The organism is Planktothrix mougeotii LEGE 06226 (assembly GCF_015207485.1).
Classification (GTDB): domain Bacteria; phylum Cyanobacteriota; class Cyanobacteriia; order Cyanobacteriales; family Microcoleaceae; genus Planktothrix.
The window spans coordinates 1-51,527 of the sequence record NZ_JADEWU010000037.1 but is presented as its reverse complement, the minus strand read 5'-3'; the positions used below and the strand labels follow the sequence as shown (position 1 = coordinate 51,527).

Annotated in this window: 42 protein-coding genes and 4 pseudogenes; 12 read left to right on the top strand and 34 right to left on the bottom strand. The window is 39.4% G+C overall.

Going from position 1 to position 51,527, the window contains the following annotated elements; all coding sequences use genetic code 11:
- Positions 1 to 13: 13 nt before the first annotated feature.
- Positions 14 to 895 (bottom strand): alpha/beta fold hydrolase, encoded by an 882-nt coding sequence (locus IQ236_RS15930; protein WP_193870209.1) that lies wholly within the window; start codon positions 893 to 895, stop codon positions 14 to 16.
- Between the two features lie 147 nt (positions 896 to 1,042).
- Here IQ236_RS15930 and IQ236_RS15925 point away from each other — a divergent pair, with 147 nt between their 5' ends.
- From IQ236_RS15925 to IQ236_RS15915, 3 genes are all read left to right on the top strand, one after another.
- Positions 1,043 to 1,477, top strand: coding sequence for a GNAT family N-acetyltransferase (locus IQ236_RS15925; protein WP_193870208.1), 435 nt, complete (start codon positions 1,043 to 1,045; stop codon positions 1,475 to 1,477).
- A gap of 70 nt (positions 1,478 to 1,547) precedes the next feature.
- Entirely contained in the window at positions 1,548 to 2,381 is an 834-nt protein-coding gene (gene map / locus IQ236_RS15920) for a type I methionyl aminopeptidase (protein ID WP_193870207.1), read from the top strand.
- A 110-nt stretch (positions 2,382 to 2,491) separates the two neighbouring features.
- Entirely contained in the window at positions 2,492 to 2,938 is a 447-nt protein-coding gene (locus IQ236_RS15915; RefSeq protein ID WP_193870206.1) for a GNAT family N-acetyltransferase, read from the top strand.
- Positions 2,939 to 3,036: 98 nt separating this feature from the next.
- Here IQ236_RS15915 and IQ236_RS15910 read toward each other — a convergent pair whose 3' ends face one another.
- Positions 3,037 to 4,431 carry a UDP-N-acetylmuramoyl-tripeptide--D-alanyl-D-alanine ligase gene (locus IQ236_RS15910; RefSeq protein WP_193870205.1) on the bottom strand — a complete coding sequence of 465 codons (1,395 nt, stop codon included), beginning with the start codon at positions 4,429 to 4,431 and terminating at the stop codon, positions 3,037 to 3,039.
- Between the two features lie 804 nt (positions 4,432 to 5,235).
- Between IQ236_RS15910 and IQ236_RS15905 the strand changes: the two genes are divergently transcribed.
- From IQ236_RS15905 to IQ236_RS15895, 3 genes are all read left to right on the top strand, one after another.
- A complete protein-coding gene (locus IQ236_RS15905; protein WP_193870204.1) occupies positions 5,236 to 6,528 on the top strand; it encodes a hypothetical protein in 1,293 nt (430 codons plus the stop codon).
- A gap of 192 nt (positions 6,529 to 6,720) precedes the next feature.
- Positions 6,721 to 7,026, top strand: coding sequence for an RNA recognition motif domain-containing protein (locus tag IQ236_RS15900; RefSeq protein ID WP_193870203.1), 306 nt, complete (start codon positions 6,721 to 6,723; stop codon positions 7,024 to 7,026).
- A gap of 96 nt (positions 7,027 to 7,122) precedes the next feature.
- Complete coding sequence (locus IQ236_RS15895) at positions 7,123 to 8,535, top strand: GTP-binding protein (RefSeq protein ID WP_193870202.1); 1,413 nt, start codon at positions 7,123 to 7,125, stop codon at positions 8,533 to 8,535.
- Positions 8,536 to 8,583: 48 nt separating this feature from the next.
- On the opposite strand, the gene IQ236_RS15890 is transcribed toward IQ236_RS15895, so the two are convergent.
- The 9 genes and pseudogenes from IQ236_RS15890 to IQ236_RS15850 all read right to left on the bottom strand — a co-directional run bounded on the left by IQ236_RS15890 (position 8,584) and on the right by IQ236_RS15850 (position 18,456).
- On the bottom strand, positions 8,584 to 9,171 hold the full coding sequence (locus IQ236_RS15890) for a carbonic anhydrase (RefSeq protein WP_228041668.1): 588 nt from the start codon (positions 9,169 to 9,171) through the stop codon (positions 8,584 to 8,586).
- The gene (locus IQ236_RS15885) at positions 9,168 to 10,820 is read right to left on the bottom strand and encodes a SulP family inorganic anion transporter (protein ID WP_193870201.1); all 1,653 of its coding nucleotides are present in this window, start codon (positions 10,818 to 10,820) and stop codon (positions 9,168 to 9,170) included. The genes IQ236_RS15890 and IQ236_RS15885 overlap by 4 nt, the downstream gene beginning before the upstream one ends.
- Positions 10,821 to 10,850: 30 nt before the next feature.
- A complete protein-coding gene (locus IQ236_RS15880; protein ID WP_190517048.1) occupies positions 10,851 to 11,180 on the bottom strand; it encodes an ArsR/SmtB family transcription factor in 330 nt (109 codons plus the stop codon).
- Between the two features lie 157 nt (positions 11,181 to 11,337).
- Positions 11,338 to 11,616 (bottom strand): annotated as a pseudogene (locus IQ236_RS15875) (RNA-guided endonuclease IscB); the annotation flags it as partial.
- Positions 11,617 to 11,759: 143 nt separating this feature from the next.
- Positions 11,760 to 12,719, bottom strand: coding sequence for a protochlorophyllide reductase (locus IQ236_RS15870; protein ID WP_193870200.1), 960 nt, complete (start codon positions 12,717 to 12,719; stop codon positions 11,760 to 11,762).
- A gap of 191 nt (positions 12,720 to 12,910) precedes the next feature.
- Entirely contained in the window at positions 12,911 to 14,944 is a 2,034-nt protein-coding gene (locus tag IQ236_RS15865; protein WP_193870198.1) for a DICT sensory domain-containing protein, read from the bottom strand.
- Positions 14,945 to 15,129: 185 nt separating this feature from the next.
- Positions 15,130 to 17,190, bottom strand: a complete 2,061-nt coding sequence (locus IQ236_RS15860; RefSeq protein ID WP_322744203.1) for a DUF4912 domain-containing protein — start codon at positions 17,188 to 17,190, stop codon at positions 15,130 to 15,132.
- Positions 17,191 to 17,507: 317 nt separating this feature from the next.
- On the bottom strand, positions 17,508 to 17,819 hold the full coding sequence (locus IQ236_RS15855) for a DUF2973 domain-containing protein (protein WP_190517053.1): 312 nt from the start codon (positions 17,817 to 17,819) through the stop codon (positions 17,508 to 17,510).
- A gap of 304 nt (positions 17,820 to 18,123) precedes the next feature.
- Positions 18,124 to 18,456 (bottom strand): DUF2605 domain-containing protein, encoded by a 333-nt coding sequence (locus IQ236_RS15850; protein WP_193870196.1) that lies wholly within the window; start codon positions 18,454 to 18,456, stop codon positions 18,124 to 18,126.
- Between the two features lie 201 nt (positions 18,457 to 18,657).
- On the opposite strand from IQ236_RS15850, the gene thrS reads away from it, so the two are divergent.
- The 3 genes from thrS to IQ236_RS15835 all read left to right on the top strand — a co-directional run bounded on the left by thrS (position 18,658) and on the right by IQ236_RS15835 (position 21,207).
- On the top strand, positions 18,658 to 20,484 hold the full coding sequence (gene thrS / locus IQ236_RS15845; RefSeq protein ID WP_193870194.1) for a threonine--tRNA ligase: 1,827 nt from the start codon (positions 18,658 to 18,660) through the stop codon (positions 20,482 to 20,484).
- Positions 20,485 to 20,568: 84 nt separating this feature from the next.
- Positions 20,569 to 20,784 carry a hypothetical protein gene (locus IQ236_RS15840; protein ID WP_193870192.1) on the top strand — a complete coding sequence of 72 codons (216 nt, stop codon included), beginning with the start codon at positions 20,569 to 20,571 and terminating at the stop codon, positions 20,782 to 20,784.
- Between the two features lie 120 nt (positions 20,785 to 20,904).
- Positions 20,905 to 21,207, top strand: coding sequence for a type II toxin-antitoxin system RelE/ParE family toxin (locus IQ236_RS15835; protein ID WP_072720031.1), 303 nt, complete (start codon positions 20,905 to 20,907; stop codon positions 21,205 to 21,207).
- Positions 21,208 to 21,249: 42 nt separating this feature from the next.
- Here the strand turns inward: IQ236_RS15835 and IQ236_RS15830 are convergent, their stop codons facing one another.
- The 7 genes and pseudogenes from IQ236_RS15830 to IQ236_RS15800 form a co-directional block, all read right to left on the bottom strand.
- Positions 21,250 to 21,885 carry a Uma2 family endonuclease gene (locus IQ236_RS15830; protein WP_193870190.1) on the bottom strand — a complete coding sequence of 212 codons (636 nt, stop codon included), beginning with the start codon at positions 21,883 to 21,885 and terminating at the stop codon, positions 21,250 to 21,252.
- A gap of 61 nt (positions 21,886 to 21,946) precedes the next feature.
- A complete protein-coding gene (locus tag IQ236_RS15825) occupies positions 21,947 to 22,585 on the bottom strand; it encodes a Uma2 family endonuclease (RefSeq protein ID WP_193870188.1) in 639 nt (212 codons plus the stop codon).
- 64 nt (positions 22,586 to 22,649) lie between these two features.
- Entirely contained in the window at positions 22,650 to 23,591 is a 942-nt protein-coding gene (locus IQ236_RS15820; RefSeq protein ID WP_193870186.1) for an NAD-dependent epimerase/dehydratase family protein, read from the bottom strand.
- Positions 23,592 to 23,748: 157 nt separating this feature from the next.
- The gene (gene hemE / locus IQ236_RS15815) at positions 23,749 to 24,714 is read right to left on the bottom strand and encodes a uroporphyrinogen decarboxylase (protein ID WP_193870210.1); all 966 of its coding nucleotides are present in this window, start codon (positions 24,712 to 24,714) and stop codon (positions 23,749 to 23,751) included.
- Between the two features lie 96 nt (positions 24,715 to 24,810).
- Positions 24,811 to 26,548 (bottom strand): annotated as a pseudogene (ltrA, locus tag IQ236_RS15810) (group II intron reverse transcriptase/maturase).
- A 661-nt stretch (positions 26,549 to 27,209) separates the two neighbouring features.
- A pseudogene (locus IQ236_RS15805) lies at positions 27,210 to 27,320 on the bottom strand (uroporphyrinogen decarboxylase family protein); the annotation flags it as partial.
- 113 nt (positions 27,321 to 27,433) lie between these two features.
- A complete protein-coding gene (locus IQ236_RS15800) occupies positions 27,434 to 28,684 on the bottom strand; it encodes an RNA-guided endonuclease InsQ/TnpB family protein (RefSeq protein ID WP_193870184.1) in 1,251 nt (416 codons plus the stop codon).
- 30 nt (positions 28,685 to 28,714) lie between these two features.
- Between IQ236_RS15800 and IQ236_RS15795 the strand changes: the two are divergent.
- A pseudogene (locus IQ236_RS15795) lies at positions 28,715 to 28,843 on the top strand (transposase); the annotation flags it as partial.
- A gap of 190 nt (positions 28,844 to 29,033) precedes the next feature.
- Here IQ236_RS15795 and IQ236_RS15790 read toward each other — a convergent pair.
- The 4 genes from IQ236_RS15790 to IQ236_RS15775 all read right to left on the bottom strand — a co-directional run bounded on the left by IQ236_RS15790 (position 29,034) and on the right by IQ236_RS15775 (position 32,682).
- A complete protein-coding gene (locus IQ236_RS15790; RefSeq protein WP_193870182.1) occupies positions 29,034 to 31,187 on the bottom strand; it encodes a pentapeptide repeat-containing protein in 2,154 nt (717 codons plus the stop codon).
- A gap of 113 nt (positions 31,188 to 31,300) precedes the next feature.
- Complete coding sequence (locus IQ236_RS15785) at positions 31,301 to 31,975, bottom strand: energy-coupling factor ABC transporter ATP-binding protein (RefSeq protein WP_193870180.1); 675 nt, start codon at positions 31,973 to 31,975, stop codon at positions 31,301 to 31,303.
- Positions 31,976 to 31,992: 17 nt separating this feature from the next.
- Positions 31,993 to 32,262: a hypothetical protein gene (locus IQ236_RS15780; RefSeq protein ID WP_193870178.1), complete on the bottom strand. Its 270-nt coding sequence runs from the start codon at positions 32,260 to 32,262 to the stop codon at positions 31,993 to 31,995.
- 51 nt (positions 32,263 to 32,313) lie between these two features.
- A complete protein-coding gene (locus IQ236_RS15775) occupies positions 32,314 to 32,682 on the bottom strand; it encodes a DUF2237 family protein (RefSeq protein ID WP_193870176.1) in 369 nt (122 codons plus the stop codon).
- A gap of 150 nt (positions 32,683 to 32,832) precedes the next feature.
- On the opposite strand from IQ236_RS15775, the gene IQ236_RS15770 reads away from it, so the two are divergent.
- Positions 32,833 to 33,207 carry a group I truncated hemoglobin gene (locus IQ236_RS15770; protein WP_193870174.1) on the top strand — a complete coding sequence of 125 codons (375 nt, stop codon included), beginning with the start codon at positions 32,833 to 32,835 and terminating at the stop codon, positions 33,205 to 33,207.
- 173 nt (positions 33,208 to 33,380) lie between these two features.
- On the opposite strand, the gene glgB is transcribed toward IQ236_RS15770, so the two are convergent.
- The 5 genes from glgB to IQ236_RS15745 all read right to left on the bottom strand — a co-directional run bounded on the left by glgB (position 33,381) and on the right by IQ236_RS15745 (position 39,753).
- Complete coding sequence (gene glgB, locus IQ236_RS15765) at positions 33,381 to 35,699, bottom strand: 1,4-alpha-glucan branching enzyme (protein ID WP_193870172.1); 2,319 nt, start codon at positions 35,697 to 35,699, stop codon at positions 33,381 to 33,383.
- A 646-nt stretch (positions 35,700 to 36,345) separates the two neighbouring features.
- Positions 36,346 to 37,260 carry a sensor histidine kinase gene (locus tag IQ236_RS15760; RefSeq protein WP_193870170.1) on the bottom strand — a complete coding sequence of 305 codons (915 nt, stop codon included), beginning with the start codon at positions 37,258 to 37,260 and terminating at the stop codon, positions 36,346 to 36,348.
- 145 nt (positions 37,261 to 37,405) lie between these two features.
- Positions 37,406 to 37,993: an L-threonylcarbamoyladenylate synthase gene (locus IQ236_RS15755; protein ID WP_193870168.1), complete on the bottom strand. Its 588-nt coding sequence runs from the start codon at positions 37,991 to 37,993 to the stop codon at positions 37,406 to 37,408.
- A gap of 71 nt (positions 37,994 to 38,064) precedes the next feature.
- Complete coding sequence (gene prmC / locus IQ236_RS15750; RefSeq protein WP_193870166.1) at positions 38,065 to 38,955, bottom strand: peptide chain release factor N(5)-glutamine methyltransferase; 891 nt, start codon at positions 38,953 to 38,955, stop codon at positions 38,065 to 38,067.
- An 18-nt stretch (positions 38,956 to 38,973) separates the two neighbouring features.
- The gene (locus tag IQ236_RS15745) at positions 38,974 to 39,753 is read right to left on the bottom strand and encodes a Tic22 family protein (RefSeq protein ID WP_193870164.1); all 780 of its coding nucleotides are present in this window, start codon (positions 39,751 to 39,753) and stop codon (positions 38,974 to 38,976) included.
- A 500-nt stretch (positions 39,754 to 40,253) separates the two neighbouring features.
- Here IQ236_RS15745 and IQ236_RS15740 point away from each other — a divergent pair, with 500 nt between their 5' ends.
- Positions 40,254 to 42,374 carry a DNA-binding protein gene (locus IQ236_RS15740; protein WP_193870162.1) on the top strand — a complete coding sequence of 707 codons (2,121 nt, stop codon included), beginning with the start codon at positions 40,254 to 40,256 and terminating at the stop codon, positions 42,372 to 42,374.
- A gap of 71 nt (positions 42,375 to 42,445) precedes the next feature.
- Here the strand turns inward: IQ236_RS15740 and IQ236_RS15735 are convergent, their stop codons facing one another.
- From IQ236_RS15735 to IQ236_RS15705, 7 genes are all read right to left on the bottom strand, one after another.
- Positions 42,446 to 43,633: an McrC family protein gene (locus IQ236_RS15735; protein ID WP_193870160.1), complete on the bottom strand. Its 1,188-nt coding sequence runs from the start codon at positions 43,631 to 43,633 to the stop codon at positions 42,446 to 42,448.
- On the bottom strand, positions 43,634 to 45,274 hold the full coding sequence (locus IQ236_RS15730) for an McrB family protein (protein ID WP_193870158.1): 1,641 nt from the start codon (positions 45,272 to 45,274) through the stop codon (positions 43,634 to 43,636). It lies immediately after the preceding gene.
- Positions 45,275 to 45,292: 18 nt separating this feature from the next.
- Positions 45,293 to 45,766: an ASCH domain-containing protein gene (locus IQ236_RS15725; RefSeq protein ID WP_193870156.1), complete on the bottom strand. Its 474-nt coding sequence runs from the start codon at positions 45,764 to 45,766 to the stop codon at positions 45,293 to 45,295.
- Positions 45,766 to 47,934 carry a GNAT family N-acetyltransferase gene (locus IQ236_RS15720; protein ID WP_193870155.1) on the bottom strand — a complete coding sequence of 723 codons (2,169 nt, stop codon included), beginning with the start codon at positions 47,932 to 47,934 and terminating at the stop codon, positions 45,766 to 45,768. Before IQ236_RS15720 ends, IQ236_RS15725 begins: the two co-directional genes overlap by 1 nt.
- 61 nt (positions 47,935 to 47,995) lie before the next feature.
- A complete protein-coding gene (locus tag IQ236_RS15715) occupies positions 47,996 to 48,637 on the bottom strand; it encodes a Uma2 family endonuclease (protein ID WP_193870153.1) in 642 nt (213 codons plus the stop codon).
- 41 nt (positions 48,638 to 48,678) lie between these two features.
- Positions 48,679 to 50,922, bottom strand: coding sequence for a cation:proton antiporter domain-containing protein (locus IQ236_RS15710; protein WP_193870151.1), 2,244 nt, complete (start codon positions 50,920 to 50,922; stop codon positions 48,679 to 48,681).
- A gap of 151 nt (positions 50,923 to 51,073) precedes the next feature.
- A partial coding sequence (locus tag IQ236_RS15705; RefSeq protein ID WP_322744197.1) for a hypothetical protein occupies positions 51,074 to 51,527 on the bottom strand: 454 nt, incomplete at its 5' end.

The following is a 51,527-nucleotide window of genomic DNA, read 5'->3' as shown; positions in this document are numbered from 1 at the left end:
CCCCTCTCCCTCCTCACTCCCCCATCGGTTCTGCATTCAAAAATTCCCAGATATATTGATTAACTAATTCAGGACGTTCTTGTTGTACCCAATGGCTACAATTAGGAATATAACGAATTTGAAAATCTCGGACATATTCTTCTGTTCCATAGGTTAATTCTTGACCCAATGCCAGATCATTTTCCCCCCAAATCATTAAAGTGGGGACATTGAGTAAACCTTGGGTTTGTTGAGTAGCAAATAAACTGGGAAACAGATTTCGATAATAATTCACCATTGCCGTTAAAGCTCCCCGTTTAGCAGCCGCATCTTTATAAGCATTTAAGTCAGCTTCACTAAAAGTATTTTTATTAATTGCCATCTTGGTAAACGCTTCACCAACACTGCGATAATCATCCGCTTGTAAGTATAATTCAGGTAAAAACGGCAGTTGAAAGAAAAAGATATACCAACTTTTTAATAATTGTTGAATTGTTCCTAAACCTTGCTTAAACTTTGTGGGATGAGGAAGATTCAAGACAATTAATTTACTTAACATTTGAGGATAAATATAAGCAAAATTCCAAGCAATAAACCCGCCCCAATCATGCCCAACTAACACACATTCCTCGTATCCTAATCCTTCAATTAATCCCTTTACATCTAAAATTAATTCTTTGATAGAATAAGCCGATAATTCTTTGGGTTTATCACTCTCGTTATACCCTCTTAAATCCACAGCAACCACTTTATACGCTTGAGCAAATTCGGGAATTTGATGACGCCAAGAGTACCAAAATTCAGGAAATCCATGTAACATCAGCATCAACGGCCCTTCCCCTTGGGTGACATAATGGAGTTTCACCTGATTTGTGGTGATAAAGTCGCTCGTCCAATTTTCTGCTAAAATTGACATAAATTTCTCCGAGGGTGAATATATAATGATGATAACCTTAGATTTTAAAAAGCTCTATTCTGCGGAAAATTTGCAACCATTCATTCCTGTAGAAATAGGCAATTGTACAGATAGTCAAGTATTGCATAGGGTTAAATAAAATCATTCATGCTATTAGAAATTCAACCCGTAACAAATTCTGATTTATTAATCTTAAATCAGCTATATACAGAAATTGATGGGGAATCTCCTCTGTCTCTATCGCACGTTGAGCAAATCTTTGAGCAAATTCAACAAATTCCCAACTACAATATTTATATTGCATGGCTCAACAGTGAACCTGTGGGTACATTTAGCTTATTATGGATTCCTATGATTTTACATGATAGCAAATCAGCCTTAATTGATGCTGTTGTTGTCACATCTGCCTATCGAAATCAAGGAATTGGGAAAGCGATGATGCAGGAAGCTCTCAAACTCAGCCGCTCGGCGGGATGCTATAAAGCGATGCTTTCCTCCAATATTAAACGCACAGCAGCCCATCAATTCTATGAATCTTTAGGCTTTAAACAACAGGGTTGGAGTTTTAGCTTGGAACTGTAACCCAAAAGTTGATATTTTAGGGTAACTTATAAAAAGGTCTTTTATCCGAACACACTCAATCCTGAACATAATGAATATTCTGGCTGATTTTCTGTCTAAACCTGCTCAACCCAACCCCCCTCAAGTTAAAAAAAGTCGTCGAGGAATTTATATTAAATCCCCTCAAGAAATTGAAATCATGCGACAAGCTGCAAAAATTGTAGCTACGGTTTTAAAAGAAATTTCAGAGCAGGTAAAACCGGGAATGACAACGGCTGATTTAGATACTTATGCAGAAAAACGGATTCGAGAAATGGGCGCAAAACCCAGTTTTAAAGGTTATCATGGCTTTCCAGGTTCCATTTGTGCTTCAATTAATCATGAAGTGGTTCATGGCATTCCTAACCGTCGTAAAGTCATTCGCGCTGGGGATGTTTTAAAAGTAGATACGGGGGCTTATTATGAAGGATTTCATGGAGATTCTTGTATTACAATTGGGGTCGGTGAAGTGTCTCCAGAGGCTGCCAAATTGATTCGAGTTGCGGAAGAAACGTTATATAAAGGAATAGAGAAAGTTAAAGCGGGAGCTTATTTACTGGATCTCGCTGAAGTGATGCAAGATCATGCAGAAGCCAATGGTTATAAAATTGTAGAAGAATTTACAGGTCATGGTGTCGGACAAAATTTACACGAAGAACCCTCGGTTTTTAACGCTCGTACCTATTCTTTACCTAATGTTAAATTGAAAGCTGGGATGACTTTAGCCATTGAACCCATTCTAAATGCGGGATCTCGATTTACCCGAACTTTATCCGATAAATGGACAGCCGTAACCGTTGATAATTCCTTATCTGCTCAGTTTGAACATACGGTTTTAGTCACTGAAACCGGTTATGAAATTTTAACAGATCGCTCTAAGATTTAGTGATAGCTATAGCTAGGAGTCGGGAAACAGGAAGAAAATACTTGACAATTCAGGATAAAAGCCATTATTAAGGTTATATTCCTACTGTTTTCTGTTCCCTCCTCTCAAAAATGATTAGAATAAAAACGGTTAACTATTTTGACTCTTTTACAGAAATTAGATCAATTCGATATCAAGTCTTTGAACTGGAACAAGGCGTTGATCCTGAATTAGAATTTGATGGACAGGATGAATTTGCCCAACATTTATTAGCTTATTTAGATGATCAACCCATCGGAACTTTGCGGATTCGCTATTTAGATAAAAACAATGCTAAAATTGAACGGTTAGCGGTTTTAGCGACCGCCAGAGGAATGAGAATTGCTCAACAATTAATGGAATGTGCGTTAGAAGCGATCGCTCAAACTTCAATTAAAACCATCATTGTTAATGCTCAAATTTATATTCAAAATCTCTATTTAAAATTAGGTTTTGAACCCATCGGAGAACCCTTTGAAGAAGCCGGAATTCTCCATATTAAAATGATCAAAACCCTTAATTCTTATATTCCATCCTGAAATCGGTACTATGAGATAATCCCCTAAACGCCACACAGAGACGCGCCATGGCACGTCTCTACACCAGCCATTTTAATATTGTTAAATCTATAATTCCTCTACTTTCCCGGCTCTAACAATTCTATAACTCGATTCAGTTGTACCGAATGAGATGCTTTAAATAAAATCCGATCACCGGGTTGGATAAACTCTTTTAACCGTTGTGCCATTTGTGGGTGAGCATCCGACGCCTGCAAATCCACAACTTCTACCAATGGTAAACCTCCGGCTCCGGTTGCTAAAGCATTGGCTTCTTCAAATTCGGCTAAAATAAATAATCCATCTAAATTGAGTTCCCGTACCTTGCGCCCCACCTGTTCATGGAATTCTAGCGATCGCTCTCCTAACTCTTTCATCGTTCCCAATACCGCAATATGGCGTTTTCCCGGTGTATCAGCTAGTAACCGCAATGCAGCCAACATCGATTCCAAGCCTGCATTATAGGTTTCATCTAAAATAATAATATCTTCTCCCCATTCATAGCGTTTTGCCCGTCCATCCGGTAACTGAACCGCGATCCCTTGCAGAAACGGTGCATACAAGGTTTCTGGGGACATATCCCAACCATAAATTCCCCTCAATACGGCCAATGCTGCTAAAAAATTAGAAGCGTTATGAATACCCGGTAAAGGTAAAGGCAAATTCACCCCCTCGACTCGTAGGGTTTGGGAGTCGATTAATTCTCCTCGCAGATCTCCCCCTTCTAACCCATAGGTAATTGTAGTTCCAGACCAAACCGTTGCTGCGGTATTGATCAAACGGGGCTGATCTTGATTTAAAATCGCCACACTGGTTTTAGGCATTTCTGCTAAGAGTTCACATTTCGCCTCAGCAATGGCTTGTTCTGACCCTAACAGTCCAATATGAGCGGTTCCTACGTTCGTAATCAATCCAATGGTCGGTTGTGCAATCTGGGTTAATTCAGCAATTTGTCCTTTTCCTCTCATGGCCATTTCAATCACCGCAAACTCATGATCGGCTGTGAGTTGTAATAAGGTTTTAGGAACGCCAATTTCATTATTGTAGTTGGCTTGAGTTTTTAAGACTTTGCCTTGAGTCCCTAATACCGATGCAATTAACTCTTTGGTTGTGGTTTTCCCCACCGAACCGGTCACCCCAATGATGGGAATTTGGAATTGATCCCGCCACCATCGGCCAATCTCTTGATAAGCTTTTAAGGAATTGGTAACAGCTAAAAGCGGTAAATTCGGGTGACTTTCGGCAAAATCCGGTGTGACAATTGCCGCGATCGCCCCTTGGTTAAGGGCCTGTTCTACAAAATGATGGCCATTAAATTGTTCCCCTTGTAATGCTAAAAATACTTCTCCGGGTTGAAGACGGCGGGTATCTGTTGTGATCCCTATCACGGGGGTGGAATCAGGGAAATCACAGTTCAAGGGTGCATTAATCGCTACAATTTTAGCAAGCTGGCCGATCGTGATGAGATTAGACATTCTCTGACTCTATAAATAAAATTGATCATCCTTGATTACCCAAAAAAAGAGTTTAAAGCCCCGTCCTGACTTGAGCAGGCTCCGGTTAGGGCTTACCCTGGCTAATCTCTCCCCTGAGGTGTACAGGCAGCGATGAAACCCTCTCTCGCCTGAACGGCAAACCTATCATCTGAAGTGGACTCTTAGAATCCACTATCTCCGTACTAATTGTGCAGAGAGTGTCAGCCTGTTATGGTATTATAAAACATCACTGATTTTATAGCCATTTTCACCGAAATGGATTATGATTTCAGCCTTAATTTGGACAGAATACCGGACTAATACAAAAGTCTATTTTTAATCGAAACAACTTGATGTAGGGGTTTCTTTTCTAAGAGACTTTTCAACAAAATGTTAATATTAGTTTTGAATGGGCTATCAGGATTGCCTGTTATCGAAGCCAGATTTTTCCAGGGTGCATAATCTTCAAGTCCTTCTAAAACTGAAAGCCATGAAAAACTGAATTAGTTTGATTGTCAGATCAACTTGCTTCTGTTTCGTGAGCAGGATTGAAGGCGAAAAAGTGGCAAAGTCGAATCTTATTAATGAAGTCACATCGTTTCTGTAGGCTTTTCAGTGGAATTACGGGTTGCAAAGGTTCCCTCGGTGAATTTTATTATACTCAATACTAGAACTTTCTCTGGTACCTGTGCCACAATTCTATTGTGGGTTTTTAACGTTAAAGTTTAGCGAATAAGCCACTCAAGAATATGAAGGGATTTCACCAGACAAGATAACTCAAATTGAGCAGATGGGTAATCAAAAATGAACAACAATTTAGTTAATTCTTTACATCGAGCTACGGCCCTAGAGGAACAGACGATTTATGATCACTTACTCAGTCGGGTGGAAATAGATGAGCCGTATCAACTGATAGAGCGACTGAATTTATTATTTATTGAAGGATCGGGGTATCCTGATGTAGAAATCTCCAGAGCCTTAAATAAATTAGTGATCTCTAAATTAGAAGCTCAAGAGTTTAATCATATTCTGAATCGCTGTTGTTATATCTTAATTAATCGTTGGCATACGTCTCCTCAACGCAAAGCCGCGATTAATAAATTAATTCAACTTTTTGATGACTCGATTCCCAAAATTCGCAAAGTTTACTCCTACTCTAAAACAGTTCGTCAATTGGGGGATTTAGTCTATGAATTTACCAAAAGTGAGCAATATTTAGCTTTAAAACGGTTTGTAGCTGTTATTAATCAGCCAACTGAATTAGATTATAAAGCTCAATCTTCTGAGCCTTTAAGGATTTTAATTCCTCGCTATCCCTATCTTTACAAACATTGTTTATTAAGTGAGGATAGTTCTTATGAACATCAACAGATGATTCAACAAATTCAAGCGCAAAAACAACGCAAATTTGAACTCGATTTATCTCAATATGCCGCCCATCAAATTCGACTCGCAACCATCGCCCGTCGAACTTCTATAGAAGAAGCTAAAAAATTTGCTTCCCCCATTCCTAACCCCACCCTATTAAATAATCGAGAATTGTTTGCAGCCCTTAAACAATTTGTTGGAAAAGTAGAAGGATCACAAAGCTATCGAGATTTAGCTCAAAACTTTATGGCTCAAACTCAACCTAATCAATCTTTTCGCTCTTTTAAAGAGAGTTTATATGAATATATCACGCCCACATCAATTGATTCATCCTACATCCGTAACCAATTTAACGACAAATTGTATAAATTATTACAAAATACCATTCCCCACAGTGATGATGAAAACTTTAGTGAGTTTCTCTTGCTGCGAACTTGTAACCAAATGTTAAATTTTCTAGTGGTTGAGAGTTCTCAGAAACCGAATCATTTTGTCTTTATTGATTTGATTGCTAATGTCGGGCCAACAACGACCGTGGGGTTATTACTCAAAATTGTCTTAATCTGTCGAAAAGTCAAACCTTACCTGGAAAAACGGTTTGCTATTTTATTTAATCATTACGAGTCTTGTTCCCAAGATGGAGTGCTCTGGTTAGTCAAAGTCTTAGAAAACTTGAATGTTGCCTTAAGTGCCAACTTTGGAGGAGTTGATTTATCGTTCATCCAATAAGCTTTAAAAATGCTAATTGTATTGATCGCGACTCAACTCAATTAACAATTCTATGCTACAATAAAGGTCGTTAATCAAATTCGGTTATGTACATTGTTTTAGGTTACAGGAATCTCGGTTTGATGGGCTTCTGTAGGGACGGGTATGTTGCCGAAATTGAATTTTGTCCGAGTTTAAGGTTGGAGTCATTCCATGTCGATTTATGTCGGTAACTTAGCCTATGAGGTTACCTCTAAAGACCTAGAGCAAGTTTTTCAAGAATACGGTAAAGTCAGACGAGCCACTGTTCCTCAAGATAGAGAAACTGGGAAATCTCGTGGTTTTGGCTTTGTAGAAATGGTGAATGAAGCAGACGAAAACACTGCAATTGAGGCTCTCGATGGAGCAGAATGGATGGGGCGTCATCTGCGAGTCAACAAAGCAAGACCTCGTGAAGATCATGAAGGCGGTGGCGGTAAGCGACAGTCACGGGGAGGCTATCGCAATAATTCTTATTAGAACAGAAATTTAATTCCATCAATTACGGGTTTTGCCAATGGTAAGACCCGTTATTAATTTGTCACTATAGAAAGAGTAATTAACAAGAACCAAAAAATGAATCTGGATGATGAACTGAATACAACGCTGTTGAGTTTCACTGACCTACAAGCGGAATTAAATTTACGCCATGCTCAAGATGCCTTACGAGAAATTGTAGACCATCTTGACTTGACCCCCACAGAACGAGAGGGTTTAGAACCCGATATTGGGGGGTTACAGAGGATGATGGATAAATTAGACCGTACCTCTGTACAAATTGCCGTTTTTGGTATGGTGGGACGGGGGAAATCTTCGGTTTTGAACGCTTTATTAGGTCAAGAGGTGTTTATTACTGGCCCCATTCATGGCGTCACCCAAACCACCCATAAGCAGGAATGGCAATTGACTGAAAATTCTTTATCTCCTATTCCGGCGGTTTCCTATCGGATTTCTCAAATTGAACTGATTGATACCCCCGGAATTGATGAAGTTGATGGCGAAACCCGTGAACAAATTGCTCGTCAGGTAGCCCAACAAGCAGATTTATTATTATTTGTAATTGCGGGAGATATTACTCAAGTTGAATATGATGCCCTTTCTCAATTACGGGAAGCGGGAAAACCGATATTATTAGTGTTTAATAAAATTGATCAATATCCAGAAGCTGACCGACAAGCAATTTATGAAAAAATTCGCGATGAACGGGTTAAAGAATTGTTATCTCCTCATGAAATTGTCATGGCTGCGGCTTCTCCTTTGGTGGCGAAAGCGATTCGTCGTCCTGATGGAAGTTTAAGTGCTCAATTAACGAGGGGAGAACCTCAAATTGAAGAATTAAAGCTAAAAATTTTAGAGGTTTTGGATCGGGAAGGGAAATCTTTAGTGGCTTTAAATACAATGTTATATGCGGGAGATGTGAATGAAAAATTAGTGCAGCGAAAAATGGAAATTCGGGAACAAAGTGCTAACCGAGTGATTTGGAATGGAGTGATGACAAAATCCATTGCGATCGCCTTAAATCCCCTGATGATGGTTGATTTATTAAGTGGGGCGATGATTGATGTGGTTCTGATTTTAACCTTATCTAAACTCTATGGAATTTCCATGACTCAACAAGGTGCGGTAGAATTATTACAAAAAATTGCCTTAAGTATGGGAGGAATTACAGCTAGTGAATTAGTGGCGAATTTTGGCTTAAGTTCATTAAAAAGTGTATTAGGATTAACTGCACCTGTAACCGGGGGATTATCCTTAGTTCCCTATTTATCCGTTGCTATTCCCCAAGCTGCGATCGCTGGGGTATCTTGTTATGCTATTGGACAGGTGACAAAAACTTATTTAGCTAATGGTGCATCCTGGGGAGAAGAAGGGCCGAAAGCCGTTGTTCAACATATTTTAGAAACCTTAGATGAAACTTCTATTTTGAATCGAATTAAAGAAGAATTATGGAACAAAATTAATGTTAAAAACACAATGGGTGTGAACTGACCAGGTAACAAGAAAAGCTATAGATGTTATCCTAGATCAGGAGTTAGTCTAACTCAAGTCAGGGAAATCTGTTTTCGGAGTCACGAGTTTAAATTCCGACTCTAGGGTCACAAAATAAAGCTCTACATCCAAATTAGGATAACGATGATGAATCATTCTATAAGCTTGGTTTAAATAATCGGTATGCACTTGATATTCCCGTTTTGGATTTTGATGAAGATTAGGATCAATTAAACTCCCATAAGCTCCACAATCTTCATGATCTAAAATGATCACTTTTTCAATAGAATGGAGTTTATAGGATAAGTCTAATTGATCTAAAAAAACCGTTAATTCCGCTTCATGGGGAAAGCCAGACAGAGCTAAGGAAGCTCCCGCTAGGGCAGTCCAATCATATTGTTGAGGCAAAATATTAGCCAGAAATTGCTGTTCTGCCGTCATAAACCGAAAATCAATACAACTTAAGACTAAAGCTTTAGCGTGATGATTTGCAGCTTGAGCAGGTTGAGTAAATTCTAACAGGGGAATAGAAATAATAGTTGTTAAAAGCGATCGCATAAACCCACGCCGACTTAACAGATGAGAGCAATTCCCCTGACAGGAACATTTTTGAATCCCCTTAAAATCATTTTTCATGTTTGAAATTCCAGCACTTTTTCTTTAACAGGTTGTTCAAGAGAGCGAATAGCGGCATCAGTCGTTTCAAAACAATTATTTTGACCAATTTTCTCCAAAAGACCACTCCGTTCTAAACGCTGCTGAACTTGAGGCTGTAGACCACTTAAAATCAAACGACAACCTCGACGTTTTAAGTCTTGATAGATGTCTTCGAGAGCCACTAACGCGGTTGTATCAATATTAGGAACAAACCGCAGCCGTAAAATTAAATACTTGACTTGAGGTTCTTCTCGTAAGAACGTTGCAAATCGTTCCGCCGCCCCAAAAAATAGAGGGCCATCCACCCGATAAACCGCAATTTCTTGAGTTAATTCCAAAGGAATTCCAGGGGGAAAAGCTTCTGCTTCAGGAACTTTTGCCAAATCCAGTTCACTCATCCGCTTAATAAATAAAATACTAGCCGCAATCAAACCCACTTCCACCGCCAGAATTAAATCAAAGCCAATTGTGATTAACAAAGTCAGGAGCATCACCCCAAAATCAGCGTAATCTGCTCTCAATAGTAAGCCAATGGTTTCCCACTCAATCATCCTGATACTCGTCACCATCAAAATTCCCGCTAAGGCGGCTAGGGGAATTTGAGCCGCTAGAGGCGCGAATACCACCACAATTAGAGCCAGGGTAACGCCATGAATTACACCCGAAAGACGGGTCTTACCCCCAGAGCGCACGTTAACCGCAGTCCGAGCGATGGCTCCCGTCGCTGGAATTCCCCCAAAAAAGGGAACAACAATATTAGCTAATCCTTGACCAATCAGTTCTCGGTTGCTATTGTGTTTTTGGCTAACGGTCATCCCATCAGCGACCACCGCCGACAGTAACGATTCAATACTCCCTAACGCGGCTAATGCTAAGGCGGGATTAATTAATTCTCGGAGTAAGCCCCAATCTTGCCAATGGGGAATACCATGAGGAAGGGGGAGAGATTGGGGAATTTCGCCAATTGTGTGAATATTGAGATGAAAATAAGTTGTTAATCCGGTTGCTAAGACTAATCCTACTAAAGAACCGGGAATCAGACGGGTGATTTTGACCCAAAATAGTTTGGTGACAATCACAACACTGGCAATACTAACGGTTGCCCAATTGATATTTTCTAAATGGCTAAAAGTAGCCAATAGACCCGGAAAAAAGTGTTCACTCCGAGGTAAATCTAGGCCGAAAAAATTATTCAGTTGACTACAAAAAATAATCACCGCAATACCGTTAGTAAAGCCCGTGGTGACCGGATGGGGAATGAATTTAACGACTTGACCTAATTTAGTAACTCCCAAAGCGATTTGAATCACTCCGGCCATTACTCCGGCAATCCAAACCTTCTCAATCCCATATTTGCTGACAATGCCAATCAGGATCACCGCCATTGCCCCTGTAGGCCCTGTAATTTGCACCTGTGACCCCCCACACAGGGCTGCCACAATTCCGGCGATAATGGCGGTATAAAGTCCTGCTTTAGGTTCAACTCCACTGGCGACCGCAAAGGCTAAAGCTAGAGGTAGAGCAACGATGGCGGCGGTAATTCCCCCGGTTAAATCACCTCGCCAAGAGCCAAAAATCCCACCTAACCCAACGGGTTGTTGTTCTGGTTTAATCACTGTTTCTGTCATTTTAATGTTGTGATAGTTATCTGCGATCTTTTAGGTTCGATCTTCAAGATTTTCCAAGGCGTCACGCACTTGTACGAGATGGTTATTGAAGACTTCTAAGGCGGCATCGAGAACCTTAAAAATCGCTGGGTCACGGATGGAGTAGAAAATATAATTCCCTTGGCGTCGAGCTTTAACGAGATTATAGCGACGCAGAATTGCTAACTGCTGAGAGACTGAAGAGGCTTCGACTTCAATCCATTGCGCGATATCGTTGACGCTTTTTTCCCCAAGGCGTAAGGTGTCTAAAATCTGGATGCGGACAGGATTAGACAGCACTTTGAAGAAATCGGCTTTGAAGTAGCTGGGCTGGAATGCCATCTGATTAACTTTAAATCTGATTATCTTCAAATGTATTCAGATAGTTTAACATAAAAAATAGGGTTTTTCACCAGAAAAACAGGGGAAGGTTGGAAGCCTCGTCTATAAGCGAGCGAGGAGGAAAACCGACTAAGTGCGGTTTTAACCGCCTAGTCTTTTAAAAGGCATAAGAATAACCATCCTTTTTATGAATTGATTGGCAATATTTATGACTAATTCCTGTTACTCTTCCACTCGGAGTGGCAATATCGAAACTGCCAGATGCGCGACAAAGAACTCGACCTAAATAAAAGCCAATTTTCTTGCCTTTGGTAACAACAGCTTTAACAATATCGCCCGTCTGAAAACCTTTATGAATCTGCATTCGTGAGCGATGTCGTGTTAGAAATCCGTATGGGTCTGTGCCACACATTTGACGAGTACCACGTCCCGTTGCCTTATAGTGACAGAGGATCGGGGAATGGGGAAAATACTGAGGGTAGGTCTTTTAACGGGGTTGTTACCCCGTCAAACTTTCTAAGTCAGTAGGTATGGCAAGCCTTACCCTGTGGCAGAGTACACTGCAATTAAACGCAGGTTTTAATATGCTAATCCCACTAACTTAGCGCTTAAATCCCACATTTTTTCAGCTTTTTGATCATCACTGGCTTGGGGAGAGACTTTCTGCACAAAAGATTTGCGATCTTTCTTTTGTCGATTTCCCCAACTCCAATAGACTCCCGACTGTTTATATTCAGGATCAGCCACAACCATAGCGACGCGATCGCCCGATAATTCCTCCGTAACAAATCCCCCCGTAATGTATTTTTGAAAAATGGGGAAAATCTTCTGAAATAGGGGATAATGGTTGCGGAATAAAGCCGTTGTAGCCACACAACCCGGATACAGAGAAGTAAAGGTAATTCCGGTAGATTCATGATAACGGCGATGTAATTCTCGCATCGTTAAAACATTACAAACCTTGCTATCTTTATAAGCTTTAACAGGTTCAAATTTTTTACCATCAATCATCGTGATCGGATCTTTGAAACCTTGTTCAAACCCGTCAAGATTTCCTAAATCTGGACGGGGAGGAATTTTACCCCCTAACTCATCAGGGTTGTGGGTAACAGTTCCTAAAATCACCATTCTGCGATCAGGATAGGAAGAGCGTTTCATGTCCTCTAACATGACATTGCAGAGGTAGAAATGTCCTAAATGGTTGGTGGCTACGGTTAATTCATACCCCTCTGGACTCCATAAAGGCTCTTTAATTAAAGGCATATAAATTGCCGCATTGCAGACTAACGCATCCAGGGAACGACCCAAAGACCGGAAATTTGCAACAAACTGTTTGACACTGGCTAAAGATCCTAAGTCTATGGGAAGAATTTTATAGCTGTCGGGGGACATTCCCAAAGATTGAGCAGCCTGTTCAGCTTTAGCTAAATCCCGACACGCCATAACCACATACCAACCCTTTTGGGCTAAGGCTCTAGCGGCTTGCAAACCAACGCCCGAAGACGCTCCCGTAATTACAACTGTTGCTTGATTTGCCATAGGATTTTAACTCAATTGACCATCGTTGACTGTTTCTAGGATCTCATGTTTTACCACAAAAATAGATGTAAAGCCCGTTTGACCGTAGTGAGGCGTTCACGCCTCTGTTAGACAAAAATAGATGTAAAGCCCATTTGACCGTAGTGAGGCGTTCACGCCTCTGTTAGACAGCCCTGAAGGGCTTACTACAATTAAGATTCATTTTCAATATAAGGAATGGTGAAATGGAACTGACTTCCTTGATTTTTTCCAGGGGAATCTGCCCAAATTTCCCCTCCCCAGCCATTAACAATTTGTTTGCCGATCGCTAATCCTAAGCCTGTTCCACCCACACTACGACGCAGAGAACCTTCTTCTTGATAAAAACGCTCAAATACCGCGTCTAATCGATTCGGTTCAATTCCCCGTCCGGTGTCAGAAATCGTGACTTCGACCATTTGATCACTATTACATTGAGCACTAATCGTGACTTTCCCATCAGGATTTGTAAATTTACAGGCATTATCTAATAGTTTAGACAGTAATTCTACTAACCATTCGCCATCGGCTTGAACTAAAGGTAAATCTGAGGGAACTTGGGTTTCAATTCTTGGGACTTCATGGGCTACATGATGGGTACGAATGCCGCTAATGGCTAAATCAATACATTCTTTCAATCGTAATGATTCAGGATTCCAATCCACTCGACCGCTTTCTAAATGGGATAATTTTAAAAAGTCTTGAACTAACTTTCTTAAGCGTTCAGCATCCTCTAAAGCTGTATCTAACATAACTTTTCGCATTTCCACAGGCATATCCGGCTCTTGATTTAAGGTTTCTAAACACACTAAAATCGTCGATAAAGGTGTTCTTAATTCATGTCCGGTAATGGCAATTAAATTGCTGCGGGTGCGTTCTAAAGCTTCTAATTGTTGATTTAAGTCTTCTAAATTGGCGTAGGTTTCTGCTTGAATAATCGCGGCTCCTAATTGCGTTGCGATCGCATCTACCATCGATAAATCATCTTCTTTCCAGATCGAACGATTACAATTACATTGGTGTAGTTCCACCATGCCTAAAAGTTGACCTTGGTATAAAATTGGAATCATTAACCAGCCTTGAATTTGCCATTTTTGAGCAATCTTTGTTAAAGCTTCTTCAGGTTTTGTTGGGACTAATAGCGTTTTTTCAGCCGTTTCATTGGGTTGATTGATTTTGGTAAAATTAATTTTATTGATATCATTAATATAAATTCGTTCTCGCCCTTTAACAACTTCTTTAAATAAAGGATTTTCTCGCAAAATCCAGGTTTTCCCCATCAGAGAAATCACATCATCACATAAATATTCATTAGAAATTTTAACGGAATTATCTGTTGCTTTGCAGCGATAAATTAAACAACGACAAGCTCCCATTGCTTCCCCTAATTCTTGGGTTGCCACTTTAATCACTTCTTGAGGATTCAAAGATTGCCGAATAGTAGCTGTAATCGAATTAACTAAACGTTCCTTTCGTTCTTTAGCCGCTAAGGAACGATAGACCCGTAACAGTTTATGTTGACCCGCTTGTAAATAAGTCACTAAACGATAAGCAAAGGGATCATTAAGAGAAGAACAATCTTGAGAAATCGAATTAGATTTGCTCCGAGTTGTTGTTTTTTTGCCTTTTCGAGTTCCTGAACGAATCCCCAAAATACTAAAGCCTTGTTCTACCTTTTCTGTTAATTCAGGACGGTAATGTAAAATGCGTTCAAATAGCAATTCTGCAACTTTAATACAAACTTGACGATCTGATGTCCAAATCCCTTCAAAGGGACGAGCTTGATCCATTAATAACTGTTCTGGCATCTGGGAATTTTGAACTAAATCTTCTCGTTCAATACAGACTAAACAGGTTGAATAATATTGTCCTAAAACCAATAAATTCCATTCTTGACGCAGTTGATCTTCTGGGTCAAACGCCACTGTTTCATGATGGTCAGAAGAGTTTGTAAAAGCCGTTTCTGAAGCCGCCATCACATAGACTTGGGGTGTGATTTCAGCAATTCTATAGTAACGGTGAGCTTCTTGACGATAAAATCGCTCCTGTTGAAAGGTCGCAATTACCAGAGGTTGGTCAGTTCCCGCCAAAACTTGATCCTCCATCGCATGAGATAGAGCCGTTAAAGAGGATTTAAAATAAATTTGGGGTTTTAAACTGGGCAGGAACTGCACCAATTCTGTTAGTACCGAGGTCGAGATACTCATCTAGGGTGTCTTCGTTCAGTAAAATTGAGATGAACGGCTTGTCTTGACTTTGATGCTGATGGAGTTAGATTTACCTATTTTAGTAGCAAGTTTAGCAGGTTTAGCATTCTTCCCCGTCTTGAATAGAAAAAATTAGCTGTCAGCTTCTGCTAACAGCTTGTTCAATGTCCCCAATCATGAGAGTCTTAGAGTCTAAACTGGGTTTTTCCTCTAAGGTCTTTGTTCCAAGGAACGTTAATGAATTGATCATTTTCCCAGTCCGTCGGATAAATGGGGGGAATGCGAATATGATTAGAGCGAACTAGGACTAACCAACGTCCATCTTTGGTCAGATAACCCAATTCTGCAATATAATCGCGATCGCTCATAGAAATGGGAATATACCATTCTCGCGTTATTTCATCACATTCATATTCTTGCATGGACAAGGGTGGATGAGTGTCCATATCAATAGCAGTAACATCATAAACCCGCAGCAGCAGATAAGTTCCGCCTTGCTGACGTAAATATTCTTTATGTTCGTTGGGAACATCCCAATACGCATAGGCCCAATTGGGGTCACGGGGAAGCAGGAAAATCTGACTCTGGCCATAACCATCGGGTAATGCTGGGAGTCCTTGGTCTACATCTGCAAGAGAGGGTTCAAATGTAATCTCTTTTCCCAGGTTAAATTTAGTAGCTGCTACATCTGCTTCTGAACGCACATCTTGATGGGCTACTCCTAATTTTATTTCTTCAGGTTCCGTTTTTGCGAGTTCAGAAACCGATAATTCTGGTTCTATTAACTCCTCATCAACTGTTGCAATTGTCGGAGGTTCTTCCTCATCAATATTCGATTCTACAATAGCCGGTTCTGTTACGATATTAGGGTCAGTTTCTAAGATTTTAGGAATCAAAAATTCCGGTTTAACTAACTCCTCATCAACTCTTGCAATTGTTGGAGGTTCTTCCTCAATCTCCGATTCTACAATAGCCGGTTCTGTTGGGATATTAGCATCTGATTCTAATAGTTTAGGAATTAACTCCTCATCAACTCTTGCAATTGTTGGAGGTTCTTCCTCAATCTCCGATTCTACAATAGCGGGTTCTGTTGGGACATTAGCATCTGATTCTAATAGTTTAGGAATTAACTCCTCATCAACTCTTGCAATTGTTGGAGGTTCTTCCTCAATCTCTGATTCTACAATAGCGGGTTCTGTTGGGACATTAGCCTCTGATTCTAATAGTTTAGGAATTAACAATTCCGGTTTCACTAACTCCTCATCAACCGTTACAATTGTGGGAAGTTCTTCCTCAATATCCGATTCTACAATAGCGGGTTCTGTTGGGATATTAGCCTCTGATTCTAAGATTTTAGGAATTAACTCCTCATCAACTGTTTTAATTGTTGAAGGTTCTTCCTCAATCTCTGATTCTATAATAGCTGATTCAGTTAGGATATTAGGGTCAGTTTCTGTTAGTTTCTCAATAGGTGCTTTTGTTGTCAAAAATTCGGCAATTACAGCTTCAGCTTCACTCTCATCAATTTCTGCAATTAATACCGCTTCTGCAACTTGCTGAATTGCCCTATCTTCCATAGAAGCAAATTCTTCTTCAGTCTGATTATGTTTTTTAAGAACAGTACGAGGAGCAGAAACAGAAGAAACAATAGGAGAAAAGGAGGTTTTCAGGGATTCTGTTGCAGACTCGTTTAACTCCATTCCTCCCACTAATACTGGACTAGAAGGAGTCTGATGTTGTTTCCTAGGAAGATCAGATTCTGTAGATAATACAGGAGTAATAGACTCCTTAGATTGTTTATCCCCAGACTTAGAACGTTGAGTTTTAAATTGTAACCCCAGCCAAAATCCTAAAACCGGAATCATCGGTAGTAACCACCATAACCAACTTGGGATTTCTCCTTCCGTCGCAGGAACCGTTGCTTGCTGCACTTGGGAAGATTGGCTGACGACACTATTCTTTTTTGTTCTAGGTGGGAGTGGAGACGAATCAAGCTGACTCAACAGGATAGGGTGTTGAGAACTCAGAGCTAACTCAGATTTTGACATAGGTTTCAGCTTGAAATCCCATTCATCCTGAACACTCAAGGGTTGTTGCTCAATCTTAAGCTTCCTAACTTGTTTTGAGGATAGCGAGGACGACTCTGAAAGGGTAGTAGAATCCGCTACACGGGTATTAGAAGGCCATCGAGAGGCTGCCCCGGCAACGGGACTTGTCGCTATTGATAACAATAACGTTAAGGTCACTATCGATGTATCTTTTTTATTTAACAACATAGATAGAATCGCAAGCTGATAATCCCTAATTTAACTAAAAATTATAAAACAAGTTTGGGAGATTGAAAACTCAGTATGAACACGCAAAGAGAATGGTGAGTAACCTAGAGACACAAATACTGCCCGATTAAAAAATCCCCCTTGATTTTCATTCAATTAATAAGGGGGATTAAATCTTGTAAAAATAAAGGGTTTTTCCAGGCTAACAATGATAAGTTTTTGTAAAATTTTCAAGATTTATAATCAATTGTCAACCCTATTCTTAATTCTAAAGTTCTTGATTCTTTCTAATCTTCATCCCGAATATCATCGATTGAACCCGGAGAAGATTTATATAAATTATCTAATTGATTTCGAGCATCTTGAACCGACAAGGAACGCATGACTAACAACGGTTCATTAATTAAATTTCCGGTTTCATCCAGCAGTTCGGGATGGAGAATTTTTTGCATCCGTCCTGAGTTCATTGACCCGCCATAATTGCGAGAATCTGGAAGCTTTTGGGATTCCATGCCTACGGTTAAAAGACTATGAATTAAATTACGAACAGCCAGAAATGCTATAACGGTAAAAGCCAGAATGTAAACTAAGTGTAGCATTGTTATCTCCTTAAGGGTAGGGGGTTTTCGGTTAATCGATCACCATTTTTATGTCAGAAAGGATTTTTATCTTAAAGGTTTAGCCGGAGTCAGTTGAGAAGTTCCTGTCCCTAATTTTGACATATTCTAGTCAAGAGTCAAACCTTTTGATTGAACCAGGATAATCAATGTTCTACTGAGGATAGAGCTTGAGGGGAGAAACTTCTGTAAACTATTTATCGGATTGATTCGGATTAATTCACCGAAAATAAAAATTGCATTTGTCCCAATCAAACTTGTTTTTCCTGGTATTCAGCCTTTAAACTTAATTTTTAGCTGGGTTAGCCTGTTCGATGCGAAATCGCGTGGCAACTTGCCAACATTCCGTTAACAGTTGATGCCAAGGCATTAATACTGTCATTTCAATTCCAACTTGTCCCTCCGTTGCCTGAAACAAGGTTTTAGCAACTCTCACCTCTCGTTGCACTTCTGTAACCCGGTACAGGAGGTCGGACTGTTGTGACGGAGTTAAAAAGGACATCTCTTCAGTTTCTAAAAGATGCTGCGACCGTTGAAACCAGTATTCAAAATCCTCCAGCAACGGCTGTAATATCGCTTTGAGGAGGTCTGATTCTTCGGGCAAGTTGGGACTTATCATGGATTATTTGATCAAGACTTGACTTAAAACAATATTAACACTCTTTACAATTCTTAATATTTTTCTTAACGAAAGTTTTAGGAGTGATGTGGAACAGGCATCTTGCCTGTTAAACTTCAGTCAACGGTCAACCGTCAACAACTCCTATCTTCTGTACAATTAAATCAAGAAACTTTTATTGTAGAGTTGTAAATTTAATCGATGTCTATCGCAGAGTCCGATGATTCTCAACCCTTAGAGAAAAAAGTCCATTTGCCGAAAACCAGTGAATCTGAAGCCTTAAAGCGGATTCGCCATACGGCTTCCCACGTTATGGCAATGGCAGTACAAAAACTGTTTCCCAAGGCACAAGTTACCATTGGCCCTTGGATTGAGACTGGGTTTTATTATGATTTTGATAGTCCTGAACCCTTTACTGAGAAGGATTTAAAAGCCATCCAAAAAGAAATGGCTAAGATTATCAAGCGTCAACTTCCCGTCCTTCGAGAAGAAGTCAGCCGGGAAGAAGCCCAACAACGCATCCAGAAAATAGGTGAATCCTATAAACTGGAAATCCTTGAAGGGTTACAGGAACCCATTACCTTATATCATTTAGGTGATCAATGGTGGGATTTGTGTGCAGGGCCACACGTTGAGAATACCGTTGAGATTGACCCGAATGCCATTGAACTTGAAAGTGTGGCGGGAGCTTATTGGCGAGGAGATGAAACCAAAGCTCAACTGCAACGGATTTATGGGACAGCTTGGGAAACTCCCGAACAATTAGCCGAATATAAACGCCGCAAGGAAGAAGCTCTCCGCCGTGACCATCGCCGTTTGGGGAAAGAGTTAGGGTTATTTATTTTTTCCGATTTAGTCGGGCCAGGATTACCCTTATGGACACCGAAAGGAACTTTATTACGCAGTACCTTAGAGGATTTCCTCAAACAAGAACAAATCAAGCGGGGTTATTTGGGTGTCACGACTCCCCATATTGGCCGAGTCGATTTATTTAAGACATCGGGACATTGGCAGAAATATAAAGAAGATATGTTCCCGATGATGGCCGAGGACAGCGAAGCGGAGGAAAAAGAACAGGGGTTTGTCCTCAAACCGATGAACTGTCCGTTTCATATCCAAATTTATAAAAGCGAATTACGTTCCTATCGAGAACTTCCCATGCGGTTAGCGGAGTTTGGGACAGTTTATCGTTATGAACAATCAGGAGAATTAGGAGGATTAACTCGTGTTCGCGGGTTTACCGTTGATGATTCCCATTTATTTGTCACTCCTGAACAGTTGGAAGATGAATTTATCAAAGTTGTGGATTTGATTCTCTCAGTATTCAGAAGTCTACAACTCAAAAACTTTAAGGCGAGATTAAGTTTCCGTGACCCGAATTCTGATAAATATATTGGGTCGGATGAGGTTTGGGATAAATCCGAAGCGGCCATTCGTCGGGCGGTGGAAACCTTGGGAATGAACTATTTTGAGGGTATCGGAGAAGCCGCATTCTATGGCCCCAAATTAGACTTTATTTTCCAAGATGCCTTAGACCGGGAATGGCAGTTGGGAACGGTTCAGGTGGACTATAATTTACCCGAACGTTTTGACTTAGAGTATGTAGCCGAAGATGGCAGCCGTCAACGTCCAGTGATGATACACCGTGCGCCCTTTGGCTCTCTGGAACGATTAGTGGGAATATTAATAGAGGAATATGCGGGAGATTTCCCATTATGGTTAGCCCCAGTTCAGTTCCGACTATTACCCGTCAGTCAAGATTTCTTACCCTTTGCTCAAGAAATTGCTCTTAAATTACGGTCTGTTGGCGTTCGTGCCGAAGCGGATACCAGTAATGAACGCTTAGGGAAATTAATTCGCAATGCTGAGAAAGATAAAATTCCGGTCATGGCCGTTGTCGGGGCTAAGGAAGTTGAGTCTAATTGCTTGAATATTAGAACTCGTGCTCAGGGAGAGTTAGGCGCTATTCCTGTTGAAGATGTGATGACACGGATGCAACAGGCTATTTCTAATTACAGCAATTTCTGAATCTGATTAAGATGCAGAGTCAGCACCAGACCGAGAAATCTGATATTATCGGTCTGGCATGACTATACGCTCTTATTGGAAATCATGACTGAAGCATTCGAGTTTCTGGGGACAATTCCCATCAGGAAATATAATTTATGTTTTATTGTAGCCCCCTCATCCCTTGATGAAGTCGGGGTTAACCGTCTATTTCGGGTGCTTCAGTTATTGAAAACTATAATAACTATAAAAAAAACCCAAAAAGATTATGAGTACAACCAAAAAGGAAGTAGAATCTTTGTTGAAGAACCTACCGGATGATTGTTCTCTGGAAGATGTGCAATACCATCTTTATGTAATCGAAAAAGTCCGTCATGGACTTACGATTCACGAAACGACCAGGAATCTCATACAAGAGGAAGCAGAAGGTTTATTAAGTAAATGGGTTATCAAGTAGTTTGGTCGCCTCAAGCCATTGATGATATTGATGCAATTGCTGCTTATATTGCACGAGATTCAATTTCTTATGCGGCGGCGGTTGTCCAGAGAATCATTGAAGTTACACGGAACTTGAGATTATCTCCTGAAGCGGGAATTATTGTTCAAGAATTTGGCGACGAAACCATCCGTGAACAATTTGCTTACACCTACCGAATCATTTATCAAATCCAAGACGACATTGTTACTATTGCCGCCGTGATTCACGGTAAAACGTTATTAAAATTTGAATTGAGTCAGCAGTAAATTCATCTTTTTCCCCCCGTAGAGACGTTGCATGCAACGTCTCTACTGATTTAAGGTTTGACGGAAAGATTTTGCTGCAATTAAAGGATTAGGATGTTGTACAGATTCCGCCAATATAGTTAAATTGAGAGAGGGAAGAAGTTCACTATTGTTAATTAATTCATAGCCTGATGTTTGCTGAAATTGTTCAATATTTTCAGCCCGAAAATGATAAACTTGAAACTGATTATTTTGCCAAAACCACACTTCTCGCACTCCCAATCTTTGATAAACGTCTAAACGATTAATTCCACCACTGGTAATGATAACTTCTATCGCTAAATCAGGAATTTCTTTATTAGTTCCAATACAATAACTTTCATCCGGTTCAGTTCCCCCCCGTTGTTCTGGGTTTCGTAAGGTCATGGAACCTGTGGGATAATATTCTGTATTTGTTTCTAAAAAATAGATTTCTAAAAGTGTTCCTATGCGAGTTTTAATACTTTCATGATTGCGACTGGGTGACATAACTTCTAAAATACCATCTAAATAAGTTAAACGAAACTCTAAACTATCTTCTAATTGAGTTAATAATGTTTCATAATATTGCCAAGTCACCTTATCCGTGATGTAGCGAACCTCTGAACCTTGTAAGTTTTCTTCAGGATTAAGTAACGTTTCCAGTTTACTCGCTAACATAGTTAGTTCTCCTATTTAACAAAATTATATCAAAAACCCGTTGTTGCGCGAAGTGCTATAATTACTGATTTAAGGTTTGACGGAAGGATTTTGCTGCAATTAAAGGATTAGGATGTTGTACAAATTCCGCTAATACAGTTAAATTGAGAGAGGGAAGAAGTTCACTATTTTTGATTAATTCATAGCCTGATGTTTGCTGAAATTGTTCAATATTTTCAGCCCGAAAATGATAAACTTGAAACTGATTATTTTGCCAAAACCACACTTCTCGCACTCCCAATCTTTGATAAACGTCTAAACGATTAATTCCACCACTGGTAATGATAACTTCTATCGCTAAATCAGGAATTTCTTTATTAGTTCCAATACAATAACTTTCATCCGGTTCAGTTCCCCCCCGTTGTTCTGGGTTTCGTAAGGTCATCGAACCTGTGGGATAATATTCGGTATTTGTTTCTAAAAAATAAATCAGTAATAAATCCCCTATTCGGGTTTTAATACTTTCATGATTGCGACTGGGGGACATAACTTCTAAAATACCATCTAAATAAGTTAAGCGAAACTCTAAACTATCTTCTAATTGAGTTAATAATGTTTCATAATATTGCCAAGTCACCTTATCCGTAATGTAGCGAACCTCTGAACCTTGTAAGTTTTCTTCGGAATTAAGTAATGTTTCCAGTTTACTCGCTAACATCATTGAATCTCCTGTTTAATACAATTATATCCTATTTTTACCCATCCAAACCCATCTAATTTTTAACTTAACTTAATTTTAAAACATCCGTAAACGTTGCACAATAGCCGGGTAAATCATAGACCCCAGGGTGAACTGGATTTTGATAAGTAAAATGACGATAATCGAGACAAAATCGATCCCAATCTGCCATTTGTATTTTAAATAGCCAGATAAAAAAGTTGGCTAAACTCGGAGATAAATTCAAACGGAAATAAATTCGTTTGTTATAATATTGACAAGCGGTTTCTACAGCTTGATTTAAGGTAATTTCTGGATTTCCTAAAACAAATTGTTCTGTTTCCGGGTAAATCGGAGGATGATTCACTAAATAATATACCACTGTTGCAATATCAGCAGCATGAATAAAATGGAAACTCGCATCCGCTTGAAACCATCGAATTAAATTAATCCATTTAACCACATCAGAAATACCTCCTGATAAATGGGAATAGGGTTTATTCTCCTCTCCTCCTAATACTAAAGTCGGAAATAATACCCTTAACGGAGGAATATCATGAGTTATTCTTAGTAATTCCTGTAAACATTCATATTTTGTTCTAATATAATCCGTGCCAATTTCTCCAGCTTCGGGTAATAAATTATTATTTTTATCTAAAATACTAGCCGTTGAAAAATATAATATCTGCTCACAAATCTCAGGATTTAATAATTTAACTAATTCTAAATTAGCCTTAACATTAATCTCTAAAACCTCTTGATATCCCCCCCAAGCCGTAGCAATTAAAATCGCTATATTAACAGTAGATAATAAATCTTTGAATTGATTAATATCTCTTAAATTACCTTGAAGAATATGAATATCGGGACGACTGTTATAATCAAAACCTAATTTATCAGGATTTCTAACTAATAAAAATAATTCATGTTCGGTATTTTGAATCAAATTCTCTACAAGATAATGACCAATACAACCACTCGCACCTGTAATAAAAATTCGCTTTTTCATAAAAAATAATGATAACTTCAGTAATCAGATTCTATCTCTATTTCCTTGATAATCCTTCTCCATTTCTTCGTGTCTTAGTGTCTTTGTGTTGCGTTTCCTTCAAATTTGTAGGGGCGGGGTTTTCCCGCCCTTGATACACGGAAGCAAAACAACAAATTTAAGCGTGAACGCTTAATAATTGATCCGCTTGTTTTGCCGTTTCAAAGAAATAGGCAACGTTTTCTTCTGGGGTATTTTGAAGGACACCATGCCCTAAATTCAGGATATGACCTTGATTTCCGGCTTTTTTAATGGTATCTAAAATGCGATCGCGAATCATCTCTTTTGAGCCAAATAAAATACAAGGATCAAGATTTCCTTGAACCCCAATATTTTGACCCATCCGTTGACGCGCATCCGCCATATCAACCATCCAGTCAACACTGACAAAATCAAACCCGGTTTTAGCCATTCGTTCTAATAATCCCGAACTTCCATTAATATAAAGAATTAAAGGCGTATCAGGATGGGTTTGTTTGACTTGATCAACCACTCGTTTTTGATACGGAAGGGCGAAAACTTCATAATCTTGAGGGCTTAATTGACCCGCCCAAGAATCAAACATTTGAATCACTTGTGCGCCAGAATCAATTTGATAACGCACATAAACAGCGATCGCATCTGCAATTTTTTCTAAGAATTTATGCAAAATTGCAGGTTCAGAAAATGCCATTTTTTTAATCACAGCATAATCTTTAGAACTCTTTCCTTCAATGGCATAAGCCGCCAACGTCCAAGGAGCGCCTACAAACCCTAAAACAGCAGCTTGATTTCCCACTTCCTGTCGTAACGTTTGCAAAATTTCCCGAATAAAAGATAAGCTTTCTTCCGGTTCAATGGGATGCAGTTTTTCAACTTGTTCTAAACTGCAAATGGGTGACTCAATAATTGGCCCTTTGCTTTCGATAATATCGAAATTAATGCCAATTCCAGGCAGAGGCGTTAGAATATCAGAAAATAAAATCACCCCATCCGGTTGAAAGGCGCGGAAGGGTTGCAGGGAAATTTCAACGGCGATCTCCGTTTTTTCGGAGCGTTCACGGAAGGAAGGGTATTGTTCCCGTAGATCACGGTTAGAGTCGATTAGGAAGTTACCTTCTTAACCTCTCCTTCAGAACCGTGCATGAGACTTTCACCTCACACGGCTCCTTGATAATTCCACCTTTGTTATAGGTACGATTCAAAACGGTTTATTGTCGTGATTCTTGATTAAAGAACCATCATTAGCCGTTTTTGTGTCGTGACAATGTTTATGTAGAAGTTGTAAATTATCATAGATGTTTTTTCCACAATCATGATGTTGGTTTCTTCTGATCAACTTCTACAATGTCTGTACTTGTAAAATACAAACCACAGTGAGAACAAATACCCTTTTGTTTCTTAATTAATTTTGAAACCCTTGTGGGTGTTTCTGGATATTCACCTCTTCGTTTACTCCAATAAGTCCAGTTTCCATCAAACGGACTAGCTTTACCCTTAACTTTAATATACCTGACGATTGGCGCACTGTTATGGGTCAGTAATTCTAATCCGTTTTCTGTACTGAAACACCAATTTCTGTCACCTACTGTTCTCCAGTATTTGTTTTTATTGATGCTCCCTTTTCCCCTCGTTCTTGCCCAGGCTCTCAATTTGTTATATATTAGTGAGTCAACCTTGTTAAAGGTTTCTTTACTAACAACTGTTGAGTAATAGTTTGACCATCCTCTAATAATCGGATTCAGCTTACTAATTAAAGCAGCTTGGGGGGCGGTTTTATGAGTATCTATTATCTCAGCTATTTTTACAAGATGAGTTTTTATTTGGGCTTTTGAGGGTGTGATTAGTGTTTTAAAACCTAGTTTGGAATATCCAATTGATGCAGCCCGGTAGTTGCCTACCTTATGCTGTTGTATATGGAATCCTAGAAACTCAAACCCAACATTTCCATCAATTTCATTGAGGGTATGGGTTAATTTTGTTTTACTGGGTTTTAATTCCAGTCCCATATCACTTAACCAGTCCGCGATTATTTCTTGACACTTTTTGATGACGTTTAAATCCTCATGGATTATCACAAAGTCATCTGCATATCGGATTAAACTCAAGGCTTGACGATTATTTCGTTTATTTCCTTTCAGAGTTTCTGCGTATTGCTTAACTCTTTCTTCCAGACCATGTAGGGCAATATTTGCAAGTAAAGGTGATATAACCCCTGCTTGTGGTGTACTCTCATGAGTAGGAAAAAGTTTTTTTCCGTCCATATACCCTGCCTTAAGCCATGTTTTAATTGTTCGGCTTAATGTAGGGTATGTGTGTAATTTGTCAATTAACGCTTTGTGGTTGATGCGGTCAAAGCATTTTGAGATATCAGCATCTAGCACATATTTGGCTTTTTGCTTAATACTGTCAAATATTGCTTGTATTGCATCGTGACAGGAACGTCCTGGTCTGAAACCATAACTGTTTGGCTCAAAGAGCGCCTCCCATTCTGGTTCTAATGCTAGTTTGACTAACGCTTGTAATGCTCTGTCGTCTATTGTGGGTATTCCCAATGGGCGAGTTTCGGTTGTTCCCGGTTTGGGTATGTTAGTACAGACCGACCATGATCGGTCTCTACGAGTAGGTTTTACCTTACCCGTCAACTTTAGTCGTCCTACAAGGCTCATCCGTTGTTTTGATGTCAGAGATTTAACTCCATCCACACCTGCGGTATTTTTACCTTGATTATCTTGTGTTACCCGACGTACAGCAATACATTTAGCTGACCAGGAATTAATCAGGGTCTTTTGAAGTTTGCGAACTGCTTTAACATCGCCTCGAGAACTCGCTTGAAATATGCGCTTTTGCAACTTAAAAGTCACCTTCTCTAGCTTGCGCCAGTTGATGTCTTTCCATTCCACCGTCTGATTTTTATTCAGCGTTTTAGATTTATTCATTGCTACTTGTTCTATTTCTTTGGAATTACCGAGTATCTGTCAGCATATCCTTGTCATTACAACAAGGCTTTCGCTTTTGACACCATCCCTCCCCTAACTATCATTCGTTAGCTACTTACTGGTTATCGACCTCTCCAGAGATAGTTAGGGGTTACTTCGTTCCGATTACACATTTGTTTGAAGTCTTTAGCGTGATGCTCTCCACCGGGTTTATTGGGCGGTGCTTATAAGTCGTTCATATAATCGCTTATGCCCTATCCTTGCCTTTTGGCTTGGTGTTAATCAAGTTTTTATCTTGATTTAGCCATTACACCATTAATGATAACGATGGTTCAGACACATCTTTGCTGGCGCTACGCATGGACTTCTTGCTCGATAGTTACCAGATTTGGCTACCAGTAGTTCTACCTTTTAACCCCGCTTTAGCCTGTTGGTTGCTACCCAAACAAACTAGGGGTTATGCTTTCACCTCAGCACTTGAGGGATGGGACTTGTAAATTTTTATTACTTATCTCTAAATTTCGTAACATTTCGTTACTCTTCAAGATTTTTGTAATATTTCCTTACTCACCCACAAATGTAATCAGTTATCACCAGTCTTATCAACTGGGTTAACCGTCCCATAAGCCTTTGGGCTTATTTTAGGTTAAACGAATCGCACATATGCTTTCATATAGCGACCCGCCTGTCGCATCATCCACACGGGGGGACGAGCTAGTTTTTCACCACGAGCAGCACGCAACAGATAGGGAATTTGGGTCGATTCGGTCATCGTTACTAAAAGTTTAAAACAGTTTTTAGGCCAATCCTTAGCTTACCACTGAAGGGGATTGACCGTTGACTGTTAACAGTTGACACTCCCCGCTAGTCAAGAGACGGGGATTCTTAAGAGTTCCATAAAAGAATTCTTAAAGGCGTAGTCAATGCGCCACTACTAACTCCATCAAGATTTAATCCTAATGTTGCCGATACTTTGCGAAGAATATTTGCCGATGCGTTGCAATCAGCGTTGATATACTGATTCAATGCAGTACGATACAAACCTCGTTTAACTCGCTTTCCTGACGGTTCCCAATTGTCGGGTTTTGCACCAAATTCAGGGAGATAATCCTGAGCAAGAAAACTAGCTTTCGAGGTATATGATTCCTCTGTTTCAATAAACTCAATTCCGTAACGGGAGCAAAGTTCTTGAATTCGAGATTTCAACCGAGCGGTGGGAATTTGGATAAAATTCTGATTCCCTTTCTTTCCAAGGGTAGCACCGTCTTTTTGTCCCTGGTTCCAACCAAAAACAATGCGACCAATGTTATTTTTAAGACAGTGATTAATCACCAATCTTGCAGCTTTATTAATCCCATCTCTAACTTGTCGATTACGCTTTTCAGTTACAAGTGCTAAAGATTTACTCCAGAAACCTTGGGGTTTACCTTGTTTTTGATTAGAGACTTGTTTATTGTACCACTGATTTAAAGACTTAAGATGTTTACCATCAACAATAAAACTGGTTCCTACATTGCTTACACAAGTCAGCCAATTATTAATACCATGATCTATTCCTAAAACATAGCTAGGATTGACTGGAATCTTTTCTGCTTTGACAGGATAAACAAATTCAGCGTAAAAGCAACGATTTCGAGGTAAAATCCGAACTTCTTTAATATCTTTCCATTCCAGATTTGATGGCATGGGCAGATAAATCTCTCCTATCCCAAACCATGCTTTTACTTGTTGCCCCAGTGGAATTCTAATTCCCTCTGGAGTTAACTTTAGCCATCTAACGGGATAGGAAACTGTGAAAAGCCCTTTCTTTCTATATTTAGGAGGACGGGGCTTTTCTGTTAATTTCCCACTTCTCCAAAGTTTAAGAAGTTCCTTGTAAGAACTCATTGCCTCCGCTACGTTATTACAGGTTTGTTGGGCTGATGAAACATACATTGCCTTGAAATGTTTATTGGAATTTTGAGACATTTCAGAACAAATCGCAGCCCGTTTAACAAATGCTCCTGTTTTAAAAAACATTTGTCTTGCGTAGTAAAGAGCGCAATTGTAGACCTTGTTTGACTCGGAGCAGAGATATTCGCACACCGCTCTAGTCTGTGGGTTGACGTGAATTAAGTTAACTTGACATCCATACATACCTTGTCGTTTTCTGTATACTTGTCAACTCGGAACAGGCTTTATCAAGTTTGGCAAGATTTAGCAACGGAGAAAGGATGGAATATTCGGGCTTGTGAGATAGCCCCTGATCATGTCCATCTATTTATTGAGTTTCCTCCTACGATGCCAATCCATATTGAAGATCCACATCATTACTAGACTGGTAGTTAAAACTACTTGAGTCGCTTTTCCGCCTCGCTCGCTTATAGACGAGGCTACCAAGCTTCCCAAGTTTTTCTTGTGTCGGGTGCGGAGTGCGGAGTGCGGAGTGTCAAGGATCTTCTCTTCTCCCCCTGCTCCCTCTTCTCCCCCTGCTCCCTCTGCTTCCCTATTTCTTACCTTGTGGCGGTGGACAGTCGGGGTGAATACCACCTTGAGCGCAAATGTAATTAATTTGCTTCTCATCCACATTAATTGCGTTGCTAAAATCTACATTTTTGAGACGGTTTGATTGAGCAGTTTCGTCGGGTTTAGAAATAAATTGATCGGATTTATTTTGTTGAGGAGAAACAAAGATTGCGCCTTTAAAATTGGTTCCGTCTAATTTGGCTCCTTGAAAATTAACGAAGCTTAAATTAGTATTTTTTAGATTAGCATCTTGCAAGCGGGCATTTTTGAAGTTAGATCCGGTAAGTTTAGCGGAGGTTAAGTCGGCTTCTTGCAAATTTGCTCCCATAAAATTCACCGCCGATAGGTCAGCATTTTTGAAATTAGCTTGTCTTAAATTGCTAAATTGGAAATTAGCACCCGGAGCTTTAGCTTCACTGAACCGAGCTAACTTTAAATTCCCTTTTGAGAAATTAGCGCTGGATAATTCCGCACCTGTAAATTTTGTATCCGTCAAATTCCCTTGTTGGAAATTTGCTCCTAATAATTTAGCACTGCTGAAATTAGCTCCCGTTAAATCAGCTTCCGATAAATTAGCTTTATTAAGATTTGCTTTTAAAAAGTTGCTGTATTTTAACAACGTATTACTTAAAAAAGCACCTGTTAAATCAGCTTCCGTTAAATCAGCCCCACTTAAATCTGAAATCCAATCATCAAAGGTTCCTAGCCGTCCATCTTCACCCGCACTCGCAAACCGACTATTTTTCAAGCTGGCTTTCGTCAGGCTGGTATTTTTAAAGTTAATTCCCGATAAATCAGTTTGTTCTAAAACTAAAGTAAATTGAACGGGTGGGGTTGTATTTTGTCCTAAATCAATGCGACTTAAATCAACATTATAAACAAAACCGCCATAAACTTTTAGAATTTTAGCGATCGCCCGTTGGGTGGCTTGTTGTCGTCGCCCCGTTAAAAGTTTTTCTTGATTTTCTGCCCCAAATTGCATCGAATCTAAATCATTTTTTAGAGCTTGATTTAATTTTCTTAAATCCGGTAAAGCTTTGGGGCCTGTACTGACTAATGCTTGTTGGATAACATCAATTAAGACGGGGTTTTGTTCCTGAGCTAATAAATCCACTAATAAGGGAATTGCACGGGGATCTTTAATCGCACCTAACGCTAAAATTGCCCCCCGTTTTTGAGCAACATCCGTAGAAGCGTTAGGGGATAATTTACTGACTAAAGCCAGAAAAACTTCGTTATCTTGTTGTTGAAATTCTCGACGATTGGCTTGATTTTGAATATAAATTTGAGTCCCGACAAAGGTTCCTAATACTGCTGCCATACTAGCACTACTGACAATAATTAAAGTTAACCCCGGATGTTGACGCATCCACGTCCATAAATTAAACTCCGATTTCGGGGTTTCTGGGGTGAAAACAAGGGCATGAACCGCATCATCTTCTGCGACCCAATCATAATTAGTAAAGGGATTAAACACTAAAATAGGGGGGGCTTCTTGTACGGAAGTTCCTGCTAATAAATCATGTCCAGTCCGACCTTGAAATCGTTTGGCGATTAACGCATCTCCTAATAAGGTGACACCGGATAAAGCCCCTAAAATTAATAAATTGGGATAGGCCCCCGTGACTTGCCAAAGACCATAAGCAATAGCGAATGGAATCCCCCAACGTCCGATTAATTCTCGACGGAGTGCCCGTCCCCATCCTGGGGAAAAACCATTCGGATTAATCACCTGTACCCCAAACCACAATTTAGGTAAGGTTTGACCCCGTTTGGCTAATAGATAAAGTTGCCATCCTCCCACAACCAGGGGTAAAAGTAATGCACCCGACCACAATAGATTCGTTAAGGGGGCTACTTTGGGACTGCGATCGCGCACCGGAATTCCCAATGTCGCCGCAACGGTTTGGGATGTCACCCGGACAACGGGATTTAGAGGGACGGGTTGAGGACTGCGGTTGCAGACAACGCCCAGGGTAAAGGGAATTAACCCACTGACCGCAACTAAGGAAACCTCCGCCACAAACGCCCCCCAACGCCGCACCCAAAAGGGTACAGCCTTGGAGGAAACCTCTGGCCAGGATGAAGGAGATTGAGATTGATCGGTGTCTCTACCTACAGTAGGGCTTGTCATAGTTCAATATTCCCTGATATGGGTCGTTAAGATTAACAAAATGGAGAAGAAATAAACTACCTCGACTCGCTATGAATATACAATTCATTGAGACTGGCTATAATAAACTTGATTTATTTTTGTTGTTGAGTTAATCGCTGCTTCAAGGGTTCTGGATCACCTTGACCCACAACTACACCATTTTCTAATAGAAACGCGCCATCACTATAATTTAATTCCTCTAAACGATGAGTGACCCAAAGTGCTGTTATTCCTCTGGTTTTGACTAACCGTTGAACTTCAATCACTAAATCATTTTGACTATCAGGATCTAATAAAGCGGTGGGTTCATCTAAGAGTAAAACTTCACAATGTCTGGCTAATGCACCCGCGATCGCAATGCGTTGTTTTTGTCCTCCACTTAAAGCATAAATGGGACGACGTTGTAACTCTAATAATTTAACCGCCGCTAAGGCATCTTCTACCCGTTGTTTCACTTCTATCCAGGGTAATTGATCCTCAACTAATCCAAAGGCAATATCCGCCCCAACCGTTGGCATCACTAACTGATGATCAGGATTTTGAAACACAAACCCCACCCGTCCTTGGGTTTGTATTTCCCCCGACTGAGACTTTAATAATCCGGCCAATAACCGTAATAAAGTTGACTTTCCGCTTCCGTTTGTCCCCAAAAGCATCCAAAATTCTCCTGGGGGGACATCTAGGGAACAGGATTTTAACACCTGCGCCCCGCTTGGCCAACTAAAGCATAGGTCTTGTACCCGTATCGCTGGACTGGAAGATTCCATGCTCGTTGTAATTTCCTCTATTCTGCCTTTAAACCAACAAACCCAGGGGGTCTTCCGGTGGCATTTCCTCCCTGTTTATCAGAAATTTGTACCGCAGAAATTTCACTACTGAGAATGGCTAATTTCTTCTCGGTCATCTTATCGCAAGTAAATTCTAAGACCTGCGTTGTTCCGCCCCGTAAGACCTCTAAAACGTGATTGTAAATGGCTTCCGCATCCTCGGCGGATTTTTTTTGAATGGACAACGGGATGGGAGTGTATTTAACAATAATGTCTACGGTGAACATAGGATCTCAAAAACAGTTAAGAATTTCAATTTCTTACTATATCGTTTTCAGTTAACCCTGAACGGCATATTGTTTTAACTCCTTGAGAGAAACCACTTCTAAGGCTCTGGCGTGAGTGGCTTCTAACACCACAGGAGGCGCCACACCTGCATCCATCGCTTCTTGCCAACGAGAGGCACACAAACACCAGCGATCGCCCGGTTTTAACCCAGGAAAGCCAAAGGCGGGAACTGGGGTACTGAGGTCGTTTCCTTGGGCTTTGGTAAATTCCAGAAACTCTGCGGTAACTTGGGCACAAATCACATGAACCCCGAAATCCTGCCCCCCAGTATAACAAAACCCATCCCGATAAAATCCGGTTATCGGATCAGAGCAACACAATTCTAATTCGCCACCTAAAACATTTCTGGCTTCTCCCATGATTCGTTCCTGATTATTTTTTATGGGTCTTGTTTTTCTTCAATAATACCATCAATACTTTAGCGGCTTAAAAACTGTCCGAAGTCTTGATTTAATATAAATAAAATTTAAGTTAAGATCAGTATGTCAAAATTTGAGGACAAACAAGCTATGTCAACTTTATATGAAAAGCTTGGTGGTGCTGAAGCCGTTAAACTAGCTGTCGATAATTTTTATGATCGTGTATTGCAGGATGATCGGATCAAGCACTTCTTTGATGGCATGGATATGGTCAAACAAAAAAGCCATCAACGAGCATTTTTAACTTATGCCTTTGGGGGAGCACCTCAGTATGATGGACGGGCGATGCGTGAAGCTCACAAACATTTGGTAGAGGAGCAAGGTTTAAGAGGGGAACATTTTGATGCCATTGCTGAAAATTTAGAGCTAACACTTCAGGAGTTGGGAATTGCTGAAGAGTTGATTGCTGAAGTGATGTCAGTAGCCGGAGCTCCTCAGCATCGTAGCGATGTACTGAACCATTAAAACCTGATTTTGATTCCTCAATTTCTAGGATTTTGCTCAAACAAAAGCAAGCTTGTTTTTATTTGAGTTACCCCTGATAATATCTTAATTTTGTTACTATTAATTAACAGCGATCGCCATTTTTTTAACAATAGCGATCGCTGTTTTCAGTACAGCATCGTTGATAGAATCCCCTAGGCTTCTATAGAGGTTACTTCTACCGCATCAGCTTGGAGTGCAGCTTCTGTTTTCGGGCGGTCTAATTTGAGAACCAGAACCCCTAAAGGAGGTAAACATAAATCCAACGAATGGGAATAATTATGGAACCACCATTCATCAGTCCATTTACCACCTAAATTCCCCATATTACTGCCGCCAAATTCACCCGAATCACTATTAAATAATTCGGTATAAAATCCAGGTTCAGGCACACCAATGCGATAATGACTATGAGGTTGAGGGGTAAAATTACAGACCACAACAACAAATTCTTCAGGATCTTTTGCCCGACGAATAAACGACACCACGCTATGACGGTTATCAGTACAATCAATCCATTGAAACCCGGCTTCAGCAAAATCCTGCTCATATAATGCAGGTTCATTGCGATACAGTTGATTCAAAGATTGGAATAACCGTTTAATACCTTGGTGGGCGGGATATTGCATTAATTCCCATTCCAAAGTTCCCCAAGCATTCCACTCCTGACGCTGACCAAACTCCATTCCCATGAACAAAGTTTTCTTACCAGGGTGAGTAAACATATAGGTAAACAAACACCGGACATTAGCAAATTTTTGCCAATCATCCCCCGGCATTTTGTTGGTAATATTGCTCTTACAATGCACCACTTCATCATGGGAGAGCGCCAACATAAAGTTTTCGCTGTGGTGATACCAAATACTAAAGGTAACGTTATTTTGATGGAACTGACGGAACCAAGGGTCCATGCTGAAATAATCCAACATATCGTGCATCCATCCCATGTTCCATTTCAGGTTAAATCCTAACCCCCCCACATAAGTCGGCCAAGACACCATCGGCCAAGAGGTAGATTCTTCTGCAATGGATACAGTTCCTGGATAATAACTAAATAAAACATGGTTGGTTTGGCGTAAAAAGTCCGCCGCTTCAATATGTTCACAACCACCATATTGGTTCGCCACCCATTGACCATCGGGACGTAAATAGTTCAGATACAGCATGGAAGCGACTGCATCTACCCGAATTCCATCGATATGATATTTGTCATACCAAAATAGGGCGTTAGCCACCAGGAAATTACGAACTTCGTTACGACCATAGTTAAACACTAAGGTTCCCCATTCTTTATGTTCGCCTTTGCGGGGGTCAGCGTGTTCATACAGGTGAGTCCCGTCAAAGAAGGGTAAACCGTGTCCATCTTTAGGGAAATGTCCCGGAACCCAGTCCACAATCACCCCAATACCATTCAAATGGCATTGATCCACAAAATACATGAAATCTTCAGGACTGCCAAACCGGGACGTGGGGGCATAATATCCCGTGACTTGATATCCCCAAGACCCATCAAAAGGATGTTCAGCAATAGGTAATAATTCAATATGGGTAAACCCTAAATCCTTAACATAAGGAATTAACTGATCTGCCAGTTCCCGATAGGTTAAAAAACGACCTCCGGGATCAAGCTCAGTGGCTTGTACAGCAGTTTCAACGGTTCCATCGGGTAAGACATGAGGTTGATCGAAAGGAGCGCGGTTCCAAGAGCCTAAATGACATTCATAAACGGAAATCGGAGATTTGAGGGGATCATTATGGCGTCGTTGTTCGAGCCAATCTTGATCGTGCCATTCATAGGTATCTAAATTAGCAACAATTGAAGCGGTTTTAGGACGAACTTCTTGATAAAACCCGTAGGGATCGGTTTTTTCATAGATGTGTCCTTCCCAGTTTTTAATTTCATATTTGTAGTGTTCTCCGACTCCCAACCCAGGAATAAACAGTTCCCAAACCCCATTGCTTAACTTCCGCATTTGGTGTTTGCGTCCATCCCAATAGTTAAAATCCCCAATAATGGAAACGTTGCGCGCATTGGGAGCCCAAACCGCAAAATAGACCCCGGATACATCATTGACACTCGTTAAATGAGCGCCTAATTTTTCATAAATGCGGTGATGGTTGCCTTCGGTAAACAGGTGAATATCAAAGTCGGTAAATTGGGGAGAACGAAACGCATAAGGATCATAAACGACCCGTTCGTGTTCACCTTCTTTAATTCGCAGTTGATAGTTCGCAAGTTCGGGAATATCAATGACACACTCAAAGAAATGAGGGTTATGTACCGACTCCATCGGGTATTCCTGTCGTTGTTCGGGCAAGAGAACCCATGCCGCCTCTGCATTGGGTAAATAAGCTCGGACTGCCCACACCGTTTTACCGTCTTGTTCAATTTGGTGAGCCCCCAGCACTTCAAAGGGGTCTTGGTGGTGGTTCCAGACAATTTTGTTAACTTGATCAATCGCAATGGTCGTCATGAGTCTCTACTGCTCTACTACAAACGGGTTACTAATCGACGCTACGGTTGCTATTACTTTACATTTTTTAACAGTTTCAGAAAACCGCAAACCTGCTGCATTTTTGGGGAATTCCCATCGAATAGCAGGTTGGGAGTTGGGATTATGGTACTCGATTTTTAGATCTTTACCACAATTAAGTGTGAACTAACCACACTGACCTGGCAGTACAGTATGGGCTTGGTGACTTCTCAACCCGATGCCTTTTTATCTGAAAGCGTTTTCGTCTCTACCATGATCAGCGTTACAGTTGGGACAATCCTATTGTCTGATATCCAGAGGCAACTCATCTAGCCTGTGGATCTTTCTCATAATCAACGGCTGTAATTTTGACCTGATAATACTTATCTAATAATGCTAAAAAACTTTCGAGAAAAGGATATTTAATTTGAGGATATAGAGAATCAGAGTCGGAATACTTAATAACAATAGAAATCCTAACAATTTTAACCCCTGAATTTTTGTTCGAGATTCCCGGCTCTTATTTGGGTAGGCTATGAAAGTTGCCATGAGGTTCTAATATAAGAATTTAAGGATTTACAAGATTTAAACGAAAATCGAGAATATTTAGAGAATCCTGTAAATATTGAAAATTTTAGTAACTGACTTATTTAACCATCGGAATTGAACACTGAGTCCGATTAAAATTAGACTCTTCTCCCTCTGAAGGAATTGCTAAAACTTCTAAACGTCCATTCATTAAACTTAATAAGGTTTGATTCATTAACAACCGCATTCCTGGGGATAATGTCATTTGATTGATAGGGGTTTGATCCTTTTCTAAGGTTGATTTTAATAAATCCCAAGACTCACTCCAAGCACTAATGGGACGTTGATCTTCAACCCAAATATGAATAAATCCTGTTTCTGGAGACGGATGGACAGAAACCTTTACACTTCCCTCACTCATTTGAGCAATAGCAGTATCGACTAAACTCACTAAAACTTGTCGCAATCGGGGTAAATCGGCTAAAACATAAATATCTTCATCGGGGGGTTCAATTTTTAATCGAATACTACGATTTGCCGCCTGCATACAGGTTAAATCTTCCACTTCATCCAGGACTTTAGCTAATTGAATCTCATGAATATCCATTGTTTCTGTGCCATATTCTGTTTTAGACACAAAAATCACTTGATCTAATAATTCCACCATTTTCAAAGCAGAAGCGTGAGCGTGTTGAATAAATTCTTGCTCCTCTTCTGGACTTTCGCACAGATCCCCTAAAATCAATTGTAATGAGCCAATCATACTATTGAGAGGCGATCGCAACTCATGGGATGTCCGAGCCAAAAATCCCGCTTTAAATAAACTCATCTCCGCCGCCATTTGATAAGCGAGTTGAGTTTGTTTTAATTGATGAGAGAGGGCTTGCACCTGTTGTTCATCATTGCTCGTTGTGGCGGAGTCATCGGTGGTCAGGGACTCAGATGATTGCTTTCCTTTCCCCCCCAATAGCCGAGCTAAGACGATGCCTAACCCCAACCCCAACCCTAAATATACAAATTCGCTCCAACCCATCTGTCTAGTCTCACTCACTCTATAAAGTTAGCCCTATCAGGATCATGATATAGCAGGGAATAGTAATCAGTCATCAGTTATCAGTTATCAGTTATCAGTTGTCACGGAAGAGATGACTTAATTGAAAAAAAATTGATTTTTAACGCTATAAATTAATCGCTCCCTGTCGTAAGATTTTCCAACTATTCCCTTGCCATTTCGCTACTGTTGAAGGGATAGTGGAAGCGGTTAGGGTTGCATCACATTCTGAGGAAAACAAGGTTACAACATCGGGAAATTGAGTATTAATTTCTGCCAGTGTTAATAAGGGGGGTTGTCCTGATAAATTGGCGCTGGTGGTTGCCATCGGGCCAGTACGGGATAAAATGTGTTGAGCGATCGCACAATTGGGAACCCGGATACCAATAGTAGAGGGATCTATTGGGTTCATCGCTGGGGAAACTTTTTCAGAAGCAGGTAACACCAACGTTAACGCCCCAGGCCAATACTGTTGAGCAATTTGTTGCCAAATTAATAATTCTTCTACTGTTCCCTTCACATAGGGCCATAAGGCTTCCGGTGTAGCTCCCATTAAAATTAACGGTTTATCTTGACTGCGTTGTTTTGTCTGAAAAATCAATTCAGCTTGATCAGGACGTGTAGCTAAAGCCGGTACAGTATCGGTCGGGAAACTAACCACCCCATCACCCGAAATCGCCACATCAATTAACGCATCAATAGAAACTTGAACCATAAATCAGTTATCAGTTATCAGTGTAGAGACGTGCCATGGCACGTCTGTACCAGTTATGAGGTTTAGGACAATTATTTCAAATACGCTATAACAAAACGGTCGAATCCTGCCAAGTCAGAAATAATTTTAATCTTAGAATAGCTTCCCTGGGCCTGTAAGAGTCCTGCAACGGCTTCTCCTTGTCCGGCCATGATTTCCACAATCCAAAGGCCCCCTGAGCGCAAATAACGGGGGGCTGTTTCCACTAAATCGCGAATACAATCTAAGCCATCACCACCGCCATCTAAGGCTAAGGTAGGTTCATGGTGGGCAACTTCCGGTTGTAGGGTTGGAATCAGGTTAGAGGGGATATAAGGGGGGTTAGAGACCATTCCCGTGAGTTTTCCTTGTAAAAAATCTAGGGGTTGCCACCAGGAGCCGTGATGGAATTGAATCCGGTCAGCAAACCCTGTGGTTTCAGCATTATATTGAGCGATCGCTAAAGCTTCTAAACTCGTATCCACCCCATGAATTTCAGCACGGGGAAAAATATCTGCTAAACCTATAGCGATCGCACCGCTTCCCGTTCCCAAATCCGCCCAAATCCCATCCTGATCCAGATTTTCAGCCGCAGATTGAGCTAAATCAATGATTAACTCCGTTTCAGGACGAGGAATCAGAACCGCAGGAGACACCTTTAAGGTAAACTGACGCCAATGAGTCACCCCCACGAGATATTGAACGGGGATGCGTTCGGTGAGGCGTCGTTGCCAAAGTTGAGTTAATTCTGACCAAGGAACCTGGAGAGGAACAGAGGGTTGCTGTTTGAAGGTTTGTAAACGTAGAGTCAACCGATCCAAACCCGTTAACTCTTGGACAAACCAATGAACTTCATGAGCAGAAATTCCAAGGACGAGACATTCTGCCTTTGCGTCCTCTAACCATTGTCCCAGTTGCCACCCTGATATGGTTTCCTGTATCATCCCCAGTTCCTAAATTAATTAACGACGGGGTTGATTTTGTTTCAAATACTCTAAAGTTTCACGAGGCGGAATGAGTACAATTCGGTTTAAAAATTGATCATTATCCCGTTTTAAGGCATCTAACAACCCTTCTAAATTAACCACATCAATTTTAATACTGGAGATTAAATCAGGTTGTTGCGTTTTAAATTGAGTCAACATATTTTGGAGATCCTCTTTATTAAAGAAGATTGGAATCACCTGTTCATTCCCATTTTGAATCGTGAGGTAGCCTTGATCTGGCCCCCCCTTAGCAATAAACAACGGAACACCGTTAAACTCGTTAACTGATTGTCCATTTTCTTGGAGAACAGACTTGGCTAAATCCACCTGTTTTTGAACCGGGACATAAGCAAACTGAATGTCGTCTTGATTTCCTTGAGCTTGCTGACTCATGCGATAAACTTCACCGAGGGAAACCGTTGTGACTTGAACAGTGGAAGCCAACTGAGGATTACGAGTTTTTAAGTTATCCACAAATGCAACAGCATCATTGCGACTAATAAACACACCCGCAACGGACGCTTTTTTATTATCGGCTTGGGGTACAGTAGCGACTAAAGGAGCTCCCTGTGTATCGGTAATGGTAAATACCGGAATGGAGCGGAGTTTCTCCAGAATTTGGTTTTCGGGCAGTGCATAAGCGGGTTGAGTTCCCATAGGAAGAGAAGCAAACCAACGCAATGTCGGGTCAGGACTCAGCAAGAATGTGCTGCCCACAATTCCCAATACCGCGCCCAAACGAACAATTGATCTCATTATGTCTCCGAGTCTGAATTCAATAATTTTTTTTATTCTGGGATGTCGCTTTGACCACTGAACTCATTAAGTTTAAAGCTTAATGTCGGACAACGGTTATTTCCCTGGTTAAGTTCTACCGACGATCAGGCTGTTGTTTTTTCTCCCCAAAATTTGGCTTTAAAATTCTAGGAGAAAAGTATTTAACCTAACTCGTCGGAAGAACGCGGTTGATATTAGCCTGAGTTTAGGGAATTGAATCCTTCTTGTTCAGGGGGTATACCGTTTTGAGTCACCAACCCGCCTTTAAAGGCAAGTTAAGATTAATTAAACTACCTTAACTGAAATATTTGTAAGTTTACATTATTTTGCAAAATACCGATGGCCAACTCTTCTTTAACGGTTTAATCAAGGGCTACCCGTCAGAGGAAGAGTGCAAATGCTTTAATCTGCCCTGTTCCTCAACGCGCTATGCTTTAAGTACCATTCAACAGGTGCAACGGTTCAACCCCTAACTTGCTATGCGGCTGCAACGCCAGTTCAACGGACAAACCATTACCCTTGATACCCGCACCCCTCTAGGGAGTGGGGGAGAAGGACGCATCTATAGGGTTTTAGAAGATCCGAATTTAGTTGCCAAAATCTACCATAAACCTACTGACGAAGACGCTGATAAACTCACCGTCATGTATAACTATCCCCCCGCAACGGCGATGGTTTCCCCCGGAATGACGGCGATCGCATGGCCCATTGACCTGCTGCATACCACCGATCATAAACGGCAAATTCTGGGTTATTTAATGCCGCGCGTTAATAAAGCTACCCCTATTCATATTTTTTATACTCCTAAAAGTCGCCGCGAACAAAAACCTTTATTTAATTATTTATATCTCCATCGTACCGCCCGCAATTTAGTTGCATCTTTTGCCGATTTACATAGTAGTGGATATGTGATTGGAGATGTTAATGAATCTAATATTTTAGTTAGTGATACCGCCTTAGTTACCCTGGTTGATACCGACTCTTTCCAAGTTCGAGATCCCGATACGGGGTTGATTTATCGCTGTCCCGTCGGTAAAGCCGAATTTACCCCTCCAGAACTCCAAGGTCAAGCCTTTCGGGAGTTAAACCGCACCCCAGAACAAGATCGGTTTGGACTGGCGGTGTTAATCTTTCTGCTGTTGATGGAAGGAACACACCCGTTTTCCGGGGTTTATCAAGGAAGTGGCGACCCTCCAGCCATTGAGTCTAGGGTGAGAGCGGGTCATTTTGTCTATGGGACAAGACAGGTTCCCTATCAACCGATGCCTTTTGCACCACCGTTTGAATTATTATATCCAAAAATACGGGAATTATTTATTCAATGTTTTGAAGCCGGATTTAATAATCCTCAAGCTCGACCCGATGCTAAAACTTGGTTAATGGTATTAAAGGAAGCTGAAGCGAATTTAATTACCTGTAGTCAACAATTAGAACATCGGTATGGAAATCATTTAAAGGATTGTCCTTGGTGCGATCGCACGGAAAAATTAGGAGGGCGAGATCCCTTTCCTTCCCGTCAAGCCGTTACCCAAAAACAACATTTACAACCCCTCAAACGCAAACGCAAACGAGTCTTAAACACGAAACCCGCTCCAGTTCAGCGTCCTTTATTTTCACCGATAAATCGTTCTAGTGTTCCCTCACCAACGGCTAAAAAATCATTAGTTTTGTCCCAAATTCCTCATTTACACCTACAAAATTTATTCGGAAGTTTATTGGCAGGAATTGTGTTAGGGGGACTCTGGGGAACCTCAATTTTATCCGCAATTATTGCGCTAATTTTTGCTTTTGTAGATGGGAAACAAGGAATTTTAGGCGGTTTAATCGTAGGCGCAATGTGGGGGAGTTTTTTAGGGGTAGTTATTAGTGTGTATTTGCCTCCCCCTGGGGGAATAAATCGAGGAATTGCATTAATTTTGGGGGGATGGTCAGGGATTTTTATTGCGGCGGTCATTGCTGGATTAATCTTTGGTGTTATGGAACAGGAACCCTTGATTGGTAAAACCTTAATGTGGGGGGCTGTAATGGGCATGGTTTGGGGTGCTATTTGGCATTTATTTAAACCTCCTTTATCCCTCCCTAATATTGGGCGGTTGTGGGGAAGACGAGGTGCTTTTGTGGGAGGAGTTTGGGGGTCATATTTAGGAACATTAGGCGGAATGGGATTAGGAATTTTAGCTGTTGGGTGGCAGCAATTTGAAGCGATACAACCTAATCTTAATTCAACATCATCTTTCTCGGAAATTACCCTCAGAATCATTGCGACTACTATTGTGGCGGCGGGTGTTGGAACCATTGGGGGTACTTTAGCGGGAGGTTTATTTGGAATGTTTGGAGGGGCGCCTAGTTTACCTTTATCTCTGCATTTATCGGGACGAAGGGGGGCTTTTATTGGTGCAATTTGGGGTAATTTTTTAGGAGCAATTTCTGGCGCAGGATTAGGGCTTTTAGGAGCAACAACGTTTGCCAATGTTTTAGATACTTCGTCAACAACAGGTACAACTTCTTTATTAATAGGTTCAATTATTGTATCGGCTGGAATTGGCAGTATTTGGGGAATGATTTCGGGTTTAATTTGGGGTGCTTTTGGCAAACTTTAAGGGGTTTTGTTATCTGTTATAGACTAGGAAACAGGGAATAAGATTTGGTAGAGACGCGCCATGGCGCGTCTCTACTCAGGATTTAATAATGCTTTGAGAAACCTTTGACCAGACTGTTCTAAATCATCTTCTAAAGAAAAGGTGAGGCTTTTTAACTGGATAAAACTATTAGGAAATAGACAATTTAAAGGTTGATTTAAAGGTTTTGGATAAACTAAAATAGCATTTTGACTCTTTTTAAAAGTTGCATAAGCGATCGCTTGATAAATGTCTGAATTTGACGGTTTGGAATCAGGAATTTTATATTTAGTATCGAGAATAAAGCTTACTTTCTTTGTATTCTTATCATAAATCACTAAATCAATCTTAGACTCTATAATTTTACAAAAATCAACAATTTCTTGAGCTTTAATTTCAAAATTAGCAGGAAGATGGAACTTTAACCAAGCATAAACAAAGCGTTCATAGAGTATATCAGTTCTAACTAAAAAAGGAAACATTTGATAATTTCCGATTTGATGGGCTACTCCACAATGATCTAAAAAAAATCGACATAAACTATGTAATATCTGATAATCTTGATTTAGTCGATTATAAGATCGATCAATACAATCATCCCCCTTAAAAGGTCGTTGAGTCGCTAAACCTTGTAAGGTATGATAGGCTTTTCTAACGGTTGTTGATAGCTGTTCTGAACATAACCCACTGCGACCAATAATATATAATGTCCATAACAAGATTTGATTCTCTTCAATATCAGCCGTATACTGATTATATTCGCAATAAAGTTTAACTGTCCCCGGATGTTTAAATTGATATTGAAAATCAACTTTTCCCCGAATATAAGGTAAAAGTTCCGTATTTTTAACATAAGCTCGATAAAATCCTTTTCGGCTTTGTTCTAATATTTTTTGTGTTAAAATATCAGCTAATCGGTTATAAAATTCTGGGATAGTTTCACAGTTAACTGCTCCGTCTAGGAATTGAAAACTTTTTAAATTATAAGTATATTCCAACATCCTAAATAAATTAGCAAGGGGAACTTTAGGTTTTAGGATAATCTCAATATCAGGGGTTAAGGGAATAAAACCCACATAACTTTTAGCGGTCAGTTTATATTGTTTCTGGGTTTTAGGGGATGGATACTCAATCTCAATATATTTAGAATAATTATGATAAATGAGATCTGCGATCGCTTCTTCTAATTCCTCTAGTTTAAAGAATTTAGATTGATGTTCTATCAGTTCAATTATTTTCATCTACGTTTCACCCCAGTAGTCCCAGTCCCAGTTTAATAAATCCAGTGTAACTTCAACCTTATCCCAACGAAATTGTTTTATCTTATCCGGCGAATTATAAAAATATTCTTCTAAATAGGGTTCAATTTCCATTTCCCAAATATCTTGAAGATTATCCTTAATATTGGATACCATAAAGAATGATATCCCGATTTCATAATTCGGATCATTAATCATTTTGTTGATATCTTGAAGAACTTGAATGAGTTGATCTATCGGAGAGTTGATAAAACATTCTTCATAATAACGTTTTAAAATATTGTAATTTGGAGCAATTTTAATAAAAGCAAAACGACGACGCAACGCATGATCAACTAACGCAATAGAACGATCTGCGGTGTTCATAGTTCCAATAATTCTAACATTTTCAGGAATCTTAAAGGGTTCATTACTACCCGCTAAACAGATTTCTTGATCTCGATATTCTAATAAATACATTAATTCTCCAAACACATTTGATAAATTTGCTCGATTAATTTCATCAATAATCAAAACACAAATATCATCATAAGATGTGGCTTTTTTACAAAATTCTAAAAACCGACCAGGGACGAGATCATAAGTTAATTGTCCGTTTTCAGTCCGGGGACGTATCCCTTGAATAAAATCTTCATAACTATAGGAAGGATGAAATTGAATGATTTCTGAAAAACCATCTCTACCTCTAGTGAAATGTTCAGCTAATTTTTTAGCAATAAAGGTTTTTCCTGTTCCGGGTGGCCCTTGTAAAATAATTTTTCCTTTACGGTTAATATTGTTTACCCATCTCTGAAGTTCAGTTTCATCAATTCCTGTTTCTTCAGAACATTGATCTAAAGTATATTCAGGTTGTAAGTTTTGTTCTTCAATATCTGATTTTTTAATATCAGTTATAATTTCATTCAATGATGAGGGATAAATAGAGCTAAAATTATACATTTTAACAGCTACTAACCAATGAGAAAACATATCAAACAGATCATCATCTCGTAAAGCAGGTCTACCTGGCTGACGCATTTCGGAAGCGAGCTTTTTTATCAGTTTTATTCCTGTGTTATTAATATCGGGATAATCAATTAACTGCTGAGTATAAGAAGTTTGAGCAAAATAGTTAATAACTATTCTTGATTTCTTATTAATCAAAATAAAATGATCGGGTCGTAGTGCATTTAGAATCGGAGAAATCATCCCAGACTGAAACCCTTTAGAGTAAGGTAAATTAGAGAAATTATTGCAAGCATCAATAAGTTTATTTGGGTCATCATTACAACAGCGAACAAAATTAAGAATTGCTTGAGCAATATCAGGCCATTCTTCTGATTTTGTCCATTTTGCAGCCTCAAATTTCTTTCTAACATCTGTAGCAAGTGCAGGTGCAATATGTATCCATGCTCCTCTTTTCCGATTAGCTGGAGAATCAGTATGGGGAAGTAGTTGTAATAATATAGAATCAGTTACATCTTCTCCCGCATCAGCCGCAGCAACAATAGCTTTAAAATTTCGACAACCTTGTTGACGTTGTTGGTCGTATACTCCTATATGTCGTAAACCATCCCCAGAATAAGGATAGGAGTCTATAAATTCTGAAAATAATTCAGTAAATTGATCTTGAATATTACTCATATTTAGTTTAAATTTTATTTATTGAAGTTTGTTTTTTGTTTTTAATAGGGTTTTCTCTGCGAGATTAGTAATAACTTTAAATTCATAATCTGTAATATAACGATAACTTTGAGGGGGATTTATTGCTGGTAACTTTTTTTTAAGAGTGGTTAACTTAATGGGTTGATGAAAAATATCTTTATGCTTAAAAAAAATAGCAACACCTAATGATGCACCTTGATAATACTGTTTAAAATCTTGATGGGAAATACCAGCTTTATCTTTGACTTGTTCCCATAAATCTTTCTTGTTTTGAGGTAAATTTTTTGTAATTACCTGTTCTACTTCTAAAAAACCAACTAAAATTTGCTTAGGAGATGTAACATATACCAAAACTAAATCTCCCGCTTCAAGACGAGTACGAACTCGGCGCAGTTCTACGGTTTTTTTACCTGCTAAAATTTTATCAGCATATTCGGGCTTTATTGAAAGTAGCAATATATTATTAGGCATTATTTTTTAGTGTTTAATTGATTTCCTCGGCAATATAGTATAGCAAATTTTTCCTTGGGAACATAGTACGCAGACTGCATTGTAATTTTATTCTCTAAAATTTCTTGGACTTCAGTTAATGGGATAGGTAATTTTAAGAGTTCAGTATGACTAAATTTAATTCCCATAATTTCTTTTTCAGAATTTCCCTTAGCTACATCTAATACATCATTCCATTCATATATACCTAAATTTTTAAATCTACGAAATAGTTCTTCAGGTTTTCCTAATAAAACTTCATCAAGCCTTGACACAGCACGAATACAGCTTGTATCCTGATAGTATTCATCTTTACTCACATACCATATAATTCTTCCTGAAACTCCTGGTTTGAGAGTTTTAGGAGCCATTTTAGATTTATAATACACTGCTTCTGTATTAAGGGCAAGATCGGTTTTAACAAAGAAAGGTGACAGTTTATTATCAGATTGAAAAAATAAAGGTAACAGTTGATTAGCTAATTTATAATCAAATAAATGATGTGCCCACGTAGCCTTAATGGGTAGAATAAATGTAGGAATGTTAGCATCAATAATTTTAGCTGGAAAAATCATTTTTTCTATGTCCCACATAGTTTTTGTTTCTTTCAGATTTTCGTCATTAGATAGTAACTTTGAGATTTTAGTACAGAAATCATAATCTTTAGAAGATTGTTTAGCTATTATATTTAACTGTTGAGATAACTGGAAAGCTGTATCAGCGATCAATAGATTAGCTCTTAACAAACCGTTAGAAACTTGGTTAAAAGTAGAACTTTTTTGAATCGCTTTAGTTGTTTTTTCGGATAAGTAAGGATCGGTGATTCTTGTAAAATTTCGCCCTTCTTTAGTGCTATCAAAAATAGACTTATAAATTAAATGACTAATCATAATATTAGCAATAGGATTATCATCAAGAACTCTAATTAGAGGTATTTCTAGTTCATTTGATTTGTGTTTGCCATATACTAACAAAGCAATTTTATTATTTTTTTCTAAAATATTCCAACATTCAAACTTGTCCTTATCTGTCAAAAATCTCTTGATTTTTTGGACAAACTCTGATTTATTTTCTTGATTTTGATTTGATAAAAATATTTTTTGCAAATCTTCTTCTCCCCATTGAACAGGAACTTTTGTAATTGACATTCCTGCCATACGGATAGGTTGATACTCTGTTTTGCTCTGAATCTCATCTATTTTAAGGATTAATTCTACAGGCTCAACAATAGATACTTTAAATTGATCATAAAATTCATCTTTTATTCTTAATAATTTTGAGTTTTTAGTAACAACAATATAATTTTCAGAAGCCAAGGTTTTTTGAAGATAACGAAAATCTGATTGATCTAAATTAGCATTTTTTGTTTCTAAAATTTTTTTTAATTTATTTTGAATTTCATCTAGCTTTGAATTTATATGACTTACCTTACTAAAATTTGTATTAAAATTTCTTAATTGCTGTCTTTTCTTAGAATCAGTAATCTTATTTATTTGATTCATAATTTCATCTACCAAACATAGATCTAATTCAGGTTCTAACCAATCAGACATAAGAGATTTTGAATCTTTATTTTCTGGATTATCTTGTTCTTCCGCTATTTCAAAAAAGATTGGTGCATCTATAACAACAGATAATTTAGATTCTCTGTTGCTCACGTTTAGCATTGATAATAAATTAGGATGTCCGTAATCAAACCACCAATATGTGTTTTCTTTTCCTTTTGTTTTTGCCTCTTTATCATATTGGGGGAGGAAACCTAACTTTTGCCAAAAGTGATCTAAATTGAAGTCTCTGCGACAAGTTAAACCAATACCTTCATATTGTTTATCAGTATCAGTAATTTTTTTTAAATGGTTAACTAATTGTTCAGGTATTCCTTTTTTACGCCAATTTTCACTAATACATAAATGAATCAGCCTAATTCGCTTGTTGTCTCTTTCTTTAGTTTTATATAAAAGATAACCAATACATTCTTTTTGGGGCGAAATAGCAACAATAATAGTTTTTTTAACCGCGTGTTCAATAAATGCACCTTTCGGAAAAAACCCCAATGTTTTAGTATTGGTATCACCTAACTTGATTACAGTTTCTAAATAAGGAGATTTTTCATCAATGACTTCGATCTGAATATTATCTGTATCTTTCATCTTTGTACTGCCCTCTGATTTTTAATTGACTCTTAGCTATGGTTAGTTAAAGTTATAGTAACTAACCCTGAAAGTGTGATAACAACCAAGCACTCACTTTTCCATGATTCGTTTGACGACTACGACGAAACGCTTCCTCTAATATCGCCATTGCTAACCCTGGTAAAACTTGAGATTCTTTAATTCTATAACTTCCTTGATTTTCAACTTTAAACGCTATTATTTTAACGGCTTGTACATCAATAATCCAATATTCTTTCACCCCTAAAGATTCATAAAGTAAGCGTTTTTCCCCTTGATCATCTGCTAAAGAAGAATAGGCAACCTCTATCACCAAATCAGGGGGAGGAAACTGATCTAAATCGATAATTGTAGTTTCCCAAGGAATGATTTCTGCATTTTCACCAATATAAAAAGAAGCATCCGGTTGTGCGTCATCAAACCCTCGTTTACGGTAGGTGCAGTTATCATGAGCATCTAAATCAATATTCCGCAATGCAGCAAATAGATAAAGGGCTGCAATAATGGTGGCGTGATCACGAGAATGGGGGTTTCCTAGGGGTGACATTTCTAACCTCATGCGTCCATTAAAATAGTAACCTCTGGCTTTAGCATAGGCAGGATCATCCAATGCAGCGAGATATTCTTCCCAGGTTGCTGTTACCCAGGTATCGGTTGGGAGTTGGGTTTGAATAGGACTCATAATAATATTGTTGATCAGCGATCGCTTTTATTTTAACAAATTTAAACAGGACTAACTGAGCGTTCCTGCATCAATTTTTCCACGTCTTCTAAAGGAGTTTGTAATAATACAACATCCCCCTCTTTTAAGTTAAAGGGTTTATTGACCGATTTATAAAGGTTTCCTTGTCGTCTAATGGCAATAATTCCGGTTGAATTATCGGTTAACTCTTCAGGTGTTAATGATAAACCCACTAAAGGGGAAGTTTCCTCCAAAGGAACCCAACGAATTTTATCTCGGCTTAACCATGATGCTTGACCCATTAAGGTTTTAAATAGATCAATTTCATCCTTTGAACCGACGGCTAAAACTCTATCATTGACTTGAAATTCAGTATCCGGTGTTGGATAATTTAACCTTTCGTTTTCCCGTTCAATTTCCATAATTGTTACCCCCGTGAGATGACGAATATTTGCTTTAGCTAAGGTTAACCCCACTAAAGGAGAATCAGGGTGAATTCCCACCCAATTTGTGTTTAAATTTTCCGTTGCTTCCTGTAATGCTCTTAATTCTAAATTCGTGATTTTTTCAGGGAGAACACTACGATAACGTCCGGTACGAATTGACCGAATGACTGATTGAATAATATCTGTATCTTTTCCTAATACAGCTAATACATTAGCCCCAATTTCTAAGGCGGCTTCAAATTCCGGTTGTACGACTTCCCACGCTCCTAATTGAGTTAAAATTTCAACTTCCATATTTTCATGGGCGCGAACCACAATTTTTAAATCGGGGGCGAGAGATAACGCCCGTTGTAATAAAATTCGGGTACTGGCGGGGTCGGGAAGGGCGACAGCTAAAGCTTTAGCCCGTTCTAAATGAACTTTTTCTAAGACTAAATCTGAGTCAGCATCACCAAAAATATAGGGGATTTGTTGTAGTCTTAATTTTTGAATTGCAGCTTCACTATTTTCAATCACTAACACCGTTTGTCCTTGATTTCTTAACATATTAACTAACACCTGTCCCACCCGTCCATATCCGGCTACAACCACATGATTTTGTAAGGTTTCGGGAAGGGCGATGGCTTTCACATCTCGAAATTTCTTTAAAAAATTGCTAATTCTGGGTAACGCTGCAATTTGATCTGCTAATTGAGGCGCAGCTTTTAATAATACTGGAGTTAAGACTAATGTAATTGCTGTTGTTCCTATAATTAATAAATATTTTTTCTCTCCTAATATTCCTAAGTCTAACCCTTCTTGAGCTAAAACAAAGGAAAATTCTCCGATTTGATTTAATCCTAAACTGGCAATAATTGCGGTTTTAAAGGAATAGCCAAATCCTAAAATAATCGGAGCTACAATTAAGGCTTTTCCTAACATGACAATTAAAACTAACGAAATAATCAGTCCAAAATTATCTAAAATTACTAATGGTTCAATTAACATTCCTATCGAGATAAAAAATAGACTTGCAAAGGTATCTCGCAAGGGCAAAACTTTCGCTAATGCTTGATCAGAATAGTCAACTTCAGCAATCATTAATCCGGCAATAAACGCCCCCATTTCAATCGATAATCCTAAAGCATCGGTAAGTAATGCCACCCCTAAACATAAAGCAATTACCGATAATAAAAATAACTCTGAACTTTCCGTTGCTGCAATGGTTTTGATTAACGGGGGTACTAACCAAATTCCAGCAAAAATAGCAAAAGCAATAAAAATAACCCCTTTTAATCCTGCTTGTAATAGAGCTATTCCTAACGCCGATCCTGGTTGACTTAAGGCGGGAAGAATTGCTAACATTAACCCTAATGCCAAGTCTTGAGCAATTAAAATTGCTAACATGACTTGACCATGAGTGGTATTGGTTTCTCCCCGTTCTGTTAACGTTTTAAGAACAACTGCGGTAGAGGATAAAGAGAGTAAAAACCCTAAAAATATGCCTTCGATGGGTGTCTTTGCCCATCCGAATATTAAGGATATGAGTGCAATTGCAGCCGTTGTTAAACCAATTTGTAATAAACTTCCTTTTAAGGCAATATCTTTAACTCGTTTCAGTTCAGCAATAGAAAATTCTACGCCTAGAGCAAATAATAAAAAAGCGACACCCACTTCAGCTAAAGACTGAATTTGAGGGACATCTTTAATTAACTTTAAACCAAAGGGCCCAATAATTAAACCGCTTAATAAATAACCTAACAGTACAGGTTGACGCAAACGATTGGCTAAAAACCCCCCTACGGTCGCCGACCCCAAAGCCGTGACTAAATCTAATATAAATTTTGGTTCAGTTGCCATAAGCAGTAATCAGTTAATAGAAAATGGGGAATAGGAAAGCAATTGTCAGCAGCTAACAGTTAACTTGATAACTGATAACTGATAATGCGGATACTTGATAACTGATAATGCGGATACTTGATAACTGATGATGCGGATACTTGATAACTGATTACGGTGCTAATGTACACTGTCCCTTCTGTTTTGTACTGGGGGTAAAGTTAGGAATCAAATGGTTATTCACGTCTTGTTCCTTTAACCAGCCCACATCTTCCACTTTTAGGAGGGGAGTAGTCGTTGTATCCAGAGGTTCCCCAGGGTTAGGGGGTATAACCGTTGAATCAACTTCAGGGGAGTTCCCATTCAAAGGCTGTCCATCTGTAGGATTAGGAAGGGAACAAATTTTGACTTCTATCCAAATTCCGGCTTCAGGAGTAGATTGTTTTTGTTGAACCTGAAAGACTGTTCCCGGTGGTACATTTCCTTTGAGAGCCGGTTTCCCAAATTCTTGAAGGAGAATGATCGGGGTTGAATTGGCTGTAGGAGTTCCCAGTTGAATAAAAGATTGTAATTTTAAGGTACTAATCGGAGCCGGTAAGGGAGGGGGTGTTGGAGAAGGAGAAGGG

Bases quoted from the DNA above. Each gene is read 5' to 3' on its own strand.
- IQ236_RS15930 (WP_193870209.1), bottom strand. From the start codon at position 895: ATGTCAATTTTAGCAGAAAATTGGACGAGCGACTTTATCACCACAAAT.
- IQ236_RS15925 (WP_193870208.1), top strand. From the start codon at position 1,043: ATGCTATTAGAAATTCAACCCGTAACAAATTCTGATTTATTAATCTTA.
- map (WP_193870207.1), top strand. From the start codon at position 1,548: ATGAATATTCTGGCTGATTTTCTGTCTAAACCTGCTCAACCCAACCCC.
- IQ236_RS15915 (WP_193870206.1), top strand. From the start codon at position 2,492: ATGATTAGAATAAAAACGGTTAACTATTTTGACTCTTTTACAGAAATT.
- IQ236_RS15910 (WP_193870205.1), bottom strand. From the start codon at position 4,431: ATGTCTAATCTCATCACGATCGGCCAGCTTGCTAAAATTGTAGCGATT.
- IQ236_RS15905 (WP_193870204.1), top strand. From the start codon at position 5,236: ATGAACAACAATTTAGTTAATTCTTTACATCGAGCTACGGCCCTAGAG.
- IQ236_RS15900 (WP_193870203.1), top strand. From the start codon at position 6,721: ATGTCGATTTATGTCGGTAACTTAGCCTATGAGGTTACCTCTAAAGAC.
- IQ236_RS15895 (WP_193870202.1), top strand. From the start codon at position 7,123: ATGAATCTGGATGATGAACTGAATACAACGCTGTTGAGTTTCACTGAC.
- IQ236_RS15890 (WP_228041668.1), bottom strand. From the start codon at position 9,171: ATGAAAAATGATTTTAAGGGGATTCAAAAATGTTCCTGTCAGGGGAAT.
- IQ236_RS15885 (WP_193870201.1), bottom strand. From the start codon at position 10,820: ATGACAGAAACAGTGATTAAACCAGAACAACAACCCGTTGGGTTAGGT.
- IQ236_RS15880 (WP_190517048.1), bottom strand. From the start codon at position 11,180: ATGGCATTCCAGCCCAGCTACTTCAAAGCCGATTTCTTCAAAGTGCTG.
- IQ236_RS15870 (WP_193870200.1), bottom strand. From the start codon at position 12,719: ATGGCAAATCAAGCAACAGTTGTAATTACGGGAGCGTCTTCGGGCGTT.
- IQ236_RS15865 (WP_193870198.1), bottom strand. From the start codon at position 14,944: ATGAGTATCTCGACCTCGGTACTAACAGAATTGGTGCAGTTCCTGCCC.
- IQ236_RS15855 (WP_190517053.1), bottom strand. From the start codon at position 17,819: ATGCTACACTTAGTTTACATTCTGGCTTTTACCGTTATAGCATTTCTG.
- IQ236_RS15850 (WP_193870196.1), bottom strand. From the start codon at position 18,456: ATGATAAGTCCCAACTTGCCCGAAGAATCAGACCTCCTCAAAGCGATA.
- thrS (WP_193870194.1), top strand. From the start codon at position 18,658: ATGTCTATCGCAGAGTCCGATGATTCTCAACCCTTAGAGAAAAAAGTC.
- IQ236_RS15840 (WP_193870192.1), top strand. From the start codon at position 20,569: ATGACTGAAGCATTCGAGTTTCTGGGGACAATTCCCATCAGGAAATAT.
- IQ236_RS15835 (WP_072720031.1), top strand. From the start codon at position 20,905: ATGGGTTATCAAGTAGTTTGGTCGCCTCAAGCCATTGATGATATTGAT.
- IQ236_RS15830 (WP_193870190.1), bottom strand. From the start codon at position 21,885: ATGTTAGCGAGTAAACTGGAAACGTTACTTAATCCTGAAGAAAACTTA.
- IQ236_RS15825 (WP_193870188.1), bottom strand. From the start codon at position 22,585: ATGATGTTAGCGAGTAAACTGGAAACATTACTTAATTCCGAAGAAAAC.
- IQ236_RS15820 (WP_193870186.1), bottom strand. From the start codon at position 23,591: ATGAAAAAGCGAATTTTTATTACAGGTGCGAGTGGTTGTATTGGTCAT.
- IQ236_RS15800 (WP_193870184.1), bottom strand. From the start codon at position 28,684: ATGTATGGATGTCAAGTTAACTTAATTCACGTCAACCCACAGACTAGA.
- IQ236_RS15790 (WP_193870182.1), bottom strand. From the start codon at position 31,187: ATGACAAGCCCTACTGTAGGTAGAGACACCGATCAATCTCAATCTCCT.
- IQ236_RS15785 (WP_193870180.1), bottom strand. From the start codon at position 31,975: ATGGAATCTTCCAGTCCAGCGATACGGGTACAAGACCTATGCTTTAGT.
- IQ236_RS15780 (WP_193870178.1), bottom strand. From the start codon at position 32,262: ATGTTCACCGTAGACATTATTGTTAAATACACTCCCATCCCGTTGTCC.
- IQ236_RS15775 (WP_193870176.1), bottom strand. From the start codon at position 32,682: ATGGGAGAAGCCAGAAATGTTTTAGGTGGCGAATTAGAATTGTGTTGC.
- IQ236_RS15770 (WP_193870174.1), top strand. From the start codon at position 32,833: ATGTCAACTTTATATGAAAAGCTTGGTGGTGCTGAAGCCGTTAAACTA.
- glgB (WP_193870172.1), bottom strand. From the start codon at position 35,699: ATGACGACCATTGCGATTGATCAAGTTAACAAAATTGTCTGGAACCAC.
- IQ236_RS15760 (WP_193870170.1), bottom strand. From the start codon at position 37,260: ATGGGTTGGAGCGAATTTGTATATTTAGGGTTGGGGTTGGGGTTAGGC.
- IQ236_RS15755 (WP_193870168.1), bottom strand. From the start codon at position 37,993: ATGGTTCAAGTTTCTATTGATGCGTTAATTGATGTGGCGATTTCGGGT.
- prmC (WP_193870166.1), bottom strand. From the start codon at position 38,955: ATGATACAGGAAACCATATCAGGGTGGCAACTGGGACAATGGTTAGAG.
- IQ236_RS15745 (WP_193870164.1), bottom strand. From the start codon at position 39,753: ATGAGATCAATTGTTCGTTTGGGCGCGGTATTGGGAATTGTGGGCAGC.
- IQ236_RS15740 (WP_193870162.1), top strand. From the start codon at position 40,254: ATGCGGCTGCAACGCCAGTTCAACGGACAAACCATTACCCTTGATACC.
- IQ236_RS15735 (WP_193870160.1), bottom strand. From the start codon at position 43,633: ATGAAAATAATTGAACTGATAGAACATCAATCTAAATTCTTTAAACTA.
- IQ236_RS15730 (WP_193870158.1), bottom strand. From the start codon at position 45,274: ATGAGTAATATTCAAGATCAATTTACTGAATTATTTTCAGAATTTATA.
- IQ236_RS15725 (WP_193870156.1), bottom strand. From the start codon at position 45,766: ATGCCTAATAATATATTGCTACTTTCAATAAAGCCCGAATATGCTGAT.
- IQ236_RS15720 (WP_193870155.1), bottom strand. From the start codon at position 47,934: ATGAAAGATACAGATAATATTCAGATCGAAGTCATTGATGAAAAATCT.
- IQ236_RS15715 (WP_193870153.1), bottom strand. From the start codon at position 48,637: ATGAGTCCTATTCAAACCCAACTCCCAACCGATACCTGGGTAACAGCA.
- IQ236_RS15710 (WP_193870151.1), bottom strand. From the start codon at position 50,922: ATGGCAACTGAACCAAAATTTATATTAGATTTAGTCACGGCTTTGGGG.